69 protein-coding genes (2 of these 69 cut by a window edge) are annotated in these 56872 nt (G+C 34.9%); 14 read left to right on the top strand and 55 right to left on the bottom strand.

The window, feature by feature from the left end; genetic code table 11:
- The 3 genes in view from DPQ31_RS08580 to DPQ31_RS08570 are tightly spaced (each overlapping or abutting the next) and all read left to right on the top strand, a layout consistent with a single transcriptional unit that may run on beyond the window.
- A protein-coding gene (locus DPQ31_RS08580; protein ID WP_000651923.1) for a MarR family winged helix-turn-helix transcriptional regulator crosses the window boundary here: on the top strand, positions 1-130 show its end. The gene continues 281 nt to the left of window position 1, outside the view; only the last 130 of its 411 coding nucleotides appear in the window; the start codon falls outside the window, past its left edge; it ends in the stop codon at positions 128-130.
- Entirely contained in the window at positions 114-443 is a 330-nt protein-coding gene (locus tag DPQ31_RS08575) for a DUF3147 family protein (RefSeq protein ID WP_000545617.1), read from the top strand. The genes DPQ31_RS08580 and DPQ31_RS08575 overlap by 17 nt, the downstream gene beginning before the upstream one ends.
- Positions 404-1336 carry an alpha/beta fold hydrolase gene (locus tag DPQ31_RS08570; protein ID WP_199633620.1) on the top strand — a complete coding sequence of 311 codons (933 nt, stop codon included), beginning with the start codon at positions 404-406 and terminating at the stop codon, positions 1334-1336. The genes DPQ31_RS08575 and DPQ31_RS08570 overlap by 40 nt, the downstream gene beginning before the upstream one ends.
- Positions 1337-1354: 18 nt before the next feature.
- Here the strand turns inward: DPQ31_RS08570 and DPQ31_RS08565 are convergent, their stop codons facing one another.
- The 6 genes from DPQ31_RS08565 to DPQ31_RS08540 all read right to left on the bottom strand — a co-directional run bounded on the left by DPQ31_RS08565 (position 1355) and on the right by DPQ31_RS08540 (position 4996).
- On the bottom strand, positions 1355-1726 hold the full coding sequence (locus tag DPQ31_RS08565) for a hypothetical protein (protein ID WP_000461765.1): 372 nt from the start codon (positions 1724-1726) through the stop codon (positions 1355-1357).
- Positions 1727-1815: 89 nt separating this feature from the next.
- Complete coding sequence (locus DPQ31_RS08560; protein WP_199631594.1) at positions 1816-2391, bottom strand: histidine phosphatase family protein; 576 nt, start codon at positions 2389-2391, stop codon at positions 1816-1818.
- A 123-nt stretch (positions 2392-2514) separates the two neighbouring features.
- The gene (locus tag DPQ31_RS08555) at positions 2515-3606 is read right to left on the bottom strand and encodes a serine hydrolase (RefSeq protein ID WP_199631593.1); all 1092 of its coding nucleotides are present in this window, start codon (positions 3604-3606) and stop codon (positions 2515-2517) included.
- A gap of 248 nt (positions 3607-3854) precedes the next feature.
- On the bottom strand, positions 3855-4490 hold the full coding sequence (locus tag DPQ31_RS08550) for a cupin domain-containing protein (RefSeq protein WP_000107762.1): 636 nt from the start codon (positions 4488-4490) through the stop codon (positions 3855-3857).
- Between the two features lie 162 nt (positions 4491-4652).
- Positions 4653-4814, bottom strand: a complete 162-nt coding sequence (locus DPQ31_RS08545; RefSeq protein ID WP_000108701.1) for a hypothetical protein — start codon at positions 4812-4814, stop codon at positions 4653-4655.
- 65 nt (positions 4815-4879) lie between these two features.
- Complete coding sequence (locus DPQ31_RS08540) at positions 4880-4996, bottom strand: hypothetical protein (protein WP_001987133.1); 117 nt, start codon at positions 4994-4996, stop codon at positions 4880-4882.
- Positions 4997-5037: 41 nt separating this feature from the next.
- On the opposite strand from DPQ31_RS08540, the gene DPQ31_RS08535 reads away from it, so the two are divergent.
- A complete protein-coding gene (locus tag DPQ31_RS08535; protein ID WP_097957130.1) occupies positions 5038-5460 on the top strand; it encodes a YfmQ family protein in 423 nt (140 codons plus the stop codon).
- A 53-nt stretch (positions 5461-5513) separates the two neighbouring features.
- Here DPQ31_RS08535 and DPQ31_RS08530 read toward each other — a convergent pair whose 3' ends face one another.
- Genes DPQ31_RS08530 through DPQ31_RS08510 form a run of 5 tightly spaced genes read right to left on the bottom strand, consistent with a single transcriptional unit; the run spans position 5514 to position 11305 of the window.
- On the bottom strand, positions 5514-6347 hold the full coding sequence (locus DPQ31_RS08530; protein WP_000755332.1) for a hypothetical protein: 834 nt from the start codon (positions 6345-6347) through the stop codon (positions 5514-5516).
- 20 nt (positions 6348-6367) lie between these two features.
- Positions 6368-7630: an MBL fold metallo-hydrolase gene (locus DPQ31_RS08525; RefSeq protein WP_015000322.1), complete on the bottom strand. Its 1263-nt coding sequence runs from the start codon at positions 7628-7630 to the stop codon at positions 6368-6370.
- Positions 7627-9297 carry an ABC transporter permease gene (locus DPQ31_RS08520; protein ID WP_199631591.1) on the bottom strand — a complete coding sequence of 557 codons (1671 nt, stop codon included), beginning with the start codon at positions 9295-9297 and terminating at the stop codon, positions 7627-7629. Before DPQ31_RS08520 ends, DPQ31_RS08525 begins: the two co-directional genes overlap by 4 nt.
- A gap of 12 nt (positions 9298-9309) precedes the next feature.
- Positions 9310-10335, bottom strand: coding sequence for an ABC transporter substrate-binding protein (locus DPQ31_RS08515; RefSeq protein WP_000714709.1), 1026 nt, complete (start codon positions 10333-10335; stop codon positions 9310-9312).
- Positions 10313-11305 (bottom strand): ABC transporter ATP-binding protein, encoded by a 993-nt coding sequence (locus tag DPQ31_RS08510; protein ID WP_208731779.1) that lies wholly within the window; start codon positions 11303-11305, stop codon positions 10313-10315. The genes DPQ31_RS08515 and DPQ31_RS08510 overlap by 23 nt, the downstream gene beginning before the upstream one ends.
- Positions 11306-11468: 163 nt before the next feature.
- On the opposite strand from DPQ31_RS08510, the gene DPQ31_RS08505 reads away from it, so the two are divergent.
- The gene (locus tag DPQ31_RS08505) at positions 11469-12362 is read left to right on the top strand and encodes a LysR family transcriptional regulator (RefSeq protein ID WP_208731778.1); all 894 of its coding nucleotides are present in this window, start codon (positions 11469-11471) and stop codon (positions 12360-12362) included.
- 40 nt (positions 12363-12402) lie between these two features.
- Here DPQ31_RS08505 and DPQ31_RS08500 read toward each other — a convergent pair whose 3' ends face one another.
- Together DPQ31_RS08500 and DPQ31_RS08495 are read right to left on the bottom strand one after the other, a co-directional pair.
- A complete protein-coding gene (locus DPQ31_RS08500) occupies positions 12403-12927 on the bottom strand; it encodes a COG3014 family protein (protein ID WP_208731777.1) in 525 nt (174 codons plus the stop codon).
- Positions 12928-13039: 112 nt separating this feature from the next.
- Positions 13040-14308, bottom strand: a complete 1269-nt coding sequence (locus tag DPQ31_RS08495) for an MFS transporter (RefSeq protein WP_208731776.1) — start codon at positions 14306-14308, stop codon at positions 13040-13042.
- Positions 14309-14425: 117 nt separating this feature from the next.
- On the opposite strand from DPQ31_RS08495, the gene DPQ31_RS08490 reads away from it, so the two are divergent.
- The 5 genes from DPQ31_RS08490 to DPQ31_RS08470 all read left to right on the top strand — a co-directional run bounded on the left by DPQ31_RS08490 (position 14426) and on the right by DPQ31_RS08470 (position 17375).
- Positions 14426-15640, top strand: a complete 1215-nt coding sequence (locus DPQ31_RS08490; protein ID WP_000212331.1) for a helix-turn-helix domain-containing protein — start codon at positions 14426-14428, stop codon at positions 15638-15640.
- Between the two features lie 66 nt (positions 15641-15706).
- A complete protein-coding gene (locus DPQ31_RS08485) occupies positions 15707-15886 on the top strand; it encodes an H-type small acid-soluble spore protein (protein ID WP_001025738.1) in 180 nt (59 codons plus the stop codon).
- Positions 15887-16072: 186 nt separating this feature from the next.
- Positions 16073-16408: an antibiotic biosynthesis monooxygenase family protein gene (locus DPQ31_RS08480; RefSeq protein ID WP_097957121.1), complete on the top strand. Its 336-nt coding sequence runs from the start codon at positions 16073-16075 to the stop codon at positions 16406-16408.
- A 2-nt stretch (positions 16409-16410) separates the two neighbouring features.
- Positions 16411-17004 carry a dienelactone hydrolase family protein gene (locus DPQ31_RS08475; RefSeq protein ID WP_208732087.1) on the top strand — a complete coding sequence of 198 codons (594 nt, stop codon included), beginning with the start codon at positions 16411-16413 and terminating at the stop codon, positions 17002-17004.
- An 11-nt stretch (positions 17005-17015) separates the two neighbouring features.
- Positions 17016-17375 (top strand): hypothetical protein, encoded by a 360-nt coding sequence (locus DPQ31_RS08470; RefSeq protein WP_001131598.1) that lies wholly within the window; start codon positions 17016-17018, stop codon positions 17373-17375.
- Between the two features lie 24 nt (positions 17376-17399).
- Here DPQ31_RS08470 and DPQ31_RS08465 read toward each other — a convergent pair whose 3' ends face one another.
- The 17 genes from DPQ31_RS08465 to DPQ31_RS08385 all read right to left on the bottom strand — a co-directional run bounded on the left by DPQ31_RS08465 (position 17400) and on the right by DPQ31_RS08385 (position 31003).
- Positions 17400-17570 carry a DUF3951 domain-containing protein gene (locus DPQ31_RS08465; RefSeq protein ID WP_000602233.1) on the bottom strand — a complete coding sequence of 57 codons (171 nt, stop codon included), beginning with the start codon at positions 17568-17570 and terminating at the stop codon, positions 17400-17402.
- Between the two features lie 62 nt (positions 17571-17632).
- Positions 17633-17944 carry an AzlD domain-containing protein gene (locus DPQ31_RS08460; RefSeq protein WP_000425939.1) on the bottom strand — a complete coding sequence of 104 codons (312 nt, stop codon included), beginning with the start codon at positions 17942-17944 and terminating at the stop codon, positions 17633-17635.
- Positions 17935-18663: an AzlC family ABC transporter permease gene (locus DPQ31_RS08455; RefSeq protein WP_208731775.1), complete on the bottom strand. Its 729-nt coding sequence runs from the start codon at positions 18661-18663 to the stop codon at positions 17935-17937. Before DPQ31_RS08455 ends, DPQ31_RS08460 begins: the two co-directional genes overlap by 10 nt.
- On the bottom strand, positions 18653-19489 hold the full coding sequence (locus DPQ31_RS08450) for a TrmB family transcriptional regulator (RefSeq protein ID WP_000343347.1): 837 nt from the start codon (positions 19487-19489) through the stop codon (positions 18653-18655). The genes DPQ31_RS08455 and DPQ31_RS08450 overlap by 11 nt, the downstream gene beginning before the upstream one ends.
- A 183-nt stretch (positions 19490-19672) precedes the next feature.
- Positions 19673-20971: an NtaA/DmoA family FMN-dependent monooxygenase gene (locus tag DPQ31_RS08445; RefSeq protein ID WP_208731774.1), complete on the bottom strand. Its 1299-nt coding sequence runs from the start codon at positions 20969-20971 to the stop codon at positions 19673-19675.
- Positions 20972-21136: 165 nt separating this feature from the next.
- Complete coding sequence (locus DPQ31_RS08440) at positions 21137-21910, bottom strand: flagellar basal-body rod protein FlgG (protein ID WP_208731773.1); 774 nt, start codon at positions 21908-21910, stop codon at positions 21137-21139.
- A gap of 43 nt (positions 21911-21953) precedes the next feature.
- On the bottom strand, positions 21954-23264 hold the full coding sequence (flhF, locus tag DPQ31_RS08435; protein ID WP_000446160.1) for a flagellar biosynthesis GTPase FlhF: 1311 nt from the start codon (positions 23262-23264) through the stop codon (positions 21954-21956).
- A gap of 14 nt (positions 23265-23278) precedes the next feature.
- On the bottom strand, positions 23279-25345 hold the full coding sequence (gene flhA / locus DPQ31_RS08430; RefSeq protein WP_000475628.1) for a flagellar biosynthesis protein FlhA: 2067 nt from the start codon (positions 25343-25345) through the stop codon (positions 23279-23281).
- Between the two features lie 23 nt (positions 25346-25368).
- Positions 25369-26415 (bottom strand): flagellar type III secretion system protein FlhB, encoded by a 1047-nt coding sequence (gene flhB, locus DPQ31_RS08425; protein ID WP_208731772.1) that lies wholly within the window; start codon positions 26413-26415, stop codon positions 25369-25371.
- A 10-nt stretch (positions 26416-26425) separates the two neighbouring features.
- Positions 26426-27187, bottom strand: a complete 762-nt coding sequence (locus DPQ31_RS08420; RefSeq protein WP_098054877.1) for a flagellar biosynthetic protein FliR — start codon at positions 27185-27187, stop codon at positions 26426-26428.
- Between the two features lie 14 nt (positions 27188-27201).
- On the bottom strand, positions 27202-27477 hold the full coding sequence (locus DPQ31_RS08415) for a flagellar biosynthetic protein FliQ (RefSeq protein ID WP_001098085.1): 276 nt from the start codon (positions 27475-27477) through the stop codon (positions 27202-27204).
- Between the two features lie 33 nt (positions 27478-27510).
- The gene (locus DPQ31_RS08410; RefSeq protein ID WP_001220583.1) at positions 27511-28269 is read right to left on the bottom strand and encodes a flagellar type III secretion system pore protein FliP; all 759 of its coding nucleotides are present in this window, start codon (positions 28267-28269) and stop codon (positions 27511-27513) included.
- Positions 28266-28586: a hypothetical protein gene (locus tag DPQ31_RS08405; protein ID WP_000121176.1), complete on the bottom strand. Its 321-nt coding sequence runs from the start codon at positions 28584-28586 to the stop codon at positions 28266-28268. The genes DPQ31_RS08410 and DPQ31_RS08405 overlap by 4 nt, the downstream gene beginning before the upstream one ends.
- 12 nt (positions 28587-28598) lie before the next feature.
- Complete coding sequence (gene fliN / locus DPQ31_RS08400; RefSeq protein ID WP_000680016.1) at positions 28599-28958, bottom strand: flagellar motor switch protein FliN; 360 nt, start codon at positions 28956-28958, stop codon at positions 28599-28601.
- A 10-nt stretch (positions 28959-28968) separates the two neighbouring features.
- Entirely contained in the window at positions 28969-29955 is a 987-nt protein-coding gene (gene fliM, locus DPQ31_RS08395) for a flagellar motor switch protein FliM (protein ID WP_208731771.1), read from the bottom strand.
- A 14-nt stretch (positions 29956-29969) separates the two neighbouring features.
- Complete coding sequence (locus tag DPQ31_RS08390) at positions 29970-30194, bottom strand: flagellar motor switch protein FliN (RefSeq protein ID WP_000775712.1); 225 nt, start codon at positions 30192-30194, stop codon at positions 29970-29972.
- A 62-nt stretch (positions 30195-30256) separates the two neighbouring features.
- Positions 30257-31003 (bottom strand): lytic transglycosylase domain-containing protein, encoded by a 747-nt coding sequence (locus DPQ31_RS08385; RefSeq protein WP_208731770.1) that lies wholly within the window; start codon positions 31001-31003, stop codon positions 30257-30259.
- A gap of 256 nt (positions 31004-31259) precedes the next feature.
- Here DPQ31_RS08385 and DPQ31_RS08380 point away from each other — a divergent pair, with 256 nt between their 5' ends.
- Together DPQ31_RS08380 and DPQ31_RS08375 are read left to right on the top strand one after the other, a co-directional pair.
- Entirely contained in the window at positions 31260-32072 is an 813-nt protein-coding gene (locus tag DPQ31_RS08380; protein ID WP_098688501.1) for a flagellin N-terminal helical domain-containing protein, read from the top strand.
- A gap of 259 nt (positions 32073-32331) precedes the next feature.
- Positions 32332-33123 carry a flagellin N-terminal helical domain-containing protein gene (locus DPQ31_RS08375; RefSeq protein WP_208731769.1) on the top strand — a complete coding sequence of 264 codons (792 nt, stop codon included), beginning with the start codon at positions 32332-32334 and terminating at the stop codon, positions 33121-33123.
- Positions 33124-33218: 95 nt separating this feature from the next.
- On the opposite strand, the gene DPQ31_RS08370 is transcribed toward DPQ31_RS08375, so the two are convergent.
- From DPQ31_RS08370 to DPQ31_RS08260, 23 genes are all read right to left on the bottom strand, one after another.
- Positions 33219-34166, bottom strand: a complete 948-nt coding sequence (locus DPQ31_RS08370) for a DNA-binding domain-containing protein (protein ID WP_208732086.1) — start codon at positions 34164-34166, stop codon at positions 33219-33221.
- A gap of 346 nt (positions 34167-34512) precedes the next feature.
- Entirely contained in the window at positions 34513-36057 is a 1545-nt protein-coding gene (locus tag DPQ31_RS29265) for a hypothetical protein (RefSeq protein ID WP_261797510.1), read from the bottom strand.
- Positions 36058-36311: 254 nt separating this feature from the next.
- Complete coding sequence (locus tag DPQ31_RS08360) at positions 36312-37220, bottom strand: chemotaxis protein (protein WP_000075949.1); 909 nt, start codon at positions 37218-37220, stop codon at positions 36312-36314.
- A 114-nt stretch (positions 37221-37334) separates the two neighbouring features.
- Positions 37335-37820, bottom strand: coding sequence for a hypothetical protein (locus tag DPQ31_RS08355; RefSeq protein WP_000068323.1), 486 nt, complete (start codon positions 37818-37820; stop codon positions 37335-37337).
- 305 nt (positions 37821-38125) lie between these two features.
- A complete protein-coding gene (locus tag DPQ31_RS08350) occupies positions 38126-38461 on the bottom strand; it encodes a DUF3964 family protein (RefSeq protein WP_199632288.1) in 336 nt (111 codons plus the stop codon).
- Positions 38462-38510: 49 nt separating this feature from the next.
- Complete coding sequence (locus tag DPQ31_RS08345) at positions 38511-39734, bottom strand: flagellar hook protein FlgE (protein ID WP_199632289.1); 1224 nt, start codon at positions 39732-39734, stop codon at positions 38511-38513.
- A gap of 16 nt (positions 39735-39750) precedes the next feature.
- Positions 39751-40329 carry a flagellar hook assembly protein FlgD gene (locus DPQ31_RS08340; protein ID WP_199632290.1) on the bottom strand — a complete coding sequence of 193 codons (579 nt, stop codon included), beginning with the start codon at positions 40327-40329 and terminating at the stop codon, positions 39751-39753.
- Between the two features lie 3 nt (positions 40330-40332).
- Positions 40333-41442 carry a flagellar hook-length control protein FliK gene (locus tag DPQ31_RS08335; RefSeq protein ID WP_199632291.1) on the bottom strand — a complete coding sequence of 370 codons (1110 nt, stop codon included), beginning with the start codon at positions 41440-41442 and terminating at the stop codon, positions 40333-40335.
- A 10-nt stretch (positions 41443-41452) separates the two neighbouring features.
- Positions 41453-41863, bottom strand: coding sequence for a hypothetical protein (locus tag DPQ31_RS08330; RefSeq protein ID WP_000360857.1), 411 nt, complete (start codon positions 41861-41863; stop codon positions 41453-41455).
- A 116-nt stretch (positions 41864-41979) separates the two neighbouring features.
- Positions 41980-43284 carry a flagellar protein export ATPase FliI gene (fliI, locus tag DPQ31_RS08325; RefSeq protein ID WP_208731768.1) on the bottom strand — a complete coding sequence of 435 codons (1305 nt, stop codon included), beginning with the start codon at positions 43282-43284 and terminating at the stop codon, positions 41980-41982.
- Positions 43281-43970 carry a FliH/SctL family protein gene (locus tag DPQ31_RS08320; RefSeq protein WP_199632293.1) on the bottom strand — a complete coding sequence of 230 codons (690 nt, stop codon included), beginning with the start codon at positions 43968-43970 and terminating at the stop codon, positions 43281-43283. The genes fliI and DPQ31_RS08320 overlap by 4 nt, the downstream gene beginning before the upstream one ends.
- A complete protein-coding gene (fliG, locus tag DPQ31_RS08315) occupies positions 43957-44961 on the bottom strand; it encodes a flagellar motor switch protein FliG (RefSeq protein WP_000883357.1) in 1005 nt (334 codons plus the stop codon). Before fliG ends, DPQ31_RS08320 begins: the two co-directional genes overlap by 14 nt.
- Before the next feature lie 13 nt (positions 44962-44974).
- On the bottom strand, positions 44975-46549 hold the full coding sequence (fliF, locus tag DPQ31_RS08310; protein ID WP_199632294.1) for a flagellar basal-body MS-ring/collar protein FliF: 1575 nt from the start codon (positions 46547-46549) through the stop codon (positions 44975-44977).
- A 22-nt stretch (positions 46550-46571) separates the two neighbouring features.
- Positions 46572-46871 (bottom strand): flagellar hook-basal body complex protein FliE, encoded by a 300-nt coding sequence (gene fliE, locus DPQ31_RS08305; protein WP_079519207.1) that lies wholly within the window; start codon positions 46869-46871, stop codon positions 46572-46574.
- Positions 46872-46887: 16 nt separating this feature from the next.
- Positions 46888-47301: a flagellar basal body rod protein FlgC gene (flgC, locus tag DPQ31_RS08300; protein ID WP_199632295.1), complete on the bottom strand. Its 414-nt coding sequence runs from the start codon at positions 47299-47301 to the stop codon at positions 46888-46890.
- Positions 47302-47321: 20 nt separating this feature from the next.
- Complete coding sequence (gene flgB, locus DPQ31_RS08295; protein ID WP_208731767.1) at positions 47322-47729, bottom strand: flagellar basal body rod protein FlgB; 408 nt, start codon at positions 47727-47729, stop codon at positions 47322-47324.
- A 362-nt stretch (positions 47730-48091) separates the two neighbouring features.
- Entirely contained in the window at positions 48092-48364 is a 273-nt protein-coding gene (locus DPQ31_RS08290; protein ID WP_097881648.1) for a flagellar biosynthesis protein FlgG, read from the bottom strand.
- A complete protein-coding gene (gene fliS, locus DPQ31_RS08285; protein WP_199632297.1) occupies positions 48354-48722 on the bottom strand; it encodes a flagellar export chaperone FliS in 369 nt (122 codons plus the stop codon). The genes DPQ31_RS08290 and fliS overlap by 11 nt, the downstream gene beginning before the upstream one ends.
- 22 nt (positions 48723-48744) lie before the next feature.
- Positions 48745-50121: a flagellar hook-associated protein 2 gene (locus DPQ31_RS08280; protein WP_208731766.1), complete on the bottom strand. Its 1377-nt coding sequence runs from the start codon at positions 50119-50121 to the stop codon at positions 48745-48747.
- Positions 50122-50140: 19 nt separating this feature from the next.
- A complete protein-coding gene (locus DPQ31_RS08275; protein WP_098688842.1) occupies positions 50141-51004 on the bottom strand; it encodes a flagellar hook-associated protein 3 in 864 nt (287 codons plus the stop codon).
- 207 nt (positions 51005-51211) lie between these two features.
- Positions 51212-52510, bottom strand: a complete 1299-nt coding sequence (gene flgK / locus DPQ31_RS08270) for a flagellar hook-associated protein FlgK (RefSeq protein ID WP_208731765.1) — start codon at positions 52508-52510, stop codon at positions 51212-51214.
- A 17-nt stretch (positions 52511-52527) separates the two neighbouring features.
- Positions 52528-52980: a hypothetical protein gene (locus tag DPQ31_RS08265; protein ID WP_208731764.1), complete on the bottom strand. Its 453-nt coding sequence runs from the start codon at positions 52978-52980 to the stop codon at positions 52528-52530.
- Positions 52981-52995: 15 nt separating this feature from the next.
- Positions 52996-53460, bottom strand: coding sequence for a YaaR family protein (locus DPQ31_RS08260; RefSeq protein ID WP_000946323.1), 465 nt, complete (start codon positions 53458-53460; stop codon positions 52996-52998).
- A 143-nt stretch (positions 53461-53603) separates the two neighbouring features.
- Here DPQ31_RS08260 and DPQ31_RS08255 point away from each other — a divergent pair, with 143 nt between their 5' ends.
- Together DPQ31_RS08255 and DPQ31_RS08250 are read left to right on the top strand one after the other, a co-directional pair.
- A complete protein-coding gene (locus DPQ31_RS08255; protein WP_208731763.1) occupies positions 53604-54101 on the top strand; it encodes a flagellar motor switch protein FliG in 498 nt (165 codons plus the stop codon).
- Between the two features lie 39 nt (positions 54102-54140).
- Positions 54141-54923, top strand: a complete 783-nt coding sequence (locus tag DPQ31_RS08250) for a CheR family methyltransferase (RefSeq protein ID WP_141490642.1) — start codon at positions 54141-54143, stop codon at positions 54921-54923.
- A 77-nt stretch (positions 54924-55000) separates the two neighbouring features.
- Here DPQ31_RS08250 and DPQ31_RS08245 read toward each other — a convergent pair whose 3' ends face one another.
- Together DPQ31_RS08245 and DPQ31_RS08240 are read right to left on the bottom strand one after the other, a co-directional pair.
- Positions 55001-55717, bottom strand: a complete 717-nt coding sequence (locus DPQ31_RS08245) for a hypothetical protein (RefSeq protein WP_208731762.1) — start codon at positions 55715-55717, stop codon at positions 55001-55003.
- A 27-nt stretch (positions 55718-55744) separates the two neighbouring features.
- Positions 55745-56872, bottom strand: the 3' portion of a protein-coding gene (locus tag DPQ31_RS08240; RefSeq protein WP_208731761.1) for an Ig-like domain-containing protein. The gene runs 210 nt beyond the window's last position; only the last 1128 of its 1338 coding nucleotides appear in the window; the start codon falls outside the window, past its right edge — the gene reads right to left on this strand; the stop codon is at positions 55745-55747.

The following is a 56872-nucleotide window of genomic DNA, read 5'->3' as shown; positions in this document are numbered from 1 at the left end:
AAAGCATACTTTACTAGATAAAGAAAAGATAAAAATATTAGAATCACAGTTATCAAAAGAAGAACAACAATTAATTGAAAAAGCCTTTTCTTTATTAGCGAAGGAGGCAAAATATGCATTTCCTCGTTAAAGTTATCGTTTCGGCACTTATTATCGGTATCATTACTGAAGTCGCTAAACATTATAGTACGATAGGCGGCTTTATCGCTGCCCTTCCTCTTGTCAGTTTACTTAGTCTATTTTGGATTTCTTTCGAAGGTGGCAACAAACAAGAATTGAGTCAATTTGCTTTAGGTGTATTATATGGATTTCCTGCATCAGCACTACTACTATTTATCGTCTATATTAGTTTAAAAAATTCATTTGCACTTAGTACATCTGTCCTACTCGGTATAGGTGCTTGGTGTATCGTTTTTGCTTGCCAAAAATTATTTCAAACTTAGGAGGAATTATTATTCATAAATTTGTAGAGATATTGGGACAAAATATAGAAGTATATATAAAAGGAAGTAGTAAACAAACTATAGTCATTCAAACTGGAATGACTTGCTCCTTTTATGATTGGCTTCCCATTATGAAAAAGCTTTCCGAGCACTTTACAGTCGTTTCATACCATCGCCCAGGTTACGGAAAAAGTGAGTTGGGAATGTATCCGCGTACTACGATACAAGTAGCAAAAGAACTACATATGTTACTAGACAAACTATATATTCATGAGCCAATCATTCTAATCGGTCATTCCTATGGAGGATTATGTGCACAACATTTTGCGATGTTACATGAAGATAGGCTACAAGCACTTCTTTTAGTTGATTCTACTTCCATGAACTTACACCGATTAGACGAACTTCATTTACCGATTTCTGATCAAACTGATTCTGATGATATGTGGCTTCAAAAATATAATACGTACTCCAAAATGGATGTCGACACACTTTATAATGAACAAAAACCTATGCTCGTCAACAAACCAAAACATTATATAGAATTCTCTACATCACCCTCATTATATAAAGCGACGGTTTCTGAACTATCCGAGTGGAAAAACTGTGCTCGTTCAATAAAAGAGCTGGATATAATATTAGAAATACCATTAATCGTTATCGGTAGAGATCCTCATTATTCTATTACTCAAATGATTGAGGGCGGCATGCCAAAAGAGGAAGCAACACAACTTGAATCGACGTGGCAAAAACTAATTCGTGAACAATTTCACCTCTCTATAAACAGTCAATATATTCTAGCTGAACATGCTAGTCACGGAATAGAAAATGATCGACCAGATATTATCATTGAAGCTATTCACTCATTACACACAAAAAAAGGAAGCAACTAAAGCTGCTTCCTTACTTATCTATTCATAATCTTCTTCATCATCAATTTCTTCATAATACGAATACCCATTGCTTACATATATAGGACCATTCGCAACATCAATACGTAGTACCCATGCCCATGGCACAGCTAAACGTTTATGTAATGCTCGCCAAAAGTTCATCGATTTTCTTTCATACTCCTGGAACTCCTGAAGTAACTCTTTATAGGAGGAACCGTCTAACTGAATATTTGCTTCTAACAAACGAGAATGGGCACAGTACTGTAACTCTAGCTCAGCAGCAATTTCCATTTCTTCTTCCGTTGCCATACCAATAATTGTTCCATCTGCTGGTGCAATTTCATATACGTTGTGAACTTCAATAAGCCCTTCTTTCTCTTTCTCAAACATGTAAACAGCCTCCTTTAACATATATTTTTTATGTTACAAAGTCATACTTCTACAATAACTTCTCTCTTTCCTCTTTTTTTGATAAACTTTTACAAAATATTTATCCGATGACCTGCTTCCTCTATTCTTTCAGCAGAAATGAAACGATTATTATCAAAAGTTAATTTGTACACGTCAGGCATTTGAATTGTTTTCCAAAACTGAAAATCATATTTCGAATCAAAATAATTCATAAGTAACACCATAATATTCCCATGAGTACCTATTACAATATTCTTCCCTTTATATTTTTCCAATATATTTTGCATGCATAATATAGCACGCTTTTGTGCTACATTATTTGATTCTCCGCCTTCGTATGCAAAAGTCCAATCTTCCCACACATTCTCAATAGCATCATTAAAATCTTCTAGTGGCTCTGAACTTAATAACCTTTCCCGTAAATCTTCTTCTATTTGTATCGATACATTATATGTATTCGCAATTCCTTGTACAGTTTGAATTGCTCTTTTGTACGGGCTAGAGATCACAACATCAATATGCCCATCTTTTAATAAGCGTGTTACATTTTCTGCATCACAGTGTCCCTTTTCAGATAAAGGCCGTTCACGTTCTTCTTTTGTATATGTTGAGTGGGCATGGCGAACGAAATATATTGTCGTCATTCTTCAACTTCCTTTCTTATTTTCAATCTATATTCAATGGCATAATTAGAAAATCCTGTATCATTTATAGAAAAGAGTGCTTTTTAAAAAGCACTCTTTTGTTTACATAATAAAATTATTTCATTATAATTTATTTCTAAATTCCTTACTTGTTATAAAATCTTGAATAAAATAATCTATGTTACTTCTAAGTTTTTGATATGCAACTTGATTATCTATATCGTTAAACATAATTACAACTTCCACCTTATTGCCGTTTTTATCCGTAGTATACAAACTTTTTGTCAATACGAATGCGGTAGAACCACCCTTTTGTCCAGCGTATTCAAACTTACTATTTTTAACTGTTCCGTTAAAAATATTCTCAATTTCATCTTGCATTGATTTTGGAAAATAATTTCTACTATTTATTTTCCCCATTATACTCATATAATCTTTAGCGTTTGCACCCACTAATCGATCTGACCAAATTCGCTGAAATTCCATATCTACCTTTAATGGGATATCCCGTTTTTTCCATTCTTCTTCATCTTTCATCCATTCATGTATTTGTAACACATGTTTATTATACTCATCCTTTGACATGTTACGTATCGTTTCTAAAGATTGATTTTCTGGCTCATGAAGCTCTTTTTCTACATACCCTCTCATATATAGTGAAGCAGTATACGAAGAGAACTTGTCATGACTAGTAAGCTCTAACTCTTTTATACTTTCATTTACTCTTTCTATTCCAAGCTTTTCTAACAAATATGTTGTATTTGCATTCGAACTATAATGAATCATCCCTTTAGCGACTTCTTCCAAAGCAATTTGTCCATTTTTCACTAACTCTCTCGCTTTAGCATCTTCTAACCAGTTAGGATGCGCTCCACCATCAGTGTTTTTAACGTAATATTTTTCTAGCTCCTGCAATGAAATTTGTTCATCTCGACTTATTTTCCCTTCTGATACTTGCTTAGCAAATTCAACTGCTATTACGATTTTCGCCGTACTCGCCAATGGTAATTTTTTATTGGCATTTATAGAAGTTAATACTTCTCCATTTCTTTTAATAAATAATGAACATGTTTCATCGTCTTTATGTTCTTTTATGTACTTTAATACGTAATCAGGATCTTCTTTTGACAAATAGTACTTCATAATGACAAAGAAAGCTATAACAGCTACTAGAATCACTCCTGCAACAATTCCTATAATCTTAAATATATTCACAATATACCCCCTCTAATAAAGTGAAACTATAATCAGTGGGGGTGTTCATCCCCCACTGATTATTAGTTGAACCAATCGGCGTTTACGGGCAGCCCGACTCTCACCTAACATCTTCGCTCCAGCCGAATTTTAAGGTGGGAGTTTTACTGCCCGTTAATGCCAGATACATTCCCTTCTATATAATTATTATAACGAATTTAATTACAAAATTATACAAAACAGAATAACTCTTCCTAAAAAAGAAAGAGTTACTCTATTTCACATGAAGTTATTTGTCCATTTAACGTAACGACTATATTTGAGTCGTCACTTTCTTTAACATCTTTTAGCCGTTTGGAGTTAGGTGGACCAATTACAACTGACTCCTTAATTGGCGAAAGGTCCTTCTCTAATTTCTCTGCACTTACACCGTATGCAGCTTGAAATACTTCTGGTGGTGTTAATCTAAGTATGTCTGATCCTTCTGCTGTTTCAAACTGATCGTTATTGAAGAACAAATGTAATTGTACTTCTTCTGTTATGGCTGTGATCCAATGCCACCATCCCATTGGAATAAAGACTGTTTGCCCCGCTTTTACATGATAATTTTGCAATTGATTCGTTTCAGGATTTAAAATGGATGTAACTGCTTCTCCTGATACAACAACATCTAATTCCCATGCATTCGGATGCCAATGCGGTTCTCGCATATGTCCCTTCGTCATAAATAAATCAACAAATGCTCCTCCAATCATTGCTGGTAACTGCGTTGAAGTAACTTCATATGCAACGTTTTTCTCATCCCTTTTAAAAAAGACATTTTTTCTTGAATCAAAGAAAAGGTTTGGAGTTCCTGAGCTTTTCTTTAAATTTTTATTATCTGGAACATAACCTGACGTACTCATATCATCCCTCTTTTCCGCTCCTAACATTTTGTACTTAACGATGTATCGTATGGAAAAAATAGATGATATGTGCCTATTCAGCACATAATAAAAAAACATGCTTTCATTAGGAAAGCATGTTTTGTGATATCCTTCACATTGTTTAGTTAAATAATAACTCTTTTACTTACCATGATGTAACATTAAATCACTAAGTTCTTCTTCAATGTGATTTAATTTCGCAACGCCTTCTTTCCATTTATGAATATAACGTGAAACTCCAACGAAAAATAAAACAATAATTGTAGAAAGAATAATACCATACACGATTGCTACAGTACTCATAGTTACACTTCCTTATAATTAGTAATGTGGTTATTAGTTATATTTTTATTATAAACCTTTTTCTTTTAAAATACTTCGATTTCAACTTTTTGTAACAAAATTGATTTTTCTAACATTTCGTTCGTAAAAATGGCATATTTTTCACAAATTATACAAAACTTCACCATATGTACTATTACCATATGAGTTATATTATTAAATAGAATAAAGGGGATGATATACTATGACGACTTGGTTTATTGTAATGTTAGTTGTATTTGGGGCATTTAAAATTATCGTTTCTAGCCTTCCTAACACTGTTATTGAATCCATTATTAGCAAGTACGAAACACATCCACAACTTGAAGAAGAGAATGTGACTATTACTATTAATGGGAAGAGCGTAGAAGACGAAAAAAAGTCTCAAATCATTCATGATTTTAATGAAGGTTTATTTTTAGATCGCTATTATGCACCGCCTCACAATGAAGGCACTCCTTTAATTATTAATGCAAAACGTGGCAAAAAGGATTTTACATTTTATATTTATAGTCACGAGGAGCATGTTGATGTTGTAAAACAACATAAAAAGAAGGTAGTTGCTTATAGTTTACGCTCTAAAAATCTTCAAAATAGTGATATGTTCGTGTCAGCTGACTTAGCTTAATACTCATATATTAGAAAAAGGAATCCACGAAATATGGATTCCTTTTTTCTCATTTACTGAAAAATAAGCTCTGTCTTCAAACTATCTTTCGGTAACAACCATCCTTTTTTCTCTATACTCGCCATTAATAATTCTCTTTGTTTTGTCGCAATACTTTCCTCATTTGTTTTAAACGACACTTCTATTACGAAGTCATCTTCTATCTTCCCAGTATTACTTAATGGCCAAATTTCAATATTCGTTTTTATATTTTCAAATTCACCTGTATATCGTTTCATTAATACAGGACCGTAAATATGAGAATCCCTTAACATTTCTTCTCCCCAATTCGTATACAACCATTTGTTCATTTTCCCTGGTAACTTTTCTATTAACATATTTTGAGAAGCTTGTTCATTTGGTAAATCAAGTACCCCATATCCTTTCGCACTGTAACTTTTCTTATTTGAAATACTTAACGTTTTCTTCCCAAATCCCCAATCTATTTCCGCCTCATAACTATCCGTTTTACTATCAAATCCTTCTTTTTTAGCTACTTCTAGTGCATCTTGAATTACACCATTTTGAATAGGATATCTTTTTTTATATGTTAGCTCAAAATCTTTACTAAATTCTTTCTTTCGAATTCTCGCAAACCAACCTTCGTTACTTAAACTTTTATTCGCCGTATCTAAAAATTGCACTTGTATTCTTTCATCATTTGTACCAGCTTGGAAATGTTCTAGTACCTCTTGCTTCATCTCTTTGTTATAACCTAATACTTGTTCTGGCTTTAATAATAACTTCACTTCAAAACTAGGTTTCATTGGACTAGCAGCAAACCCTTCCATCACGTTATAAAGGAAACAACAAAAGAAAATGCTTACGAATACAAATACTTTTTTCATATACCTATCCCCTTTACATTTTAAATGACTTCTATACGTTCCATTGCAAGTGAATATATATTTTCATATCCTGCTGTACTTAGCTTTTGTTGTAATCGATCCGTATCCTCTTTAAGAGCGTGCACTAACAAAGTATGTTCCGGTAATAATATATTTAACATTGCCTTAACATCACCCATACTTTGATGAACTTTATACGGAACTCGATTCACCCTACATGTATTCCTTACATGCTCTTTCATAACTTTTTCTGCAAAACTCTCTTTCGCAATATGTCCTGTAAAAATAATGGAATTCCGTTCTTCATGCCGAATTTGTTCATAGTATAACTGTGCGCGTTTCGTTTGCATATTCGCATCACTCATTACAACTATTCCGTAACTATTTTGCAGACTAATGTCATGATCCATAACGATTATGTTTCTTTTTAAACTCTCCATAACCCATTGAAGTTCTTCATTATTTTTTATCCAATCTTTATATAGGAACATCTCTTCAAATCCAGCCAAAATTTCTTTATCTACTATAAGCGGAAATTCTTTATATCGTTCATATAAATACAATACTATATCTTGCGCCCTACCAAGTTGCGGTAGCGGTAGTAATGCTATTCCTTTATTTTTCATAACTCGTTCAATTTCTGCACATAGATTATCTAATCTTTCATTTTGCGAAACATCATCAGTATGGTAAGCGGCATCTACAATTGCAATTTTTATATTGCTTCGCAACTTCTCAGGTAAATTTGCTCGTAGTATATTAGATTCTGCGGAATAATCACCAGAATAAAATACGTATGTATTACACATATCCACTAAAAACCAAACCGCTCCTAATACATGCCCACTATACCCCCATTGAAACCGCAATGTAGGAGTAATTTGTATCCATTCATTTGGATTACTAATCTCATCAATACATACATAATTTAAATCTTTTATATTTTGATCGTTATAAGGTACATTCCACCCTTGCGAAAGATTGTAGTTTCTCCATTTTTCAAAATAAGCTGGAAGTTGTTCCTTTGTATAACGAGTTGTCCATATTTTTTTCTTATATCCATACTTCGCTAATAAAGGTAAACCCATCGTATGATCTTCATGAATATGCGATAAAAATACCGCCTCTAAAAATGGAACGACTTCTCTTTCTAGTTTTGGATAACTATCTTCATACGATCGATTAATACCACAATCAAATACGATTTTTGTCTCTTTATTTTTTACAAAATAGCAGGAACGACCGTACTCTCCTGCTCCTCCCCATACTTCTACCCTCATCATGCGACCCCTTTTCTTTTTTGCTCCATATGTTGCAGAAGTAATAAGCATAGTGTTGTAAGTCCAACAGAAACAACTGCCATCGCCATTCCTATAGATACTTCCCCCTGTTCAAATTGAGCAAAAATAAACGTTGCTGACGTTTCTACTGATGGAGGTAATACGAGAAGCGATGCTACTAACTCTCGTATTGAAATCGTAAATGTCATCGCCCATCCAGCGAGAATGCCAGGAATAATAAGAGGCAATATTATTTTCCTAAAAATATAAATATAATTCCCGGAAAAAATACTTCCTGCCTGCACAAGAGAGTCATCAATTTGTCCGAGCGATGATTTTACATACTGCACTGTATAAGGTAAAAAAAGAACAACATACGTTACGATAACCATAACAGGTGTATTGTAAATGGACATAGGCATATATGGTGAATTCCAAAATAAAATAAGACCTACAACCATCACTATTCCTGGTACCATATTCGGTAACATACCGCACATATCAAGCCATTTTTCAGAAGACTTCTTCCCCTTTCGAATCATAAGTGCTAAAAAGACTCCAATCATTACAGCAACAACCGCTGTTACGAGCGAAAAAAGAAAACTGTTCCATAAAGCTTCTAATCCTGGAGAACCCATTGTAAACAATGCTTCATAATGACTTATTGTAAAGTTATTTACATGTAAGCCACCGCCTCTTAATTTCGACAATGAAGCAATCAGTATAGAAAAGTATGGGATACCAATTGATACGATTAGCAAACTAATCACATAAACCCATGCTACAACGCGCGCAAATATAGACAAAGTATACCTTTTAGATTTCACACCTTTTCCACTAACCATTGCATATGAATACTTTCGATTCAATACATTTTGCATATACCAAATGAGCATACATGCACTAAGTAATAAAGAAGATAATGCTGTTGCACTACTAAAATCAATCGGCCAACTCGAAATAAATTTATGGATTTCTGATGTTAACACGTGGAATCCTATTCTACGCCCAAATGTAGCTGGTGTTCCAAATTCAGCAATCGTCTTTACGAAAATGAGTAAAGCACCCATGACATAGCTTGATACTAATAACGGCAATATTATTTTTCGTAAACGATAGAAAAAGCTCCCACCATGAACTGCTGCCGCTTCTTCTTTACTACTCCCAATCTGAAGTAACGTGTTTTTCAACATGAAATAAAGGAATGGGAATAAATGCAGACTCATAATTAAGACCATACCTCCTAAACTAAAAAACGATGATGAAATCGTCTTTAGCATCGGAAAAAATTGTTCAAAATAGCCGTTAGGTTGCATGAACAAAATCCATCCCATCGATCCGATATAAGGCGGGGTCATAAATGGAATCATAAAAACAATATCTAACTTACTATACTTCCCTACATCGGTTTTACTCATAATGAACGCCAATGGAAATGCAAATATTGTAGCTCCTATTACAACGAGTACACCTAGTAGCATCGAATTCAGAAAAATCCCAGCTAATCCGCCACTCTGCATGACTTCAAAAGGCTTTAAAAAATTCCAACTGCTATTTTCATATACACTAGAAAATAGAATGAGAAAAAGCGGAATGACGATTAACATCGCCACAAATAACAAGGCTACTATCATTCCAACTTGTCTTACTGACACGAATCGATTTACCATGTAATCACCATCTTATTGAAATACTTTCTTAAATTGTTTTCCTATTGCATCTTGTTCTTTCTCAACTGTTTTCCAATCAATATGTAATACTGGAATCTCTTCTACATTCGGTCTATTTTCAGCTTTTATATCTTTTCTACCTGGCAATAAATACGCTTTAGAAACTTGTTTTTGTACATCATCTGATAATAAATAATCAATAAACTCTTTTGCACCTTCTACATTTTTACTACCCTTCATAATGCCTGCCGCACGTGGACTAATAACTGTTCCGCTTTTTGGATATACGATATCAACCGGTTCACCCTTAGCTTTTGCACTGTACGTCATATAATCAACACCCGCAATTACCATATCTTTCGCACCTGTTACAACTGGGTCTAACGCTTCTTGGTTTGCCCCCGCTACTGTACCTTCATTTTTCTTAAGTTGTTCAAATAATTTCCATCCATCTTGTCCATTCTTTTTCACATATCCTGTTACAAAGTCTAAAGCTGAGCCTGAAAGTGCTGGATCTGGAAGATTCACTTTTCCTTTCCATTCTCCTTTCGTTATATCGCTCCAATCTTCAGGTGCTGTTTTCACATTTTTTGTGTTGTACACAATTCCTAATGCTGAAGCACTATATCCAAAATAATGTCCTTTATCATCTGACCATTCAGAACGCAGCTTATCAGCTTGTTTCGCTTCTTTATAAGGTAACGTTTGACCATCTTTCTTTAGTCCTTCCATCGCTGGTAAAGAAGCGAGTACGACAACGTCAACGACTGGATTTTTCTTTTCAGCTTCCATTCTCGCTAAAATCTTACCTGTTGTTCCTTGAAACATTTCCACTTTTATACCGGTTTTCTTTTCAAAGTCCTTTTGAATTTTTTCTGCTAATCCTTTCGGTCCTGCACTATATACAACAATTTTCTTTTCATTAGAATTTTTATTTTTTGCATCTGCACTACCTGTCTTTGAACTACAACCTGTTACTACAGCTGAAAATAGTAAAGTACATACAAATAAAGACTTAAGCGAACTGAATTTCTTCATACGACTCTCCCCCTATATGATGAATACATTTTTTTGGTACATATAACGATATCGGTTTGCCGACGCTTAGCTTACTATTGTGATAAGCTGTCCATACACCGAGTGTCCCCATGTTTACTTTCACTTCATAACGTTCTCCGACATATGTAACGTGCTGAATTTCACCTGTATACGTATCGCACACTTCATTTTTTGCCCAGTTCACGTGCTCTGGACGAACCATTTGTTTATTCTCTACAAGCCAATTTGCCTTACCAACAAACTTTGCAACAAATTCATGAGACGGCTTCACATAAATATCTTCTGGCGTTCCTTTTTGTAATACTTCTCCTTGTTTCATGACAATAATTTGATCTGACATTGACATAGCTTCCGTTTGATCATGCGTTACATACAATGCCGTTAAGCCAATAGAATGAACGATATCCATAAGCTCTAAGCGCATTTCTTCACGCAAAATTGCATCGAGTGCACTAAGCGGTTCATCAAACAAAATAAAATGAGGTTTTGTTACAATTGCTCTAGCAAATGCAACACGTTGCTGCTGTCCACCAGAAAGTTCGTGTGGATATCTTTTCTCCATACCTTGCAGGCGAACTCGCTTTATCGCATCTTCTACCTTTTCTCGTAAATGATTCGTTTGCTTTGTAGCCCTTAATCCAAATGCAACATTTTCAAACACAGTCATATGCGGCCATAAAGCAAAATCTTGAAATACCATACCGATATTCCGTTCATGAGGAGATGTTTTTATTTTTTTCGCACCAGAATACATACACTTATCTCCAAAATATATTTCACCTTTATCCGGCTCTTCAAGCCCTGCAATCATTCTAAGTAAAGTCGTTTTTCCGCATCCAGAAGGTCCTAAAAGTGTGGTAAATTCCCCTTGTTTCATGACAATTTGCAGTGGTTTTAACGCCTGTGTTTGTCCAAATGTCTTTTCTAATCCGTAAATTTTAATATCCATCGTTTCACCTCTCTCCCCTCATTCTTAACCTGCTTTCATTCTATATGGAAGATTTATACTGAATGTTAATGTACTGTAAAGATTAAATTAAAAAACTTCTAATAAACTATTTATTTCTATAGATTTTTTCTATAGTTAAAATAAAAAAGGCGGGCAATTCATAATGAATCTCTTAAAATTAGAAATTGTAGTGCTTATTAAGAAATACAAAAAGCTTACGATTGTTGCAGAAAAACTTGGCGTGAAACAACCTACTATTACATTTCATATAAAAAGCTTAGAAGAGGAACTCGGTGTGTCTTTATTTGAATTACGTTCCGGAAGGTATTTCTTAACAGAGGCTGGCGAGGCATTGCATCATTATGCTTGTAAAATAGATGTACTTATGAAAGAAGCTAGGCGGGTCACACAAGAGTTTAAAGATTTTCATAAAGGTGCTATAACAATCGGTGCTAGTTATGTACCAGCGACTTATCTTTTACCAGAAGTTGTTCACCAATTTCAATGCGAATTTCCTAATATAAAAATAACGCTCATGGTAAAACCAGCTCCTGAAATTCGAATCATGCTACAAAATCATGAAATTGATCTCGGAGTAATTTCTGCTGCACCATTTGATGAACCACTTTTAAAACAAACGAATGTAATGCCTGATACACTTGTTCTCGCTTTTTCCAAAGAACATCATTTTGCTAAAAAGACAAATGTATCATTACAAGATATCGAAAAAGAACGTATATTATTGCATCGTAATCCATCTACAACGAGAGATTTACTTACACAATGGACACTAGCACATAACATCACATTCCAATCTGAAATTGAACTAGATTCATTAGAAACGATGAAACAAATTTTAAAATACGGGAATGGCGTCGCTTTTATTTCTAAACTTGCTATTGAACAAGAAATACAGCGAAATGAGCTATGCTATATACCAATTCCAAGATTTGAATTTCAGCGTAACATTTATACGATTCATCATGAGGACAGATGGAATTCTAAAATCATTTCTTTTTTACTACATAGCATCATTTCTTTCGCAGCCAAAAATTAAAAGGCTGTCGTTATACACGACAGCCTTTTAAACTAAAACTCTATTTATTTTTCTTCGCCTCAATTTTTGCTTGCGCCTCTTCAGCCTTATCTAAGGCTTCTGAAACTTTTTTCTCTTTTTCTTTCACTTCATCTATACTATCGACAGCTTTAATAAGTTTATCGATTCCTTCTCCTTCTACTTTTCTCCGCTTTGCCACTCTTTCATTTACTTTCTCTTCCACATCTTTTGCTTTTTGAAGCATATTCTCTGCATTTGATTTTACAGCTTTTTCAAGTTCATCATCTTTTTTCTTTTGTAACACTTCATTTGCAATATCTTTCGCTTCTAAATACTTACCGTCTTTTAATGCTGTTGCTCCGTGATCCATTATCTCGGCAATTTCTTTATATGATTTCGCTTCATTTCCTGATTTCTCTTTTTCTGCTTTTTCGAACCACATTGTTGCATCACTATATTTTTCATCTTTCAATGATTGCATACCTGTTTCAATATACGTGTCATAATTACTACATCCAGCCATTACAACTAACAGAAAAAGCATAACAAAACTTATTTTTTTCATGATGTTTTCTCCTTTTCTTTGCCTGCTCACTTTACTGTAACATACATGAAAAAGAGTTTCAAAAACTAAAATACTAATTTGGTCATTTTTTATCATTAAGTCAAATTTTCTTTTAGGCTGACACATCCACTTGCTTTTTCGCTACATGCTTCTTCACTCCAACTAAAACAACTAACAATAATCCTCCGCCTATTGTCATCATAACAATGCTAGTCGGTAACATATCTAATAATAATCCATATACAATCATACCAAGCGGTGCGATGGCAGTAGCAATTGTTTCAAGCAAACCGAAAACGCGGCCTAAATAACTTGGATCTGTCGTCTTTTGCAAATGTACTTGCATCGGGATATTTACAGCCATCATTGATATACCCGTTAAAATCATAAAAGCAATATAGTACATAAAACTTACTACTTTCGGAATGGTAACTAACAATGGGACGACTGTACATAAACTTAAACCCGCAAATAAAAACAGCCCAATATAAACAGAGCGAAACGGATTATTCACTTCTTTACGTACTGATAATGCAATCGCACCAATTAGCATCCCGACTGCTAACATGCCCTCTACAACACCGAGTTGCTTCGAGGATAAATGCAGGTTTTGAATAATAATAAATGGTAGTGAAACGAACAGTGCACTTGCAAAAAAGTTTACCCATAGCCCTATTTTCATTAAACCATATATTTCATGCTGTCTTTTTATATATGAAAAACCTTCTTTTATACTCATCAAGAAATGCTCTTTACTTTCAACCATTTCTTTTTTATATAAATCAAATACGATAAATAATTGTACAATTACCGCTAAAAAGAATGTAATACTATTTAACAGAAAGAACGACTTAATTGAAAAGAAACCAAATACAACTCCGCCAATAATTGGTGCTAAAATATTCGATAATGATGCTGCAGTCTGGTTCAAAGCACTCGCTTTTTGAATACGCTCCTCATCTACTAAATTAGGAATAGACGAAGTTAATGCTACAGAATAAAAACTTGCACAAATTGATAATAATGCCGCTGATACATAAATAAACAGTAGTGATGGCCCAAAAGTAGTTGCAAGAATAAACATAATAAGCATCGTTACACTACTTAATAAATCTGTGCCAATGACAAGCCATTTTCGATTGACGCGGTCAGCTACAGCACCTGCAATTGGGCCACAGATCATTCTTGGTATTGATCCGCAAATAAGGGTAGTTGCAAACCCCATTCCTGAACCAGTTATCTTTAATACGTATAACCCCATTGCAAATGTATAAATACCCGCCCCTAACAAGGACGTCATTTTTCCAATCATCATTAAAATAATATTTCTCGTTGCAATCTTCATTTTCCAATCATGTTGACCTATACTTACATCCCCCATTATGCCACTCTCCCCTTAAAAGTTAAATTGTGTTAAACTTATTATATAATCAACTTTCCAATTTTTACAATAAAAAGTTTAATTGTATTTAACTTTTAAATTATAAAGGAGCATATAATGGCTACTCTCGGTGCAAAAATTAAAACGTTACGAAAAGAAAAAAAGCTTACTCAAACTGATTTAGCAGGTTCAGAACTGACAAAAAGTATGCTAAGCCAAATTGAAAACGGAAAAGCTACACCTTCCATGAAAACATTACAATATATTGCTGAAAAACTTGGATGCGAAACGAGTTTTTTACTAGAAGATGATGATGTGGAAATGATAGAACTCATTCAACAAATGGAACAACTAATAAAAGCAAATAAGTACGATGAAGTATATGAGATCTTACTACCTATCGTTCAAAAAGAGCTACCTCCCACTTTGAATACCGCTCGTTTATATAAACAATTTGTAACAGCTGCGGCTAAAATGAAAGATTACAATATTGAACATTACGTGGAAAAGGCTACTTCTATTTTTGAAAAATATACGTTATACCGGGAAAGTACGGAAACAAAATTAAAATTATCCTTTACGATATTCACACGTAAAAAGTATGCTGAATGTTTACAACTCATTGCTAGCATCCGAAATGACTATGAAGAGAAACATTTAGAAATGGATCTCATTATACATATCGAGTTATATTTATATGAGGCAATTATTTTTCTTGCATATGGTAATTACGAACAATGTGAAAGTGTCATTTTAGATGCACTTGCATTTTCAAAAAAACATCAAGTGTATTATAAAACAGATGAATTTTACCGTATTTTATCTTACCAAAAAGTCCTCACGGCTGATAAAGAACAATATTTACATTACATAAAAAAATCAGAGCAATTTGCCATTTTTACAGAAGATACTTTATCTGCAGCGGTTATTAATCTTTTAAAAGCTTACTACTACAACACAATTACTCATGAATATACTATTGCATTAGAACATGTAGAACAATTTCGAGAAAAACTAAAAGATGAGCGAATTTTTCAAGATGATGGATCGTATTATCTTGAAAAAGGAAAAGCTTTGTATGGTTTAAAACAATACGAAGAAGCTTTAAAAACATTACAACGTGCTATCATACCAGATTATATAAACCATCCACTTGATCACGCACGGCTTACAACAGCTGGGGCATATCGTGCTCTTTGTTATGTCAAACTTAATGATAAAAAAAGAGCTCTTGAAGAAGTAACAGAAGCATACGAAATCGTACAGTCCTATCCTGATTCCATCTTCACTTCATTTATTAAAGAAACATTACAAATAATACAAAAACTTTAAGAATGTCTCGAAATGGTATATTATTCCTCTTTTTTAGCAAAGATAATAATGATGGGAGGAATATAAATGAATATTCAACGTGCAAAAGAGCTTTCTGTGTCAGCGGAACATGCCAACGTCAGTTTTCAAGGCATGCCTGTTATGATTCAACACGTCGACGAAAGCAACGAAACCGCCCGCATATATGAAGTAAAAAATCCAGGTCGCGAATTAACTGTTCCAGTTAATAGCTTAGAGGAAATATAAGAAACGCCACTTCAATTTTTTGAAGTGGCGTTTTTCTTTCTTTAGATTATTTATTATAAATTTCTTCTATCTTCTATTTTACATGGGATGAAAAAATTTGAATTTTCCACTTCTTTTCTTTTTGTGACCTGCTAAAATACAAACTATGGATGAATTATTCGTACTATACATTAAGGGGGAAAGACAATGAAATCTGATTTAGAAAAAAACAAACCTTATTATGCAGTTATATTCACTTCTAATTTATCAAATGATACAACAGATTATAGTACCGTTGCCGAAACAATGGAGGAACTTGCAAAACAGCAACCTGGATTTTTAGGTGTAGAAAGTGCACGCGGTAATTCGGGCCTCGGCATTACAATTTCTTATTGGGAATCACTTGAAACAATTGAAAATTGGAAAAAGAACACCTTACATAAAGAAGCGAAAAAAAGAGGTCGTGAGCAATGGTATGAAAACTTCCACTTGCGTATTTGCCTTGTAGAGAAAGAATACAAGTTTCAAAGAGAAATTTTGTAATGATGGAGAAAAAATTAGCTCTCGTTGTTTCACATGAAATATATGGTGTAAATGATCATATGCATCATGTAATTGACCACTTCACTTCATCTCAAATAGATGTATTCTGCCCGAATCTTCTACAATTACAACAGGCATTTCATTATAATAATGAAGAAAAAGCATACCAATATTTTATGAACCACATTGGATTTGATGGTGGAAAAAAGCAAATTGAGGAACTCATTCATAGCCTTTCCAATCGTTACACACATATTGGACTTATCGGCTTTAGCGTTGGAGCTACCATCTCATGGCTATGTAGTAACAATCCAAAACTAGATTTTATTATTGGATGTTACGGCTCTCGTATACGCGATTATGTTCACATGAAGCCTGCATGTGCTACATTACTGATTTTTCCTGAAAAAGAAATTAGTTTTTCAGTATCCTCCTTAACGAAAACATTACAGCAACAAGATAATCCTTTATTAGAAATAAAACAACTACAGGGTGAGCATGGATTTTTAAATCCATACACTGAAAAATATAACGAACACTCTACAAAACAAGTATACAATTTAATAGATTCATTTCTTATGAAAGCACTCTTATAAAGGAGGTTCTAATGCCCCTTACATTACTCTTACTTATTTTCATAATCATTGCCTTTATATCAGCGCTAACTCTCATTTTTATAACAGTTAAAAATGAGAAATTTTTAAAACGTCCCTATTCACAATCCATTATCGTTTGTATTTTATTTTTAACAAATTGGGTACTATATGTAACAACTTTTTATTCGTTACTCCCCAAGAAAATGAGTGAGTTCATATTTTTACCCATTTGGTTTTTCCTTTGCATTTTAGGATTTATCGTCTTCTGGCGCGAATGGAGAAATAATCGTGTGTTCTCGATATGTATCGGTTTTCTTTCTTTTATTAGTTTTCTATTCGGAGTGTTGCTGTTAGTTCTTTCAGGAATGTAAAAGAAAAGGAAGAAAAGCACGACATCAACTTTTCTTCCTTCTATCTTTACCTTTAGACTTCACTGTCACTGATTCACAAGGTGTATAATAAATTTGAGGTGTCGCCTTATCAACAAACATCATAAACGTAATAAAGCCGATAATAAAGAAAATAAACAACGTTAACAATATTGCTCCTATCGTTAAAAGTATCATAACACCACCCCTATAAATTTCTTGTTATTACACCTTTCGCTATTATATGAGCCGAATCCTTTCTAGAAAAAGAAACGTAACAAAATAATCACAATCACTCCAGTTAATACGGTTCCTAATAGACTACGAGTATAGATTGCGACAAGAAATGTTGGAATTGCGGCGATAAGATAATCCCACTGCATCGTCTCATGCATAAATAATACTTGTGCTAAAAGTGCTGCCAATATCGCAATTGGTATGTAATTTAACCATTTTAAACCCCAGTCTGGAATTTGTATTTTACTAAATACGAGAAGAGGCAAAATACGCGGCACGAGTGTGACAGCTCCTGCCGCTAGTAATAGTAATAATACATCTAATCTCATTTCCATTTTTCAATCAGCACTCCAATCGTCGCAGCTAGTAATGTTGCAATAATAACTGCTATACTATCTGGCATAAATAAGTGTGAAACGTATGCGATAATAATCGCTACAATTGCTACACTGAGATGAATTGCTGGTTTCGGTTTACTACTTATTAGCTGAAGTACAAATAATCCGATAAACATCGCTGGTAATGCATAATCCATCCCGTACGTATGAGGGTCTGGTATCCACTCACCAAAAAGCCCCCCGATAACTGTAGCAAGAATCCAATTTAAATACGCTGTTACATTAAGGCCCATCATCCATTTCTCGCCTAAATATCCTTTTTGCGCTGCTTGTTGCACTGCAACGCCGAAAGTTTCATCTGTAATTTGCGAACCAATTATTACATTTTTAAAAAGAGGTATCTTCGTGAAGTAAGGCGCAAGTGCCGCACTCATTAATAAGTGACGTAAATTAACAAAGAACACGGTAAAAATAATTGCTGAGGCTGGGGCACCTGCTGCATACATCCCCGCTAATATAAACTGAGCAGAACCTGCGTAAATTAACGTGGACATAAAGGCGATTTCTATGACCGAAAAACCTGCTGTTTTCGCAATAACACCAGCTGCTATACCAATGCTCAAATATCCAAATACAGTTGGTAAACAATCCTTTACACCTTGCTGAAATGAATCATCGCTCTGCAGTGTCATATGTGCTTGAGCTTTATTCACCATTATCTCCCTCCATTTCTTCCATCGTGCGTTTGCCTGTTACGACATGAACTAAATCTATGTTTTCACGCCATAATGTATCTAATTTATCAGCTCCAAACTCCTTCGTAATCTCTTCCACCATAATATCGTGCCGAACATACTCTGTAGCGACGAGTACTAAAGCTGGATCATACGTTGTCACCGCCCATGAAGTGCTATCATTTGAAAAGTTAGCAATTAATACTTCTTCCCCATCACGCGCGATAACAGTTAAATGACCTCCCATTCTCTTTTCAACGACGTGAGGTGTCATATAATTATGATGAAATGTCGCTCCTATTTTTGTTTCTGGAGCACCAAATAAAATGGAAAAAATATGTACACCTTCCTCTTCCTTTTGATGAATGAACGGCTCAATCTCGTGCACTTGATCTTCCCATACTGAAATCCATAGCTCTTCTTTTGCTCTATTAATTATATTGCATATTTCTTTCAAAACACGATCATTTGAGCGAATATGCGAAATTACATCAATTTGCCGCTCTTGTTCTAAACAATTTAATTTCTGGTCTAAAAATGCAAAGGACTTTTCAAAGTCTTTTCGCATTCGATCCATTAATTCCGTAGCTGGCACTGGTACATATTTCACTGGTTCAGAAGGAACGATATGCACCGCTCCTTTATCCATCAACTTGCCAAGTACTTCATAAATCATCGAACGAGGTACCCCTGTTTGTTTACTCACTTCGTATCCTGTTACTGGGGAATGTTTTAATAATCCAATGTACGCTTTGCATTCATATTGGGAAAAACCTAGCTTTTGTAACTCTTTTATTATTTCATCCATCGGTAACCCCTCACAATCTACATAGCTCTCATTTGAAAACGATGCATTCATTTTATATTAGTAGTTATTACTATACCTACTAATATAAAAAAAGAAGACCTATAAAGTCAATTGATAATTCTGAAATTTTAACATAAAAGAAAAAGCCTTCTTATGAAAGGCATTTTCTACATAGTATTCCACTTATTTTAACAGCAAAGTATTTAATGAAGTCCCCTCTAAATGTTCACGCAAAGTTGAACCTGTATATTCTTCCCTAAATACACCCGCCTTCACAAATAACGGAATAACTTCACTAAAGAATAGATCCAATGATTTCTGAGGCCCACCTGGAATTGCAATAAATCCATCTAGTGCTCCTGCTTCAAATCTTTCCATAATTTTCCTGAATACATCTTGTGGTGTACCAATCGCAACCCAATGAGCAGAACCAACAACTTCTGGTCGTTCTAGTATTTGTTCAACAGTTGGTTCATTTTTAATGATGAAATTCCGTAATAATTCGGCATGTGTTTTACTGCGTACAGTTTGCTCTCTACTTGGCAACATATCTTCCTTTATCTTACTTTCTAGTGGAATTCCTCTAGCATCTAATCCGAGTACCATTTCAAGTAAAGCCAATCTCTTCTCCATTGTGAGATGTTGATGAGCTTGCCTATGCATCTCTAGCGCTTCTTCATATGTATCACCGATAAAGAAATACAATCCAGGTAATACCCGTATATCATCTTGCTTTCGGCCATGCTTTTCTGCTCTTCTTCTTAAATTTTGACGAAGTTCGATTCCTGATTCTATATCTGGCATCGCGGCGAAAATCGCATCCGCAACAGAAGCAGCGAAATTCCGGCCAGCCTCTGAAGCACCCGCTTGAAATAATGGCATTTCTCCTGAAATATGCTGCGGAATATTAAGTGGTCCTTTCACCTCAAAGTATTCACCACTGTGCTCAATAGGCTTTACCATCTCTCTAATGACTTCAGTGTTATCTACTTTCAAAACTTCATAAGGATGGCTTCTCCAAAGTTTCCTTACTAACTCTGTACATTCGGCAGCTTTCGCATATCGTTCCTCAGATGGCGGCATCCCTGTCTCACCAAAGTTTTCTGCACCATCAATGGATGTGACAATATTCCAACCTACTCGGCCATTACTAATCCAATTTAAAGATTGTAATTGCCTCGCAAGTATGTATGGTGGATAAAACGATGTGGAGGCAGTCGTAACCACTCCAATTTTTTCTGTTGCATACGCAATAGCAGTAAATAATAATGTCGGATCTAACATTACATTCCCCTTATTACGAGCGATTAAATCCGGGTGCGCCACTAAATAATCTGCTTTAAAAACAAAATCTAACTTAGCCTCTTCTGCCTGTAGTGCCAACTCTACTTGTTCATCTATCCCTGAATTAAACATACTCTCTTGTTCTTTCTTTCTAGAAATTAAACATAATCCAATGCAAAGTTTCTTTTTAGTAGACATAAATACACCTTCCCCTTCGTTTTTAATTCACCTAGTTAAACAATTGATACGACCATCACAACTTCCATTCTTATTAAACAACATAAAATGATAATGATTATCATTTTATGTTGTAACTGTAATAAAAGCAACAAAAAAAAGACTCCCCTTAACGGGAAGTCTCCTTTATCTCAATATTTCATTCGCTTCTTTTTCATAAATTTTATCAAATGAAGTCATAATACGCTGAGATGCTTGAATCATTTTTTGACTCGACATAAGATCTGCCATCTCTTTCGTCATATCTACATTTGAATTTTCTAGCATATGATTTTTTACTATTCCTGTTCCGTTCGGTAAATTAGCAATATTTCCTTCTGCTAGTGTAAAGCTTTTGTTTTCACGCTGCACGAGACGAGCATTTGTTTCTGCATCTACTGTTTTTGTTTGCAAACGGGCAATATTATTCTGTGTTACTTCATCATATAATGTACCATCTGCTTGTACAGCAACCTTTGCTCCTTCTGGAATACGAATACGCTCATTATTCTCTCCCATTACGAAAGCACCTGAAGATGTTTGCAAATAACGATCACTATTTAATGTGAAGCTTCCGTCTCTCGTTAAAAACGTTTCATCATTTTTAGATGTAACGAAAAATGATGATGTGACTGCCGCACCGTCATCTAAAAAGAAATCTGTAGCACTATTTGTAATTTGTACATTTCCTTGTACTAAGTTCACATGTGTCGCAGCTGGTACTACAGCGTAATCGACCGAACCGATATTTGTCACAGCCCCATCTCCGCGGCGATATGTGTCTTGTACATCAAATACTTTAGAAGTCATATTTTCTGCTTTAAATCCTGTCGTTTGGGCATTTGCAACGTTATTCGAATGAACATTAATACGCTGCATGTAATTCATCATTCCCATAGAACCTATATAAAGACCGTTCATATTCCTTTGAATAAGGCAACCACCTTATTCTTCACCTCTTTTCTTACGATGTTTGTAACATTTGCTTCGCTAAATGTTCAGCTGTAGCGATATGTATATGTTGCTTTACGTCTTGTCCGTCTGTCATTAATACAATTGGAGCTGATGAAACTGCTGGAATTTTCAACAATTCGCCACTACTTGCTGTTTCATCAAATTTCGTAAACACGATACCATCTATATGAATATCTTTAAAGTTCGTAATAATTTCAATCATATCTTTACTTTTCATAGAAGCTGATAACGTTAAACAAATATAATCTGGTTCTACTTGTCCCATCGTTTCAATCATTTCTTCTACTGTATCTGACGTACGATAATTTTTTCCGGCTGTATCTATTAAAATATAATCGACGCGTGCTTCTTCTTTAAAATACGTAAGTGCTCTTGTCATTGCCGCTTCATCACGCACAGCGATTACTTCTGATCCAATTGTCTTTACGTAATCTTGCAGTTGCTGTACTGTCCCAATGCGAGAGTGATCCGTCGTAATAAAGCCAACCGTTTTTTTCTTACCGTGAAATTGCCATGCCATTTTCGCAAGCGTCGTCGTTTTCCCAACGCCAGTTGGACCGATTAATGCAATTGTTTGTACTTCTTTTTCAAATACATTTTCAGTGTTGAAGTGAGATCTCATATCTTCCAATATATACCCGATTACTTCCTCTTCTGTAATCATCGTTGCATTTTCAAACTTCACTTTTAACTTTTCAGCATATGCATGAATGAAATATTGTTCTACATCGTTTTGTTCTAGCATCCGAATTACTTTTTGAATAATAAACGGTACAGATTCTTGATTTTCTTTCTTTGCAACTACTTCTTTTTTCTTCGCCGGAACGACTTGTTTTACAACTTTTTGCTTTTTCGTTACTTTCGTTTCTTCCGTCTGTTTCACCACGACGATTCCTTTTTCAAACAGCTTTAATAGTTTCTCTTTTTTTCTTGCCCATTCTTCACTATTTCCTGTTTGCATTGCCGCGTATGACATAGAAGTCGTTACGTTTTCTAAATTGTGCAGTACTGATTGAATTCCATTCGCCTTCACAATTTGTTCTGAAGGATCATTCACAACATCCATTAATTGTTCATGAAATTGTGCTGTTCCTTCATTCACTTCTTCCTGTTTATCCTCTGGAAAAGCAACCAACATTTCATAATCCTTTTTCCAAAAAAACGGGATATTTCGTTTTACACTTTCATCGACAACGTAATAATAATCTGTACCATATTGGTCAAATAACTTTCGATACAATTCATTTTTCGAAGCTGCTTTTATTCGCATTAACGCTTCTTTCTTTTCTGTACTTTCCATTACTTCACCCCCTACTATTCAATATAGGCAATTTGATCTACAACAATTTCTGGTGCTAATTCGCTAATACACAGTACTTGTGCTTCCACTTGATAACGTTCTAGCAGTCTTACAATCGCAAATCTGAAATCTTTTCTACGCGTTAATAACACTGGCTCTCTTCCCATTAAACGGGCTTGTTTAAAGACGCGCTGTACTTGCTCAATGACACGTGTTTCTAAATCTAAATCCCAGTTTAATAAGTAACCTTGATAGGAATTGTTCACAACATCCGCATCTAGCTCTATTGAATCAGAGAAAAGCGCCGCATAAATTTTCCCGTCCGGATTTTTCGCATTTTCACAAATAACTTTTGAAATACATTCACGGACGAATGCCGTTACACCATCAACATGATTTTGATACACTTCTTTCCCGTCAATAATACCTTCAATAATCGTTGGTAAATCACGGATTGAAATACCTTCTTTTAGAAGTTGTTTAATAACATTTTGAACGAGTGATAAATCGATTTCTTTCTTCTTAATCTCTTCTAATAAAACGCCATTATCATTTTCAAGCGAGTTAATTAAGTCTTTCACATGTTGACGCTGAATTAACTCATGAAGATTACGTCTAACGACAACATCTAAATGTGTAATTAATATACTAAGTGGCTCTAACACTTGATAGCCTTTCATTTGCGCATCTTGCACCATATGCTCTAAGATCCAATATCCATCTTCACCGAAGATTGGATCTTTCGCTGGTTCTGCATCTAGATCAGCCATTACGTTCGGTGTTTTTAGTGCTAATAAATAACCTGATTTTAAAACACCTTCAGCCGCCTTCGCACCTTTAATACGAATAATGTAACGACCACGTGGTCTAAAACTCGTATTATCTTTAAAGTTAATGCCAGGAACGTTAATACCAAGGTCAGTAATAATCGATTTCCTCATAAGAACAACTTTATCACGAGCTGTTTCCCCATTAATTTTCTGCTTTACAAGTGCCGCTAAATCTAAACCGAGTTCTACAATAATTGGATATTTATCTGTAAAGACTCCAAATGAATCTTCCACTTGTTGTAATTGCTCATCCTCGCCTTGAATCATTTCTAATTCTTTTTGGAGCTCGTCTTCTTTCTCTTTCTTTATTCGCTTTTTATTGCGAATTCCTAAGAAGATAATTGTTCCACCAACGAGAGCAAACGGTAGGAATGGTAGCGGAGTAAAAATACCCATTGCGATAAACAAACCACCGAGCGCATATACAACAACTTCATGCGCTAATAACTCTTTAAAGATTCCTTCTGTTACCGTATCCGGTGAACCATCAAATACACGCGTTACGATAATACCTGTTGAAATCGCAAGCATTAACGAACCGATTTGGTTTACAATTCCGTCACCGACAGTTAACTGTGTATAATGAAGAGCCGCATCTGCAAAGCTCATTCCTTGCTGCATCATTCCGACAATTAAACCGAAGATGATATTTACGAATAAAATGACAATCCCGAAAATAACGTCCCCTTTAATGAACTTCCCGGCACCATCCATCGCCCCGTAAAACTCTGTTTCCATATTTAATTTTTTTCGTTTTGCTTGTGCATCTTTTTCTGAAATAATTCGCTGGTTTAAATCCGCATCGATAGACATTTGTTTCCCTGGTAAAGAATCAAGTGTAAAACGAGCTGCTACTTCAGCGGTACGAGATGCACCGTTTGCAACGATAAACTGGAAAATGATTAATACGATAAAAATAACGATACCAATTAATAAGTTTCCGCCAATTACGAACTGACCGAACTCCTCAATAACATGACCCGCATTTCCGTCTGTTAAAATCGCTCGCGTCGTCGAAACGTTAATCGATACGCGGAAAATCCCGATTAATAACAACATCGTCGGAAATGACTTTAATTCATCCCACTCGTTAATACTTGTCGCTCGCATATAAATAAGTACTGACATACTTAGTAGAAAAACGATAACGATATCAAGTACAAATGGTGGAAGTGGAATTAGGAGCGCCACAACGAATGACGCTGCTAAAAAGATAGAAAAATAGGTTCTTGCAGAATCCATCTTAAACAAAGAGATCCCCTCCAAACGCGCTATTATACTTCAAGTTCATTCGTTTGAATTAAATAGCGCATAACTTCAATTACAGCTACGTATAAATCTTCTGGAATCGTCTCATCTTCCTCGACTTGATAATATAAAGAACGAGCGAGCGGACGGTTTTCCACCATCGGTATTTCTTGTTCACGGGCAAGCGTTCGTATGTATAATGCGAGCTCATCTTCCCCTTTTGCAACGACAATTGGCGCCGCATCAACTTGTTTATTGTAACGAAGTACGACTGAAATATGCGTCGGATTATTTACAATAAACGTTGCACCATCCATCTTTTTCGCAATGGTCCCTTGCAAGATGGCATGCATAAAGTTTTTTCGTTTTCCCTTTACTTGTGGGTCCCCTTCATTATCTTTATGCTCTTGTTTTACTTCTTCTTTTTTCATCTTAATATCTTGCTCGTACTCCCACTTTTGATAAATGAAATCAATAATGGAAAGAACGATTAAAATAATTAAAATAGCTAAAAAGATAAATTTAATTTGCCTAATAATTTCAGTAAGTGACGCAGTCCAGTTAAATCCAATCATACTCACGATCTTCTCTAAGTTCTTTTTAAAAAGAACGTACGCAACGTAACCGATTAATCCCATATAAAACAGTGATTTCAAAATATCTACTAAACTTTTACGACTAAACAGTCTCGTAAAATAGTTTTTCGGATTAATACGTGATGCTTTCGGCTTAATGACTTTAGAAGAAAATAAGAAACCGACTTGAATCATATAATTGAATAAATGAAAAGCATATACGAGTATTAATATAGGAACCGATACTTTTAATAGCAAAATCCCCATTAAATAAAAATACTCGGTCGAATCTGTATTTTTTCCGATTTGATCAAACAGCACCGCTACGGAATTGGCAATCTCATAACCGAGCCAATCCCCAAAGAAATAAACGACAACTGCTAATACGAGAATGGAAAATAAATTATTTAAATCTTTACTCCGGGCAATATTCCCTTCTTCACGCGATTTTTTACGCTTCTGCGGGGTGGCCTTTTCTGTTTTATTATCCTTTGCCATACGCGTCCCCCTACTTCGTTAAGAAAAAGTTAAATAGTGTCGTATACTCTTCCAGTAATACATCTGTCATATTTTTAAACACATAACCGAGCATCGGTACGCTCATCGCAATAAATAAAATACCACATGTAATTTTAATCACGTACGCATTCATAAAAACGTTTAATTGCGGTGCATTTTTTGCGATTAAAATAAGAACAAAATTAATAATGAATAAGCTGCCCATAAGCGGCAAAGCAATTTCGACCGCTGATGTAATCGCAAATAATAACGTTGCGAGTAGACTATCTAAAAAACTAGTCGTCAACAATTTTGAAATCGCCTCTGTATATTGAAACGACTTTAAAATCGTGGCAACGAAATAGTTAATGCCACCAAGTGAAATAAAAATAATGAGAAAAAATATATCAAAAATTGTTGATAGTAAAGTAGACTGTGATCCTGCATTTACATCAAACAAACTAGCCTGTGATAAACCGATATCAAAGTCTAAAATATGTCCGGCCATTTTCGGAATATTCCACAGCATTTCTACAATTTTTGCAAGGGATACTCCAATTACAATTTGCGTTGCTGCATAAGCTGCGACTTCCCAAACTGTCTTTATGTGAGAGACATCAACTTGATCGGCCACTGTAATCGAAAGACCAAGCCCAAATGTAACCTTTGCCATTGCAGGAATCGATCGCCCTGAAAAGAACGGTAAAAAATATAAAAATGAAGTAATACGGCAAAACGCAAAAAACGTCGCCGCCCATAATTCCATATTCATTCAGTTCACCTATCTTAGTACGAACGCAATAGCGACGGAATTTTATCAAATAAATCTAAAATAAGCGTCGTTAACTCTTGAAACATCCACGGACCTAAAATGATAATAACGAGCACAATACTCGCCATTTTCGGTAAAAACGTCAGCGTTTGCTCTTGAATTTGCATCATCGCCATAATGACAGCGATGATAATAACGACAATCATACTTACACCGGCAACCGGCATTAAAATCATAACCCCTTTATAAAAAAAGGTTTGAAAAATATCTATAATTGGTGACGTATTCATTTATATGACTCCTATCACATAGCATCAAACGCTTCAGGCGACCGTTTTAAACATGATATCGACGATTTTTGTATATCCACCTAAATATACGAAAACGAGTATTTTAAACGGTAAACTTAAAATCATCGGCGGTACCATCATCATCCCGAGGTACATTAAAAGTGTACTAATAATTAAATCAATAAAAACAAACGCTAAATAAATGAACATCCCCGTCAATAATCCTTTTTGAATTTGCGTTAACGTAAAGGATGGTACGAGCGTAAATAACGAAAGATCTTTCAAATCTTTCGGCAACTCTTCACCACGTACTTTCAGCATCATTTTTAAATCATGCTTATATGTATGTTTCGCCATATAATCTTTCATAATCGGAGCTGTCGTCTCCGCAGCTTGACTTACTGTTATTTGTTCTTTCGTCATCGGATCCCACACATCACTCTTTAACTGACCTAACACCGGTTGCATCGTAAATAGTGATAAAAACAAAGCAAGTCCAACAAGCACTTGGTTTGGTGGTAAGTTCATTACCCCAAGTCCTTGACGAGTTATTCCAAGAACGATCATAAAATAAGTAAAATGCGTAAATAAAAGAACGATAGAAGAAGATAATGATAGAAGGGTAACGAGTGCAAATAACTGTACACTTGAATTACTCGTAAACTCTTTTCCATTTTCGAAATTAATAAAACCGTTCGGGGCTGCATACGCTGGATTTACAAAAATAATTGAAAAAACGATAGAAAATACGAAAATAACGGCTAATAATGATAACTGTTTCTTTATTCTCATGATGGATCCTCTACTTTTTTCGTTTCACTCTTCACCGCGTCTTCTAGCGCTTGTTGAAACTGATTTCCTGTTCCTGTTAATTGCACAGACTGCACACCGTTATTACTAATAACAGTGAATACTTGCTTGCCATCCACTTCAAATAAAAAAGCACTCGTTTGATGGTTTAAATATACACCGTCTTTTACTTGAATATGGCCATTTTCACCTTGCTTAAAAAACTGCTGTTTGCGCGTCTTTTTCGTCATATAATATGCACCGTAACCGAGCGCACCAAACAGTAAAACGACTTGAAATAAGGTCGTCATATACGACATATGACTCCTCCTCTACTCTTTATCTTGCATTTGACTTTGCGCCTTCATAAGCGCAGCTTGCTTCTTATCAGCTTCAATTTCAGAAATAATAATGCCGAACTTCTCGTCCATTACGATTGCTTCACCGATGCCGACCTTCATATTACTTAAATACACATCTACTTTATGTCCTAAGTTTTTCTCTACTTCAAGAACATCGCCAACTTTTAACTGCTTCACATCACCGAGCGTAATAGATGACTTCCCAAGCTTTACACCAAGTTCAATCGAAATATCTGAAACAGTATCTATATGTGCTTTACTCACTTCATTTCGTTTTCCTGCAAAATCTTCTAATCCCATTAAGGACACAGGAGATACTTCATGCTTCATATGGATCCTCCTACTCTACAAAACTTTTAAATAGGAGCGCCTTACGCGTTCCATCTTTCCCAATAAAACAATTAAATTTATGCTTTCCATCTACATAACCAAGTAATTCATCCGAAACTTTCGTATGAAGCGGAATAATATCGCCTTCTTCAATTTGTTCAATCTCACTCATTGTCATTTTCTGCTCACCAATCGCAACGTGAACAGGTTTGTACACTTGATTTACTTTCACTTCCACTTCAGACGTATACTTTTTACGTTTATCTGAAGAATGTTCGACAATATTTTCAGACGTTAACTTATCCATAATTTCTTCAACAGATAAGAACGGAATCCCGATACGCACCGTCGTATTCCAAAAATCTGTTTTCATATTTACGTTTAGTAACGAAATTATATCGCTCGCTGTCGTAATCTTTAATGCATTCGGATCTGTTTCCGTCGTTACAAACTTCGGTTCAATCGCAACAACACTTTCAAATGATTGCTCTAAATTTTTACAAAGAAGCAAGAATATATTATCGAGCGTTAAAAACTCAAACGCCGTTAGCGGTCTGCGCATCGTAAAGTTACGCTTACTATCCCCGCCAAGCCAACATTCATGAATATAAATAACAAATGCTAAATCAATCTCAATAACAATTTCTCCAAGCTCTGGTAAACCGAGATCAATTACGCAATATAAATAATAATCTTTCGGCATTTTCTCCACATACTCACTCGTAAATGGAACTTGCTCAACTGTTGAAGGCTCTAGCTCAATCGGAATACGCATACGCGCTGACAACGTCTGTGACGTCTGTTTTCCGAACGTAGAAGCAATCGTTTGCAAACTACGTAAATGCTCAACACCGAACTTCTCTGGTCTATTAAAATCATACTCTTGAAATTTCTCTTGCTTCCCTGCTTCTTGTGCAAAAGCTGGCATTTCCTCGCCTTCATTTACCGCCTTCAGCAGGGCATCAATTTGCTCTTGGCTTAATTTTTCGCCACTCATGACAATCCCCTTCCCTACCTTTTCAATTCAACGATTTCAACGTACATCTTCCCATTCTTCGTCAAAATCTTTCCGGTTCCAATCTCTTCATTCTCAAGCATAAGACGCACCGTATTTTTCGTTGAATTTTCAAGACGATACAATGTACCTTTCGTAATATGAAGCAGATCTTCAATTTTCTTTTTCGTATTTCCGATTTCAAAATAAATTGTTAACGGAATATCATCTTGTAATTTCAAATCTAGCCAACTCCCATATCATGTTCACGAAAATTTCATGTTCTCTCTATATATGAAATTTCTTATCTTGAAACGTCGATATTTAATATTTTTTTAATATATCCTTGCGTTTCTTTAAACGGTGGTACGCCTCCGTACTTTCTCACATTACCAGGACCAGCATTATATGAAGCAAGCGCCAATACTAAGTCGCCGTTATTTTTCTTTAAATAACCGCTTAACTCTTTCACGCCGCCTTCAATACTTTCAGCTGGTGAAAATGGATTCTTCACACCCATCTCCTTCACATTCGCTGGCATAAGTTGCATAAGTCCCATCGCCCCTGCATGTGACACCGTTTTCGGATTAAAATTAGACTCCACTTCAATCATTTTTTGAATTAACGTTTTCGGAATTCCATATGTACGGCTAACGCGATCAATAATATCCTCATACTTCCCTTCATTGGAAGAACGTATTTTTTGAATATTATACTTCTTCGTTAATTCCCACGTATCAACAGCCTCATTTTTCGTTTCTGGGAAACGTCGTTCAAACTCTTTTTGCGCGACTTGCACTTCATCTGCTTTCTTCGTTTCAGCCTTTTCTTCAGGCTTACTCACTTCCTCTACCTTATGAATAGATTGTTCCGGCTGACTCATATCTTCTATATTTGCCGGCTGCGTAGTACCCTTTGTCTCCTTCGCAGGTTCACTCTGCAACTTCTCTTGAAAACGACTACTAACGAATGCTTGTGGACTACTTAGCTTTTGCTGAATTTGTCCTTTCTTATATGCAAGCACTTCTTTTACTATATTTCCAACTACCATAATATCACCTTTTCAGTAAACAAAGATAATCTAATATTAGAGTTTTTTTTTAAAGTTTGCAATAATCCTTTTAATAATTATGTAATAAAAAAATGAATATATTGTTAAACTGTTATTTTTTTATATTTATTAATTCGAATTTTTAGTTGACACCCGCTATGACAGGGATTACAATAAATCTCGAAATTGATTTTTTCGCATATTACCGTTTTTCAATTTGCAGAAAAGTCAATATAAAAAAATGGGGGTTCTTAACATGAGAATTAATACAAACATTAACAGCATGCGTACACAAGAGTACATGCGCCAAAACCAAGACAAAATGAATACAGCTATGAATCGTTTATCAAGCGGTAAATCAATCAACAGTGCGGCTGACGATGCTGCAGGTCTAGCAATCGCTACTCGTATGCGTGCAAAAGAAGGCGGCTTAAACGTTGGTGCTCGTAACACACAAGACGCTATGTCTGCTTTACGTACTGGCGACGCTGCATTAGGTTCAGTTTCAAACATCTTACTTCGTATGCGTGACCTTGCAACACAAGCATCAAGCGGTACTAATAACGATAACGATATCGCATCTATGAACAAAGAGTATAAAGCATTAAAAGAGGAAATTGATCATATTGCTGAAAAAACAAATTTCAACGGTAACGCATTTTTAGATGGTGCTAGTGGTAAGAATATCACGATTCAACTTTCTGATGTTTCAGGAGATACAATGGAAATCGCAGCTATCGATACAAAAGCTTTAACAACTGGTACATTAGCTACAGATTTAGATGCTACATCTGCACCAACTGAAATCACAGCTCTTGATACTGCTATTCAAGAAATTGCTGACGCAAAAGCAACTTTTGGTTCTCAATTAAACCGTTTAGATCATAACTTAAACAACGTAACTAGCCAAGCAACAAATATGGCAGCTGCTGCTTCTCAAATCGAAGACGCTGACATGGCGAAAGAAATGTCTGCAATGACTAAGTTCAAAATCTTAAACGAAGCTGGTATCAGCATGCTTTCTCAAGCAAACCAAACTCCACAAATGGTGTCTAAATTATTACAATAAGCCATTTGAGTTAACTTCAAAAATAAACCTCTCTGCTTGCGGAGGGGTTTATTTTTTCTATATAAATGAATTATTTGTAAAACCTTTCTTTTTTCAGGATAAAAGAGCATTCGCGATGTGTAGAAGCGGTCAGTGCCTATTTTGATTTCCTCTTATGCTAAAACACTAACAGCAACTGAGCATAGACCCTTTTTGCCTTTCTATAGCCGTTTATTAGCTTTAGAACACTGACTATATAAACCTATAAGGAGTGTCTATTATGCATATTGGTACGAATGTTTTGAGTATAAATGCTAGGCAGTCGTTGTATGAGAATGAGAAACGTATGAATGTTACGATGGAGCATTTGGCGACTGGTAAGAAGTTGAATAACGCTCCCGCTAATGTTGCAATTGTGACTCGTATGCATGCGAGGACGACTGGTATGCGCGCTGCAATTCGTAATAAAGAGGATGCGATATCGATGCTTCGCATGGCAGAAGCTGCCCTTCAAACTGTTACGAATATTTTACAGCGTATGCGTGATTTAGCTGTTCAATCCGTGAACAGTACAAATTCAAATAAAAACCGTGATGCGCTGAATAAAGAGTTTCAATCTTTAACAGAGCAAATTGGCTATATTGGTGAGACAAATGAGTTTAATGATTTATCTGCATTTGACGGACAAAGTCGTACTGTTACGTTAGATGATATTGGTCATACAGTACATATGTCGAAACATATTCCCCCTTCCCCTACACAACATGACATCAACATTTCAACAGAACAAGAAGCAAGAGCGGCAATTCGTAAAATTGAAGAGGCTTTACAAAATGTATCACATCATCGTGCCGATCTCGGTGCCATGATGAATCGTTTACAGTTTAATAATGAAAATTTAAATAGCCAAAGTATGGCTCTAACAGAGGCATCTTCTCGAATTGAAGATGCGGATATGGTGCAGGAAATGAGCGATTTTTTAAAGTTTAAATTGTTCACTGAAGTTACGCTCAGTAAGGTTTCACAGGCTAATCAAATACCGCAAATGGTTTCTAAATTACTACAATCGTAAACATTCATCTTCTTTTTTTGGAACGATTCCATACAAAATAAAAGGGAAATACATATAAACTATGTATCTCCCTTTTATTTTGTACCCAAATTTTATTACTGCGTTACAGTCATAACCTGTCCACTACGATCAACCATAATTTTCATTTTCCCGTCTTGTGCGTTATATAATCCTAATTTATGCAAATCTTGTTTACATTCTTTTACGAAGACAGGCAATGTGCGAATTTGATCAATATCAGAACTCGTAATGAAATGAATTAAATGATGCGTCATTTCTTTTATATCATGAACAAGCTCTTCCTTTTCACGCTTTAGTCGTTCATTTTCAGCTCGTAATACATGTAATTCGCCTTCGAGACCACGTACGTTCTTTTCATTTTCCGAACGCCCAGCAGCCATGCTTGAAAGCTTATAAATACCTTCCATAAACTGATGGAGTTCATCTTCTTTTCTTTCACTCCATTGACTAATTGTTTCAAAATTATCAACGATACCAGATATAACTGTCACAAGGCTTTTTTCATTCTCTGTATTTTGAACTTCTTTTCTTACTTCTTGCTTGTTTTCTTTTTTTATTTCAACGATTTGTTCTTTTACGGGTGTATATTTTCGCTTTCGTCCTGGTTTTTGTTTTTCAATATTTTCAAACGGTATTTCACGTTTTTTCAATTTATAATACGTATTTTGCAATTGACTTTCTGTTTTCGGAAAAAAATTTAGTTCATTTTTACTTACGTATTTTGAAATATTTAAAATGTTTAAACCGTGACGTTGACAAAATTGATACACTTCATACAGTAACTCTAGCTCAGACTTCAGCCATGTAATAGTTGATTTTTCATATGCTCGCATACCGCCATGTTTTTCTATATCTATTTGGAATAAAACCATTCTATTATATAAATCGACTAACTCTTCATACTCCACTCGAAATTGTTTCTCTATTTTTTTTAATTCCGCTTCTAATTTCATATCATTCATTTTATTATTTGACATGTTTTGTAAAAGTTTTAATACATTGATTGCTGTGTGGTGATACATAATCTGTGCCACTCCCCCTCATTCTTTCACAATTCTCATCTGACTCCCATGTCTTTTAAGAAAATAGCAATTTTTGCATATCCATATTATAACATTTCGAAATTATCTGTCAAATAATTAACATACAAAAAGATATAAAAAATATAAAAAGTATAAAAAGTATAAAATAAGATTCAGCTATTTCATTTATAGAAAAAGCATTCTGCCCTCAAATTTAAATATTTCCGTTTTTTAAAATAACATTTTTATTACTATCTATATTGCTTAACCAAAAACAAGAACGCCAAGAGATCTACATCCTCCTGGCGCTCTCTATTGAACTACTAATTTTTAATATTCTACCCTTTTATTCGCCTATAAAATCTTTTTCTACACGTACACTTTCTTCCTTATTCACGTTTGTTACTGTAATGTATACCTTTCCTGCTTCCTCACCTAATTGAGGAATTTTAACATTTACTGCCGTTTTTGAGTCAGCAACGGTTGCTGATTTCAGCTCGTTACCTTCTTTTACCGCATCATATACTTTGACTACATCTCCTGCTTTTAAGCCTGTCACTCGAACAATATCATCACCAGCATCATTATTTAATACAACAATATTATTTACATTTGGAGCGGCTGTAATTTCTGTATCATATGCTTTCACTGTACGCGTACTTTCTAACTCACCTTTACCTTGTACACTTACGTATACATTTCCTTTTGTTTTTGCATCTTTTGCGATTTGACCAATTTCTACTTTTGCTTCTACCGCATTTTCTCCCACTGTTGCTTTTCCTAGTTCCGTTCCTTTTGTTGCTGCGTCGTATACTTTGACTACGTCGCCTGTTTTAACTCCTGTCACTGTCACTACATCTTTCACACCAGTTTTATTATTCACTACTGTGATTGCCCCCGCCACTGGCGCTTTTGTTACTGTTTCAGTTGCATATTTCACTGCCACACGAGCACTTTCTTCTTTATTTGTTTTTGTCACTGTTACGTACACTGTGCCACCTGTTGCTACGAATAAATCTTTTTTCGTAATTACAGCTTCTGCTTCATCCGCTTTTACTGTTGCTGTTCCGATTTCTTTTCCTTCTGTTGCTGCGTCATATACTTTGACTACATCACCGGCTTCTAACTTACTCACTGTGATTGTATCTTCTTCTCCTGTTGCGTTGTTCGCTGTTTTAATTACTGACGCCGCTGGCGTTACTGTGATTTCTGCATCATATGCTTTCACTGTACGCGTACTTTCTAACTCACCTTTACCTTGTACACTTACGTATACATTTCCTTTTGTTTTTGCATCTTTTGCGATTTGACCAATTTCTACTTTTGCTTCTACCGCATTTTCTCCCACTGTTGCTTTTCCTAGTTCCGTTCCTTTTGTTGCTGCGTCGTATACTTTGACTACGTCGCCTGTTTTAACTCCTGTCACTGTCACTACATCTTTCACACCAGTTTTATTATTCACTACTGTGATTGCTCCTGCCACTGGCGCTTTTGTTACTGGCTCAGCTGCATACTTTACAGCCACACGTGTACTTTCTTCTTTTCCTGCCTTAGTAACTGTTACGTATACTGTACCACCTGTTGCTGTTAATAAATCTGTTTTGGTAATTGTTCCTTCTTTACTATTCTCCCCAACTGTTGCTGTAGCCAATGTCTTCTCTTCTTTAATCGCATTGTATATTTTTACAATATCTCCAGGCTCTAAATTACCAACTGAAATCGTATCTGTATCTCCTGTTTTTTTATTTTCAACCTTAATAGCTGAAGTCGCTGGAGCTATGGATGGATTACCTGCTGCTAAAGCTGTAATAGATGGGGCTGTAGCAGAAATCATCAAAGCTGAACTCACACAAATACTCGTTAAAAATTTAGAATTTTTATTTTTTTTCATTATAATTCCTCCTGTTTTAATAAAACGATAATTAGATAATTAGATAATTGGATATTAACAGGTTATATTATCTTACTTTTTTAAAAAATATGCTAGTAGATTTTTTTATTTTTAAGTACTTTCTCATCATAAAAATATATATTAAAACTGTAACACTTAATTTTAAATATATAAGCCAATCAAATAAGGTAATCAATCATATATATGAATTGACTACCTTACATTTTAAAAAATCCAAATGATTACATATTTTCTTATAAAACTAACTTATCAACAAGACCAATTAATTCTTGAATATCCGGCTTACTTACTTGAGCATTTGCTCCTACAGCTTCACCTTTATGGAATAATTCATTTGTAATTAATGAAGAGAAAATAATGACCGGTAAACGATTCATTATTTCACCATCCTTAACCACTTTCGTTAAATGATGTCCATCCATTTTTGGCATTTCAATATCAGTAATTAGCAAGTGAATGTGTTCAAACATTTTTTCCCCTTGCTCTTTCGCTAATTTTTCAATTTGTGCTAATGCTTCCGCACCATTGCTGAAGAAGTTCATTTTCGTATATCCAGCTGATGATAAAGTTTCTTCTAGTATTTGGCGAAGCATTGCTGAATCTTCTGCAATATAAATAACTTTTTCAGCACGATCTGTTTTTTGTTCTAAGCCTGAAAGTGATTTATTGTCATAACCAGTACCACTAATTTCACATACAATTTTTTCATAATCTAATAGTAAAATGATTTTGCCATCCAGCTTTACAATACCAGATGTCGTTTCTTCTAATCCCATAGATAATGAAGCTGGTTCATCAATTTGTTCCCACGAAATACGTTGAATACGATGCACTTCATCGACGCGGAAAATAACTTTCATTTGGTTTAATTCTGAGATGATAAATTTCGTTTGATCAAGTGGCTTTGTTGATTTTAAATTAAGAGCCGTTGCTAAGTTAATAACAGGTAAAATTTCACCACGTACTTGAACAACACCTTCAACTGCATGATGAGATTCTGGCACAGTTGTAACAGGAAATGGATTAATGATTTCACGTACTTTCATTACATTAATACTAAATAGGTTTTCACCAACAGTATATGTGACAATCTCTAATTCATTTGTTCCACTTTCTAATAAAATACTTTGAGCTTGTGACATAAAGGTGTCGCTCCCCTTCCATTAATTCCGTATATCTAATTATTAAGCTTTATAAAACCGAAAAAGTCAACTACCTATATGAAAAATATAGATAGTCGAACGATTTATTGACGCTTAATCTTGTATAAATGAAGCAAGTGCCTCTAATAACACTTCTTGTGCTCCTACAATTTCTGTCGGCATTGCTTCCCATTTTTTTGAAAGTTCCGTTTCTACTCTCATTCTTAACTCTTGATTCATTTCTTCGAGTACATATTGTTTCGTCGCTATATCAACATCAAGTAACGCGAGTGCATATAGTTCTGGGTCGTTTATTTTTTTAAATAATTGTTTTAATATAGCCGGCGCTATATGTTTTAATTTTTCAATATGAATTTCCTTATCCGAAAATAGTAGCTCATATTGAATAAACGTAACATTTTCTTTAATCACTTTAAAATAGCAATTATTTTTTTTATCATTCACAAAATAACCGTTCGAATCTGCGATAATACTCTCCACTTTACGAATTAGATCTGGCAAACTACTGGCCGCCATTACAGTCCGCTGCTCAACCTCACTCGGCGAAATGAATGTAACGCGATACTTATTCTGCGCCATCCTCCTCACCTCTCCTTTTATAAAAATGTATCAGCACAAACTATTCAAAAGGCACTGGTTCGCTATGAAATGATTATCTTATCTCCAACCATCCCAGTACCTCTTCATAGCACTATTCTTACAACTACAAGCCCCTCAGAACCATAGCTGTTATCTATACTACACTTTGCTTATCTCTTATTAAACTACCTTGCTAACACTTCATACCGCTGTTTCCACAACGTTCGAGCACCCTTATAAGCAACTTATAACCCTACCACATCTCTCAAACCATTAAAAGGGCTTTTAAGGGCTTTTAAGGGCTTTTAAGAGCTTTTAAGTAACTCGATATTATTGAACCAAAACGCAATTTGCTGATCCGTTATTCCTGATAACGTAACAAAAAACTCACGGCACTTCATCTCATCCTTAAACAGTTGATACTTCAAAACTCCATCACTACCAACACTTACGAAATAAAACTCATGAATACGGCCAATGATTGCTTCCTTTTCACCAAATGAATACGGAGGCACTTGCTTAACTTCAAATTGATCCGGTAAATATACATGCTCTTCTCGTTCCATTTTTAACACTTGCTCGGCAAGTTCACGTTTATTTTCGAAAAAAGGCAATTGTAAAATTCGCTCTTGTCTTGTCATACGAATAAAAAACCCTTTCTACTACATTACAAGTTTTCTTTATATTATATTATCGAATTAAGTTTACAACTTCATTTAATACTTCATCTGATACTTTAATTACTTTCGCATTTCCTTGGAATCCACGTTGGTAAAGCATTAAGTCAACGAACTCTACAGATAAATCTACGTTCGCACCTTCTTGTGCGCCACCACGTATTTTACCTGCACCGTTTTGACCAGATGCTCCAAGTGCTAAAATACCTGTTGTATTCGTCGCTGTATAGTTACCATTACCTGTTTTCATTAGACCGCCTTCGTTCGGGAACATCGCAACAGCTAATTGACCAGCAGATTTCATACTTCCATCAGAATATTTTACCATCACATATCCACCGTCAGCAATGAAGCAATCTTTAACCGTCGCCGCTGCTCTACCATCTACGTCTGTTACTGATAATGTTTTATCTGTTGGATGGTTTGTTAAATGACTTAAGTCTAAATTTATAGAGCCGCCATCAAATGGAATATTGGCTCTTTGCTCTTTCGGATTAGGATTTCCAACAGCATCAAATGTCATATTACCACCTGCACCTTGAACATCCTTAAACTCTGTTTCTTTTTTCGAGTCATTACGCATCTGTACTTTATATGTATAATTATGTTCGCTCGTTTGTTTAAACTCTACACGCATTGTCCATGTATTCCCCGCATTATCATATACAGGTAAATCTTGTGTAATTTGTTTTTCACCAGTTGGAATGTTCCCTTTAATTGTCCCTTTCGATGTTCGAATACCACCAATTGCTGTTCCCATTGGAATTTGCAACGGTCCTGGGATTCCAGATAAATCAACTTCACCAGTTGCCTCATTTGCAGGGTATGCAAATACGTATTGACCTTCAGTATTCGTAATATAGTAATCAGAAGATATCCCAAACGTACCTTTACGAGTAAATTCCATATTTCCGCCTTTTGAATCACCTACAACGAAGAAACCATTACCTTCCATTGCTGCTTGTGTTTTGCCACCAGTTAACGTAATTGTACCATCACTATAATCCGTAACCGTACCACTCATTTTCACACCGTTACCAATACTTTTCGGATTCGTTCCTGCGTAATTACCGTCACCTTTTGAACCAATTGAGTTGTTATATAGTAAATCATCGAACATTGCTTTTTGTTTTTTATAACCTACTGTTTGCGCATTGGCAATATTATTTGAAGTTACACTTAATGCATTTTGTGTTGCATTCATTCCTGTAATACTTGTATATAACGCTTTAATCATAACGTATGGACACTCCTTATGAATTTGTAGTTTTTACTTCTTCAGTTGTTTTTTGATCTTCTTTCTTGACATCCTCTGGATTCGTTTCTCCAATCGGTTTATCAGACACTCTCTCAACGAAACGAAGAGATACGACTTTATTATTAATAACGAGCTGTACATCGTTATTCTCTGCAAGGCGAACCGTCTCTACTTGACCAGTTACTTTGTTTCCGTCGCCGTCAACACCTCTTACGTACTTCCCTAAAAACTTCATACCGCCATCAAGCGCTGTCGAATACATCGTCGTTCTTAAAGAGTCAACTGCTTTTGTCATATTTTGCACTTGTTCCATAAGAGATAACTGCGCTGTCTGGTTCATCATTTGATTCATATCCATTGCATTAAATGGATCTTGATGTTGGAAACTTGATAAAAACAATTTTAGGAAATCATCTTTCCCCATTACCCCAGGACTCTTTTGCGCTCCTGCTGAAACTCCGTTTGTTTGTTGAACTGGCGATTGTACACCATTAACAGATGCGTTTTTTGCTTGCGCTCCTGCTTGTAACGGAATATGATTTGTACTCGTTGTATTTAACCCAACTGTTGGCACGCTTTATTCCTCCAATAATCCCGCAAATTCTTTTGATTGTTGTTTCTCATGTTGCGTACTTGCTAATTTCTGCTTTTGCCTTTGTTCTTGTTCTCGCTGTTCTTTACGGTTTTCATCTTTATCCGAATAGCTAATTTGAATATTTATTTCTTTTTCTTTTAACTTTAGCCTCAATTCATCAAAAATGATTTCAACACGTTTTTTTGCATCGTGTTTTTCCATTTCTACATGCACATCAATTTGATCTCCATGCTTTTTCATAAACACAGTTAACGTACCAAATTTTTCTGGATTTAGCTGGAATAAAACACGTTCTTGTTTCACTACAAATTTTTGCAATGCTTCTACTTGCGCTTCCATTTTCTTTCCTAAGTCAGGTAATGTAACCTTCTCAGCGCCACTATTTGATTTTCCGATTTGATCAGTACTCGTCGCCTTATTTAATACCTCCGCACCCGTTGAAATTGAATCGCTTAACGAATCGCCTTCTGGCAACTCTATCTTCACATCATCGCTCTCTGATTTCATAAGGTCTACATCTTTAGACTCTTCTTGTTTCTTTGCAATATTACAAGTTTCTGTCTCTACAACTTTCAAAGCCTGCATCGTTTGTTCTGGCATCTTCACTTTGTCTAACACCATTTGCATTGTATCTTCTAAACATATAGCATTTTTAATATTCATATTTGAAAGGAGCTCTTGTAATTGTTGTAATTCACCTGCGGGTAATTCGTTAAGTTTTATATTTCCATATTCTTTATACAGCTCTTGTATTTTTTGTATGTATTGATATAACAATTCTGGCTGCACACGTAATTGCTCAATTGCAACCATTTGCTCAGATACAGCTAATAACAACTGTTCTGTCTCTTTTTTTTCTTCTTTCTTTACAATTGGTTCTTCTTTCGTTACCGATGGTTTAGAAAGATTATATTCTTTTTCCTCTTCTTTTGGTGCTTCTTCTCGTTTCGTTTTCTCCGTTTTCGGCTGCTGTTTATTTTCCATTCTCAACGTACGATCGAATGAAGAATTTTCATTTTTCGATTGTATTTCTAGCCCTTTTTCTTTTTGCGGAGGTAAACTTTGTTGCACCGGTAATACAGACTGTATCACTACATTCACCTCATCCATTCATACACATTTTTAAATCAAGAAGCATTTTTTCTTCTAGCTTTTCTTGCACTTTTGCAAGCTTCTTACAATCTTCTTGATACATTTCATCAATGACACGTTCTTTTTCTTTTACTTGTTCTAAAAGGCTTTCATTTTTTTGAATAAAACCTTCTGTTTTTTTAATTTTTCGATTCCATTCTTCTATTCTTTCAGGTGAAAACGTATGTGACGAAAGCATGCCAGCCATAATACGTTGACCAGTTTGTACGACTTTGCTACGTGACTTCACAACATATAAATCATATTCTTTTTTTTGTTCTATTTTTCTTTTTTCAGCTGTTAATTCATACACTTCTTTTAAAATATGTTCTTTTTCTTGATTTATTTGCAATTTTATCGTGTCGTACTGCTGTTTATCCACCTGTTTTCATAGCCCCTTCCTATTATAACGCTCTCTTTTTCTATTATATAGTTTTTTTCCAAAAAAATCTGTGAAATATTAAAAAACAAAAAAATAAGGCCTCCGCGTACGAGGCCTTATACTATATGGTGTATCGCTTGAACGATATCATCAAATTGGTAACTATCCGATCGACCTTGCTTTAAAAACGTATTTATATCTTCTACTTTATTTTTACATTCAAAAATATAAGCATTTTCTTCATTTTCTTGAATCGTCCCTAATTTAAAGTACAATTCATTTTCTTTATAAATAGATAAGATTTTTCTCATTTCATTTGCAAGTTGCCAATGGTTAGGCGACACAATTTCTTCCATAATCCTACTTACTGAATCTAACACTGAAATGGCAGGATAATGACTAAGCGTAGCAAGCTCACGCTTTAATACAATATGTCCATCTAAAATACCACGTGCTAAATCTGGTACAGGACCGTTTAAATCGTCACCATCAACGAGTACGGTATAAATTCCTGTTATAGATCCTTTTTGTGTTTTCCCAGATCGCTCTAACAGCTTCTTCATATAACTTTCCATTAACAGTGTTTTGCCACCAATCGGTAACTCTTTCACTGCAATATCAACACTTCTGCGCGCATCAGCAAAACGAGTAACTGAATCCATCATGAGTAGTACGTTGTTGCCTTGATCACGGAAGTATTCAGCAACAGATGTTGCAAGCTTTGCCGCGCGAAGTTGCATAAGGTGACTTTCATCTGACGTCGCCACAACAACAACGCTTTTCCTCATTCCTTCCTCGCCTAATTCTTTTCGAATAAAGTCTTTTACTTCTCGGCCACGTTCTCCTACTAAACTAATAACGTTAATATCAGCCTTGGCGTTTTTCGCAATCATTCCAAGTAAAGTAGATTTCCCAACACCTGATCCAGCAAAAATACCAATCTTTTGACCGATACCAATTGTTAACATAGAATCAATGGACTTTATTCCCGTTTCAAATACATCAGTAATCTCTTCACGCTCAAATGCATGGATAGGGGGGGCATCTAATTTTATTTTCTGTAGTGGAATATTTTCAGCGTTCTCATTTAACACTTCACCATTCGCACTTAACACCTTTCCAAGTAGATGATCACCACGAGGTACAATAACATCTTCCGCAATTAATGTAACTGAATCCCCATAACATACTTTTTCTGTCTGTCCAAATGGGAGTAACATATTATTCTCTTTTTCAATCGCAATTACTTCACATAAAACATTATGTTCTCCAACGAAACAAACATCGCCAATTTTTGCTTTCGGTCCTTTCGCTACGAAAAACTGTTCTTGTACACTATGAACTTTACCAATTTTCGTATAAAACGGTGTTTCGATAAACGTATTCCACTTATTCTGTTCATTTATGAGCTTGTTGTTCATACATTTTGCTCCTCAAACAACTTCTCTTCTTCCCATTTCTGACGAAGTTTCGCAAATATAGGTGCAAATTTAAATTCAAAAAACTCTTTCTCTTCCTCCAAAACAAATTCACCGAACTGCAGGGAGAAATCATATTTCCATTCTACTAATTGTAGTAACCAATACTCTTTCGTATTTTCCTTCTCTTCTTGAATACGTTCAAACGTTTCTGGATGTACTGTTATTATTAATTTTTCAAATGAAGTAGGCAACGTTTGAACGATGCCAGTTAAAATTGGTAACACATCAAGTAATCGCGAATCTACCGCTTGGTTTACAATTTTTTCTGCTAGATGAAAAGATTGATCCCACAATAACTCTGTCCATTCGTATGCTGTTTCTTGTTGTTCTTTTTGAAACTGCATACGTGCTGCTTTCATCTGTTCCATTTGTTCATGAATATGCATTTGAAATTGTTCTTTATCTTGTACTAGCTGCTGACGCTCTCGTTCTAGCATTTGCTGCCCTTGTCTTAACTGATTCATTTCCATATGTAATGATTCTTGCTGAGCGCGAAGCTCTGCATGATCAGCTTGTAATTCTTCCTCTTCTATTTGGACTGAAACTGGTTTTGGAAATTGTAATTCATACGTTTCTTCAGAAAAAGAAACAGAATTCTTCGGAATTCTGTTTTTAAATAAGGACATCCCCTTCACCTCTTTGAACGATAATTCTTCCTTCTTTTTCTAGCTTTTTAACTGTACCTGTAATCGTTTGCTGCGCTTTTTCAGCATCCGTCATCTTAAGCGGTCCTAAGCCATCTAATTCTTCTAGAATCATCTCTTTACGGTTTGAAGACATACATGTAAATAATTTCTCTTTAATTTCTTCTTTTGCAATTTTAAGTGCTTTCGCAAGAACACCGTTATCTGTAATTTCTTCCAATACACGGCGAAGCGCAAGATCTTCAAGACCAAGTAAATCTTCAAAGACAAACATATTTTCTTTAATTTTCTCAGATAACTCATAATCGACTTCATCCAGCTTTTGAAAGACTGTTTTTTCAACACCTCGTGAAACATTATTTAAAATGTTCACGATCGTTTTCAAGCCATCAGTTTTATTAATTGCACTAAATGCCATATTATTTAATTTCGTTTTTAACAACTCACCAATTTGATTAATTAATTCACCATCAACTTGTTCTAGTTTTGCAATACCCATTACCGTCTCTACTCGTTTATGATCTGGTAATCTCTCAATTAATTGAGAAGCAAGTTGCGGTTTAATGTAAGAAGCGATTATTGCAATCGTCTGTGGTGATTCATCATTGAGCACTGTAAGAAGTGGTTCTAAATCTGTAAGTGAATTTAAGAACTCAAACGGATTATCTTTGTTATACCAAAGATCTTCCAATAATTTTTCCAGCTCGTCTTCTGGCATGTTTTTAAATATGCGACGAATGTACTCTTTATCTGGAGTGACTAAGTTCAATTCTTTTACATTTAATTCATACAAGAACTCCCCTAGCACATTTTCTAACGTTTCTGGTTTATATACACGAAACTTCGCAATTTCACGAAGTAATACTTCTTTTTCCTCAGCTGTCATATATTCAATGACTTTTGCTGCCACCCCTTCGTCTAATGTACGAATGAGGATGGCAGCTTTTTCTTTGGAGGAGATTTCATCTAACATCGTTGTTCCTCCCTTACTGTCCATTTAACCATTTTTTAATTACTTTTGCAGTACCTTCTACATGTTCTTTCGTAGCTTCCTGCACTTGATCATCTAACGTTGGTTCTTTCGGTTCTTCTGGTTCCGGTGTTGGCTCTGGCACTATTTTTTCTTCAGGAAATTCCAGAATACTTTCATTACTTGCAGCAATTTCCTCTTCTGCTAAGTATTCTTCATATTCCTCTTCTTCTCTCTTTTTCTTACGTCTTGCTAAGAAGAACCATACTAGGCCAATTAGTGCTAACAAGCCAGCTGTAATTCCACCGAATAACCACCAATTCATACCACTTTTTTCTGGCTCTTTCTCTTTTTCAACTTTCGGCTGGTCGAACTGAACAGTTACAACGTTAACTTGACCGTTTGTAAAGTTTCCATTCGGATCAGCTTGAAGCCCAGCTGCTGTGCCAATCGCTTCTTTGAAAGTAGTCATATCAATTCTACGTTTTACTAACGTATCATTATCTACCCATACAACAACATTTGTTTTCGTTAATTCTGGATGTTTTTTAATTGTTTCAACTGTTTTATCTATTTCATAGTTTTCAATTTTGTTACCATTTTTATTATCGTAGACAACTTTACCGTTTTGATTATTGTTCGTACCGTAGTTTGGCACTTCACCGTTCGCTGTAATACCAGCACCTTGCTTCGTATCTGCTCCTTCTTGCGCAGTAGAGCTTTCCTCTTGCTCTTGTTTACTACGAAGTACACCTTTATCGCCATATTTTTCGGACTGACGTGTAACTTCATCGTAGTTTACAGACACTTTCGTATTCACTTTATATTCATTTGACTTAAACATCGTCATTAACGTTGCGTCAATATCTTGTTTTAATTTACCTTCAATTTGATGCTGCATCTCTACTTCTTTTTCATAAGAAGAGGAACTGTTAGAATGCGCTTCATCTGCTCCTTTTGAGATGATACCTTTTTTACTATCAATAACACTTACTTCTTCTGCTTTCACACCAGGAACTGCCGCACTAATCATTTGCTGTATACCAGCAACTTGATCAGCTGTTAATAATTGTCCACGCTTCACACCAACAGTAATCGCCGCTGTTCCTTTTGCTTTTTCTTCATCAAAAATTGTTTCTTTTTCAGGTAATGTAATTTGAACATTTGCCGTTTCAACCGTCGCAAAATTTCGTACAATATCTTGCTCCAATTGTTTTTTCGTACCGACAATTTGCTTCATTTTTTTATCTTGCTCACTTGACCCGAGCGAGCTTTCTAATAAAATTTCCTCGCCACTCTTAGAGTTAAACGGTAAGCCCATTCCATTCATTTCTTTTCGAACCCATGGAGCATCATTCTTTTGCACACGAATTGAACCATCGGCCGCTAATTGGTAATCGACACCTAACTTCGATAATTCTGCTGTAATCTCTTGCTTATCTGCATCATTTAAATTTTGATATACAACAACATATTTATCTGGCAAGGTGAAGTATAAAAGTGCTCCTGTTACAACCGCTAAAAGCGCAGCACCGATTACTAACTTATGCCACGTTTTTAACGATTGGATAACATTTTTTATCTTTTCCATTTAAACACACCCGTCCACTTTCCTAAATTTGCATATTAATTAGTGACTTATAATTTTCAATAAGATTATCACGTACGAGAGCAGCCGTTTTCATTTGAGATTCAGCTTTTTTTTGCTGTATTAAAACGTCATGTGTTTCTCCTACCCCTTTTGTTAATAAATCATATACTGCTGTTTGCGCATTATTTTGCGTTTGATTCATATCTTCCAATAAATCAATAAACTTTTTTCCCTCAGGTACAGATGTTTCCGAAGTTTTCGGTGCACCAATTGACTGAATTGCTCCAAATGGCTGTGTATGTAACATTGGTTGAATTTTCATATCCCTATCTTCCCCCTTATCCTCGTCCAATTTCTAAATCTTTATCGAGCATTTTTTTGTTCGCATTTAATACACTTGTATTTGCTTCATACATTTTTTGAGCAACCATAACATTCGTCATTTCAGCAGTTACATCAATATTTGGATAACGTACATATCCTTCTTCATTTGCGTGCGGATGCGTCGGATCATACACTAAGTTTTCCGTTTTGTCCGCTTCAATACTTTTTATTTTCACTCCGTTAGTAGGAGCCCCGTCTAACATACTTGCAAAACTATTATTTGATTCTAGCACCACACTACGACGATCATATAAATCTGCCCCCGGAGCCGCTGTCGTATTCGCATTTACAATATTGTTTGAAGTAACTTCCATCCACTTTCTCGCTGTCGTTAGTCCTGAGCCACTTGCATTCATTGCCTGAAACATCGTTGTCTCTCCTTCTACCTTTAACGTCCACGTGCCGCTTGGTTAATTGCATATTGTGTATTAATTGCATTAATTGAAATACCGTATAACTGATTTACTTTCATTAAATCTAGCATTTCTGTCGTTACATCCACACTATTTCCATCTTGATTCATTTGCATTGATTTCGTTTGAATCTTTGCATATGTATTTTTCATATTTACTGTCGGTAAGTGCATTTCATCCGTTTGATATAAATCTGGATTGCTCTTTAAATCAGCCGCATTGTTCTTATATAACGCACTACTCTTACTCATCTGCTCAGCAAATGTTACATCTTGTGCTTTATAGCCAGGCGTATTCGCATTTGCAATATTACTAGAAACAGTATTTCGTTTCGTCACTAAATAATTCATATAGTGGCTTACATCACTCACTAAATCTGGCATATTCCACACCCTTCCTTTTCTACCTTAATGATCCACTGATGGAAGTTTCACTTCATTATTTATTTTCTTATATGTGTTTATTAAAATATTAACTATTATGTACCCTTACATATTTTATTCCATTTTTCTATTGTTGTCTTTAGAAAAATACAAAAATATAAAAAAGAATACAAAAAAATGTATACACGTAGTAATCCATGAAATATTTCGATATATGAAATACAAATCAAAGTCAATTTTTATATTATTTAGATTACTTTCTCATTACAGGCATAAAGTGAAACCTCAATCAGCGGAACTCTTTATTTAAACAAGGAATGGATTCCCTTTTAAAAAGGGGAATCCGTTTCCATACTTTATCATTAATATTTACCATAAAATGAATTAGCTTTCATTCGCCCATCATTTTCCATAATCATTTCTTCCAAAATCTTTTGCTTATCTCGAATATGCTGCGCTGCCTTAATAATCCACGGGGTAACTTCCATTGCAACTTGCGTGCGCGTTTCTTCATCCAATGTCATCATCCAACGATTTAACATCTCACTTTTCTCAGCAAATTCTTCATCTGAAACCTGCAATTCACCGATTCCATTAAAACAACTGACAAACGTTCGATAAATATCATTGTTCATTTTCGAGCGCTCCACGGTAACCGTCTATTAAATCTTGTAACACATGTACAATCGCATCAATGTCTTTTGCTTCGCGCGTTACTTTCATCGTTTGAATTTGAATGCTAATCCAATCGTATAAACCGAATAGACTGTCATATAAATCTTTCGAAATATCAGGATTTAATTGAAGCTTCAGCTCTTCAAATATACGTTCTAACTTTTCAAGAAGGTCGTCTCCTTCTTGAAGTTTAAATGTACTTAAAAGTTCTTCTAATTTACGAAACTCTACGATACATCTTTCATAAATAAATATTGTATTTTTAATCGGATTACTCGTCATAATATCGTTTTGCATATAACGTTGCCATGCTTGCATATAATCACTTCCTCAGCTTTCATTAATCATCACTTTTTGTTTTTGTCATTGCTTTGATTGTCTGCAGCTGACTATCAAGCAATGCTAGCTGGCTTTCCAACTTTGCATATTTATCAATAATTGATTCTTGTTTTTTCTTATTAATTGTATCAATATCTTGAATTTTTCTCTCTAAATCAGTTACTTGCTTTTCAATACTTTTAGAGCGTTTTCCAATAATCCCTTCATCTCCAAAGATTCCCTCGAGCTTTTTATCTATATCATGACCAATGCCATTAAAACCAAAGAAAAATTGTTTTGTTGATTCTGGATTCTCTTTAAAAGCTATTTTCAATTTCTCTTCATCAAGAGTCATATTTCCTGTTTTATCAATTTGAATTCCAAAAGAAAATAAATACTTATCATCTTGGGAAAATCTAAAAATGCTTGTCATTGCATTACTTATAGCAAATGAAACATTATTCCCTTGCATTACTCCATTTTCACCAGAAAACAAATCTAAGCTTTTAACAGCGTTATTATACTCATCTTTCATTTTTTTGATTAAATCTATCGAATTTTTTATATCTGAATCTTCGATAGTTAATTTAATTGGCTCTGTAGTTACCTTTTCTAAGTTAATAGTTAATCCTGGAATTGTATCAATCTTATTCGTTTTACTAGTTCCTTTAATTCCATTTATTGTATATTCTGCATTTACTGCCCCTGTCACTTGATGTGCAATAGCATTCGTTCCATCCGTATTTTTCGCAGAAGTAACCAGTCCTATATTTTGTAAAAAGCCATTGGCACCATCCGTTAATTTCAGCTCTCCCTCTTTTCCTGCAATAGTAGATGTGAAAAATAGTTGATCCCCTAATGTGTATACGGATACACCATAATTTCCATTATTAATTTTATTGACAAGATCTTTATACGTCATATCTTCTGAAATTTTAACTTCTTTTCCATTTATATGAAATACATCATCTACTCCAAGCTTTAAATCTAAACTGAATTTTTGCTCCGTACCTTCAGGAGTTTTTGGGGGAGTAAGTGGAGCTGTAGTTATTTGATGCCTTTCTGCTACTCGCTCTACTGTAATTGTGTATGTTCCAGGAATTGCAGCAGCATCCGCCTGTGCTGTCATAAAACCATCTTTGGATAGAGTTGTTTTCTTTTCATCACCTTTAAATGTGTTTAAATCTTTGAATACTTGCACAAAATTTGCAAACTCTTTTTTCATGCTCGCATACACTTTGTTTTCATTTGTTAACGTTTGTTTTTGTGTAGTATATGGTGATTTTTTCATTTCCAATGCTTGTAACTCTAAATCTACTAACTTCTTTGTATCTATCATGTTATTTCCTAAATTCCATATTTGCTGTCTGTCACCATAATTAGATATTGTTCCTGCCATATTTTTCACTCCTTATCATTTACATGTAATCTAAAATACTCGTTTTACTCATCGTACTAACAGCTTTTAATGTTGCTTCGTACGTTGCGTTTATATAAGCTAAATCAGAAATTGCGACCGCTAAATCAACATCCTCAATTTCTTTACGGTTTTCTTGAAGTGCTACATTTTGCTCGCTTAAAATTGTTTTAAACGTCTCCATTGTGTTCATTGTCGAACCAACTTCAGTTGTACGATTAATGATGCCATCTAAGTTTTGCTTATTTCCTTCTAATAACGGTTTTAACGCTTTTGGGTCACCGTTTTGCATCGCTTCACTCATCTGTTTTAACGTTTTTATAACTGGGGATAATAATGCTTCTCCGTTACGGAACGCTTTGAATTCATAACCGTCATTTAGTTGCCAGTTCACATCATTTTTTCCACCTTGGTATGTACCATCTTCTGTAAACGGCGGCTTCTCTGCACTATCACCACCGAAAATATAACGGCCTTGCTCTTTCGTATTCGCTAAATATACAACTTGTTTTAAAATTTGATCAATTTCTACACCAATAGCCTTCAATTCTTTTTCACTATTTGTTCCATTTAATGCTTGTACTGTTAATTGATCTGCTCTTGTTAAAGATTTCAAAACACCTTGTAAAGTATTTTCAGTTTGTGTTAACACATTTTTCGAATCCGCTATATCTTTTTGCATTTGTTCCATATTTGCCAATGAATGTTGAATCGCAAACGATTTACTTGCTGCAAGTGGGTCTTCACTCATAAGAAGGTTTTTCTTCCCCGAAGTTACTTGATTTCGGTGATATTGCTGTTGCACGTTCAAATCCATTAACTGATTCTTTGCCCAGCTTGCATTTTGAAATGTAGATACTCTCATCTCTCTCTTCTCCTTTATCTATATTTGAATTGGCGTTAAGAAGAATCCACAGCTTCCTATCGCTATCCTCTTAACTCACTTAACCTACAACTATTTTATATTTCTAGTCTCACATCGATTGGGCCAATGATAGGCATTGAACGCCTCTACCATCCGTAGGTCCTCTTTCTAACCATAAAAAAGAGGGGATTTCTTTTCTAATTCACATTATCTAATAATCGAAAATAGACTATCAAACACTTCATTCATCGTAGTAATCGCTTTAGAGTTCGCCACGAAATATTTTTGGAAGGCCATTAAATTTACCATTTCCTCTTCCATATTTACCCCTTCGACGCTCATCTTCTCTTGCTGAATACCTTCTAATAAGTCTCCATGAATTTTTTGATAAGCATTCACTGCACTTTTATCAGAAGCTACACCTACTATGAATTGGTCTAATGCTTGTTTATTAGAAAGGCCTTCTTTATAATCGCCATCTGTAATTGCTGCTAGTTTATTTGCTGTTTCAGCAGATATTTTCATTTTCGAAATGTCTTTTGCAAATTCTGGATTTAATTTCATATCTTTCGCATAATCGCCAACGAAGAAATCTTTTCCCATCACTGTATTCACTTGATTTTTCACTGAACTCATTAAACCTTCAAGGTTTTTTTTATATTCAACAATCTTCACTTTCGTATCAATCGCTGATTTTATTGCCCCGCTAGTTACAGAGATTTCTGAACCGTAAATCTCAACTGACATTGGGTCTTTTTCTTTATTTAATTGAAGTGGATATGTATCTTGTCCATTTACTGTTAAAACACCATTCATTCTAACACTCGCGATATTAGGATTCATAGATTCATAAGATACTTCTATATTGGCATACTTAGACATCTCTGTAACGATGCGATCACGTTCGTCTAACAGTTGATTCGGTACTTGTGTGCCTGCTTGTCCAATTTTTTTATTCGCTTCTGCTAAACTTGCGGCAAGACGATTGAATTCATTAACATGTGCTTCAATATCTTCTGTCGTCTGTGCTTCCACTGTATCTAAGTTTTTCGCAAGACGATTTACTTGGCTTGTGAACTTCCCAGTTTCAGAAATTAATGTATCGTAGTAATTTGGTTGTTCTGGATTTTTTGCCACTTCACGAAAAGCATTAAAGAAGCCGTCCATTAAACTAGATAACGAATTCTTTCCCGTCGTCCCAACCATAGACTCTACTCGTGATAACGTTGAATTCATGTAATTATAGTAAGAGAGTTGTGATAATTGATCATTAAACTGTTTCGTCTTCACTTCATCAGTAATACGATCGACACCTAACGTTTGTACACCGTAACCAATTCTCTGTTCTGGCGTATGACCATTGCTTGCTCCAACAGATCCGTAATTCACCATTTGACGCACATAACCCGGTGTATGAATGTTAGACAAGTTTTGTTTCGTTGTTTGTAACCCCATTTGAGCCGCTAACATACCTGATAGCGGTGTATTATAATCAGATAATCTCATAAAGCTTCACTTCTCCTTTACAATAGTTCATTCATAAAGATTTGCGAATTATTGTTTCGCTCCAAATTATATTCAGAAACGGAATCCACAATACTTTCTGTAGTTTTTAATAGTACGTTTAAGTAATATTGATTTTTTAAAAGAATCATTTTTACATTCTCTTCTAATTCAACTACGTTTTTTTGTATTTTTTCCATTTTTTCAATTTCTTCATGGGAAAAATACGAAAATAATGCACTCACGCGAAATGGTTCAACACCCTTTTCTTTACAAAACTGAACAACCATTTCTTCAAATGCGCTCGATAATCCTTTTAAACCATCAATGTACTGCAATTGCTCTACTTGTAACTTTTGAACTGCATTTACATTTTTATGTTTTAAATTCTCATATATTTGTTCTCCAAGCGTTTGAATGTTTTCATATGCTTTTTGAATAATAACGAGCTTCTCATATAATTGTATGTACATATAGCTTCCTTCCTTTTACAAGACTAAATTTACAATTAAACCATGGATTTCTCCAATTTGATTTAACATTTCTAAATGTCCAGTTTTTGTATTAATTAAGTTCATCACATCTTCTAATTCATTTAATCCCATTTCTGCCTGTTTCACAATCGTCATTTTCTGTGAATAACCGTAACGCGGATGACGAGACATAACGTCTTTATATTGCAATACATTATCTACGTAAAAATTCAAAAATGATTTCACTGTATTTTTGTATTCCATGACATTATCAAGCGTTAATTCCATTTCAATTTTCTCTTTTATTTCTCCAATATTATCGACAAACGCTTCCATTTGTTCTAGCAATTTATCTTTTTTCGGATCTGCATGCAAATTATCCGAAAATGCAAGTCCTGTCCTGACATTTGCTTCTTTCGGCATTTGAGTAGCAGGCGGTATATGCGATAAAATTGGATTATGCGAGATAGAACGTAGCATATATATCACCTATTTATTTTTTTATTTCTTCCTAAACTTAATCGTAAAATCCAGTTATTTATAATTATACTCTGAACAGTAATATTTTGCAGTTATTTTTTATAAAAGATATGTTACAATTTAGCATGAGGTGGCACAATTCTATGAATATTTTTCTTTGTGGTTCAAATCAATTAACAGTATTAGATCAAGATGAAATTAAAAAATTTCTAACTGACTATGCTCACAAACATAAAATTTACATATTATGTTATAAATCTATCGAAAATGAAGTTCTTCGTTTTTTCATTGAAAACGAAAGACTCGCTCAAAATTTATGCCTTTACACGCTACAACCGTTACAAGCATTAACAGATGAATTTCAAGAAGTCGTTCATTACTTAAAAAAACACGGAGCCGAGTATGTTGCTTTTGATCATCCTTCCGACTCCATTTATCGATCAGATTTTATGTTTTTTGTAAAACAAATTATTGAAGATACCGATTTAGTTCTCTGTTTTTATAACGGGGACAAACATACATCTGTCATTCCCATTGACGTTGCAAAAGAAGCGGGTATTGATGCTGTTATTTATGATTTACCAGGTTTACATGAAAAACAGATGAAAAAAAGCTTTGAACAAAAAATTCGTATGATGTAAAGGGGGAGGCACAATATCGTTATTGTGCCCATTGTAAATATGATACTTGAACAAGATTATGATCATTTTATCGCGAGTTTTAAACAACAATACAATATGGATATCGCTTCGTATAAACAAGATAGAATGCGCCGTAGAATCGATGCTTTCATTTCAAGAAAAGGATTTGACAACTACGTAAATTTCTTAAATCATTTACGTACCGATCAAAATTTATTTTTAAGTTTTATAGACTATATTACAATTAACGTTTCAGAATTTTTCAGAAATAAAGAACGCTGGCAAACGTTAGAGACGAAAGCACTGCCAAAATTACTTGAACAAAATAATGGGAAATTAAAAATATGGAGTGCTGCTTGCGCTGCCGGTGAAGAACCATATACACTCTCTTTAATTTTATCAAAACATCTATCTCCATTTCGCTATGAAATTCAAGCAACGGATCTTGATTTTCATATTTTAGAAACTGCGAAACGCGGTCAATATACAGAACGTTCTTTAAAAGAATTACCTATCGATTTGAAAGAGCGTCATTTCACAAAAGAGAATGATACATATTCATTGCATCAAAACATTAAGCAAAACGTTTCGTTCAAACAACATGACCTCTTAATGCAGTCATTCGATACAAATTACGATTTAATTATATGTCGTAATGTAATGATTTACTTTACAGAAGAAGCAAGAGTAAAGCTTTATGAAAAGTTTAGTCGTTCTTTACGAAAAGGCGGTGTACTATTTGTTGGTAGTACAGAACAAATTTTAACACCCGAACGTTACAACCTTCAGCGTTTCGATACATTCTTCTATGAAAAAATATAAAGTGAAACTTTAATCAGCCCATACCAATCGGGCTTTTACGGGATTAAAAAGGTCGTCACAATGAAGTGACGACCTTTTTATATAACTCGAATTAAAATGATACCAACAATCCATATAAAGAGAAAAAGAAACGTCATAGACCATTTATGTTCTTGCATTGTATGTTTCAACGCCTGTGATAATTGTGTCATATTCATTTCTGCGAGCGCTCTCCATACACTGACATCCCGATCTTTTGCCGCGCGGTCTGTAACGCTAATTAAAATGGTTTCGTTAGACAACTTCGTTATATAAGCAGTAATAACCGTTACCATTAAATTTATATTTCCTTCTGAAGAATCACTCTCCACTCTAGAGATAAGTGCACTTACATCTAATAACGGAATATGTACCTTTCTACCAAATGATAGTTGTACTTCAGCGAAATCATATGTTCCATCTAATAAAGGAAGATCTTTTATATGCGCCTGCTTAACAAGTCCTTGTAAACTTCTAATTACTTGTTCAAATATTTTTTCTGTTTGCTTACCTTCTCCAGATAACGTATGTAACTTTTTAAAGAGTTGTAACACTGTATCCATCTCTTTAGAAAGTATTTCCTTCATAATCTTTCCATCGCCTAAACTTGCAAGTAAAATGCCTATTTCATTATTTTTCGAAATGATTTTAGACTGCCCACTAAACACTAAATTACTATACTTTCGTTCTTTCTGAATTTCATGTTCCGAAATAGCTGCAGGCTGTTTTAATGGTTGTAGCGTCTTATTTTCAACTGTCGTACGGTTAATTTCCATTTAAATGCCTCCACTACTACGAAATAATTAGTCCCATTCTTTATTACTCTTTAACACTAAAAATAGTACAAATAAACCTGACATAATAGTAAACACATTAGAAGCTTGTACTCCTTGTTCACTTCTTTCTTCTTTCTTATCTTCTGGCTCTGCTTTCTTTTTCGAAACGTCTTGCTTGTCATTATTACCTGTTTTCTCTTTTTGAGCCTTTACATTACTTACTTCCTTATTATCTGCCAATGGGTCTTTTATAACGTGAGGGAATTCCTCTTTCTCTTTCAATGTTTCTTGTATAAACTCATTTACTTTCTCGTCTTGCTTCGGAATTTGAACAACTGGAAGTTTTTCTTCTGGAAGCACGATCTCTACTTTCGAATCTTCTTGCTTACTAATTTCTTTCTTATCTTCTACTTTATTTTCATTCTCTTGCTCTTCTGTTTTTTTATCATCTTCCATTTTTTGTCCCAAAACAGAAACGATATATTCACTTTCCGCAACAAGTTTATTGCCTGCAGCATCCACTATTTCTACAAATAGTTTATATTGTCCATTTGGCAAGGCATCAGTTAGTTCAAATACTTTTTGCCAATCCATGTCACGCTTGTTGTAGTCTAATAAAAAGGGAATTTCTTTATCATCTTTCCCTTTTAATGTAACGCGCACTTCTTTCACAGCAGATTCTACATCGGTAGCTTTCACTCGTATATGTATAGAATCTCCCTGTTTCCGTTCAATTAAGTTCTCTTTTGCTTCATCAATAGTAACTTTATGTAACTTCGGCAATTCTTTATCTATAGTTGGTGTTTCATTTCCAATACGAACGAGCGGGATTTTCACTTCATTTTCTATGAGCTCTTCCTTCTCATTTTCTTTGTAACTTTGAACGAGATGAAGGTTCCAATTACCTTGTAAATCAAAACTCTCGACTTTATAGTTAGCAATCCATCGCTTCGTTTCTTCATCATACTCAAAAGATAGCATTCTTTCTTGTGCATACTGCTCGCCATTTCTTTGTAACTGCAATATACCTTTCATACTTTGAATGTCTTTCTCGTTTGGTTCTACAGTAATCCGCATTTCTTCGCCAACTTTTAGCTCTGGCTTATTTACTGTAATAACACCTTGATCCGTTTCTATCTTTCTTTCGCTCTTTTG

The sequence above is a fragment of the Bacillus sp. COPE52 genome (assembly GCF_003355115.1).
Lineage (GTDB): Bacteria > Bacillota > Bacilli > Bacillales > Bacillaceae_G > Bacillus_A > Bacillus_A toyonensis.
The sequence above is the reverse complement of the archived record's forward strand: the minus strand, read 5'-3'. Positions and strand labels throughout refer to the sequence as shown.

What these genes read in the sequence shown, in the direction of transcription:
- DPQ31_RS08280 (WP_208731766.1), bottom strand. Translation starts at nt 50,121, where the DNA reads ATGGCAGGAACAATATCTAATTATGGTGACAGACAGCAAATATGGAAT.
- DPQ31_RS08265 (WP_208731764.1), bottom strand. Translation starts at nt 52,980, where the DNA reads ATGTACATACAATTATATGAGAAGCTCGTTATTATTCAAAAAGCATAT.
- DPQ31_RS08505 (WP_208731778.1), top strand. Translation starts at nt 11,469, where the DNA reads ATGAATCTCTTAAAATTAGAAATTGTAGTGCTTATTAAGAAATACAAA.
- DPQ31_RS08440 (WP_208731773.1), bottom strand. Translation starts at nt 21,910, where the DNA reads ATGAACGGTCTTTATATAGGTTCTATGGGAATGATGAATTACATGCAG.
- DPQ31_RS08550 (WP_000107762.1), bottom strand. Translation starts at nt 4,490, where the DNA reads ATGAGTACGTCAGGTTATGTTCCAGATAATAAAAATTTAAAGAAAAGC.
- DPQ31_RS08535 (WP_097957130.1), top strand. Translation starts at nt 5,038, where the DNA reads ATGACGACTTGGTTTATTGTAATGTTAGTTGTATTTGGGGCATTTAAA.
- DPQ31_RS08530 (WP_000755332.1), bottom strand. Translation starts at nt 6,347, where the DNA reads ATGAAAAAAGTATTTGTATTCGTAAGCATTTTCTTTTGTTGTTTCCTT.
- DPQ31_RS08465 (WP_000602233.1), bottom strand. Translation starts at nt 17,570, where the DNA reads ATGATACTTTTAACGATAGGAGCAATATTGTTAACGTTGTTTATTTTC.
- flgK (WP_208731765.1), bottom strand. Translation starts at nt 52,510, where the DNA reads ATGAGATTATCTGATTATAATACACCGCTATCAGGTATGTTAGCGGCT.
- DPQ31_RS08350 (WP_199632288.1), bottom strand. Translation starts at nt 38,461, where the DNA reads ATGACAAGACAAGAGCGAATTTTACAATTGCCTTTTTTCGAAAATAAA.
- DPQ31_RS08455 (WP_208731775.1), bottom strand. Translation starts at nt 18,663, where the DNA reads ATGGTGAATAAAGCTCAAGCACATATGACACTGCAGAGCGATGATTCA.
- DPQ31_RS08370 (WP_208732086.1), bottom strand. Translation starts at nt 34,166, where the DNA reads ATGTATCACCACACAGCAATCAATGTATTAAAACTTTTACAAAACATG.
- DPQ31_RS08470 (WP_001131598.1), top strand. Translation starts at nt 17,016, where the DNA reads ATGCCCCTTACATTACTCTTACTTATTTTCATAATCATTGCCTTTATA.
- DPQ31_RS08560 (WP_199631594.1), bottom strand. Translation starts at nt 2,391, where the DNA reads ATGACGACAATATATTTCGTTCGCCATGCCCACTCAACATATACAAAA.
- DPQ31_RS08260 (WP_000946323.1), bottom strand. Translation starts at nt 53,460, where the DNA reads ATGCTACGTTCTATCTCGCATAATCCAATTTTATCGCATATACCGCCT.
- DPQ31_RS08565 (WP_000461765.1), bottom strand. Translation starts at nt 1,726, where the DNA reads ATGTTTGAGAAAGAGAAAGAAGGGCTTATTGAAGTTCACAACGTATAT.
- DPQ31_RS08475 (WP_208732087.1), top strand. Translation starts at nt 16,411, where the DNA reads ATGGAGAAAAAATTAGCTCTCGTTGTTTCACATGAAATATATGGTGTA.
- DPQ31_RS08515 (WP_000714709.1), bottom strand. Translation starts at nt 10,335, where the DNA reads ATGAAGAAATTCAGTTCGCTTAAGTCTTTATTTGTATGTACTTTACTA.
- DPQ31_RS08380 (WP_098688501.1), top strand. Translation starts at nt 31,260, where the DNA reads ATGAGAATTAATACAAACATTAACAGCATGCGTACACAAGAGTACATG.
- DPQ31_RS08495 (WP_208731776.1), bottom strand. Translation starts at nt 14,308, where the DNA reads ATGGGGGATGTAAGTATAGGTCAACATGATTGGAAAATGAAGATTGCA.
- flgB (WP_208731767.1), bottom strand. Translation starts at nt 47,729, where the DNA reads ATGCCAGATTTAGTGAGTGATGTAAGCCACTATATGAATTATTTAGTG.
- DPQ31_RS08255 (WP_208731763.1), top strand. Translation starts at nt 53,604, where the DNA reads ATGAATATTTTTCTTTGTGGTTCAAATCAATTAACAGTATTAGATCAA.
- DPQ31_RS08575 (WP_000545617.1), top strand. Translation starts at nt 114, where the DNA reads ATGCATTTCCTCGTTAAAGTTATCGTTTCGGCACTTATTATCGGTATC.
- DPQ31_RS08545 (WP_000108701.1), bottom strand. Translation starts at nt 4,814, where the DNA reads ATGAGTACTGTAGCAATCGTGTATGGTATTATTCTTTCTACAATTATT.
- DPQ31_RS08460 (WP_000425939.1), bottom strand. Translation starts at nt 17,944, where the DNA reads ATGGAAATGAGATTAGATGTATTATTACTATTACTAGCGGCAGGAGCT.
- DPQ31_RS08250 (WP_141490642.1), top strand. Translation starts at nt 54,141, where the DNA reads ATGATACTTGAACAAGATTATGATCATTTTATCGCGAGTTTTAAACAA.
- DPQ31_RS08245 (WP_208731762.1), bottom strand. Translation starts at nt 55,717, where the DNA reads ATGGAAATTAACCGTACGACAGTTGAAAATAAGACGCTACAACCATTA.
- DPQ31_RS08385 (WP_208731770.1), bottom strand. Translation starts at nt 31,003, where the DNA reads ATGGTAGTTGGAAATATAGTAAAAGAAGTGCTTGCATATAAGAAAGGA.
- DPQ31_RS08490 (WP_000212331.1), top strand. Translation starts at nt 14,426, where the DNA reads ATGGCTACTCTCGGTGCAAAAATTAAAACGTTACGAAAAGAAAAAAAG.
- DPQ31_RS08525 (WP_015000322.1), bottom strand. Translation starts at nt 7,630, where the DNA reads ATGATGAGGGTAGAAGTATGGGGAGGAGCAGGAGAGTACGGTCGTTCC.
- DPQ31_RS08420 (WP_098054877.1), bottom strand. Translation starts at nt 27,187, where the DNA reads ATGAATATGGAATTATGGGCGGCGACGTTTTTTGCGTTTTGCCGTATT.
- fliE (WP_079519207.1), bottom strand. Translation starts at nt 46,871, where the DNA reads ATGAAAATTCAACCAATGTTACATACACAGCCATTTGGAGCAATTCAG.
- DPQ31_RS08520 (WP_199631591.1), bottom strand. Translation starts at nt 9,297, where the DNA reads ATGGTAAATCGATTCGTGTCAGTAAGACAAGTTGGAATGATAGTAGCC.
- DPQ31_RS08360 (WP_000075949.1), bottom strand. Translation starts at nt 37,220, where the DNA reads ATGTCACAAGCTCAAAGTATTTTATTAGAAAGTGGAACAAATGAATTA.
- DPQ31_RS08345 (WP_199632289.1), bottom strand. Translation starts at nt 39,734, where the DNA reads ATGATTAAAGCGTTATATACAAGTATTACAGGAATGAATGCAACACAA.
- DPQ31_RS29265 (WP_261797510.1), bottom strand. Translation starts at nt 36,057, where the DNA reads ATGAAAAAAAATAAAAATTCTAAATTTTTAACGAGTATTTGTGTGAGT.
- DPQ31_RS08320 (WP_199632293.1), bottom strand. Translation starts at nt 43,970, where the DNA reads ATGTCCTTATTTAAAAACAGAATTCCGAAGAATTCTGTTTCTTTTTCT.
- fliM (WP_208731771.1), bottom strand. Translation starts at nt 29,955, where the DNA reads ATGAGTGGCGAAAAATTAAGCCAAGAGCAAATTGATGCCCTGCTGAAG.
- fliF (WP_199632294.1), bottom strand. Translation starts at nt 46,549, where the DNA reads ATGGAAAAGATAAAAAATGTTATCCAATCGTTAAAAACGTGGCATAAG.
- DPQ31_RS08275 (WP_098688842.1), bottom strand. Translation starts at nt 51,004, where the DNA reads ATGAGAGTATCTACATTTCAAAATGCAAGCTGGGCAAAGAATCAGTTA.
- fliN (WP_000680016.1), bottom strand. Translation starts at nt 28,958, where the DNA reads ATGAAGCATGAAGTATCTCCTGTGTCCTTAATGGGATTAGAAGATTTT.
- DPQ31_RS08485 (WP_001025738.1), top strand. Translation starts at nt 15,707, where the DNA reads ATGAATATTCAACGTGCAAAAGAGCTTTCTGTGTCAGCGGAACATGCC.
- DPQ31_RS08405 (WP_000121176.1), bottom strand. Translation starts at nt 28,586, where the DNA reads ATGTCGTATATGACGACCTTATTTCAAGTCGTTTTACTGTTTGGTGCG.
- fliI (WP_208731768.1), bottom strand. Translation starts at nt 43,284, where the DNA reads ATGAACAACAAGCTCATAAATGAACAGAATAAGTGGAATACGTTTATC.
- DPQ31_RS08290 (WP_097881648.1), bottom strand. Translation starts at nt 48,364, where the DNA reads ATGAACAATGATATTTATCGAACGTTTGTCAGTTGTTTTAATGGAATC.
- fliG (WP_000883357.1), bottom strand. Translation starts at nt 44,961, where the DNA reads ATGTTAGATGAAATCTCCTCCAAAGAAAAAGCTGCCATCCTCATTCGT.
- DPQ31_RS08480 (WP_097957121.1), top strand. Translation starts at nt 16,073, where the DNA reads ATGAAATCTGATTTAGAAAAAAACAAACCTTATTATGCAGTTATATTC.
- DPQ31_RS08355 (WP_000068323.1), bottom strand. Translation starts at nt 37,820, where the DNA reads ATGGCGCAGAATAAGTATCGCGTTACATTCATTTCGCCGAGTGAGGTT.
- DPQ31_RS08540 (WP_001987133.1), bottom strand. Translation starts at nt 4,996, where the DNA reads ATGGTAATAGTACATATGGTGAAGTTTTGTATAATTTGTGAAAAATAT.
- fliS (WP_199632297.1), bottom strand. Translation starts at nt 48,722, where the DNA reads ATGCAAGCATGGCAACGTTATATGCAAAACGATATTATGACGAGTAAT.
- DPQ31_RS08500 (WP_208731777.1), bottom strand. Translation starts at nt 12,927, where the DNA reads ATGAAAAAAATAAGTTTTGTTATGCTTTTTCTGTTAGTTGTAATGGCT.
- DPQ31_RS08510 (WP_208731779.1), bottom strand. Translation starts at nt 11,305, where the DNA reads ATGGATATTAAAATTTACGGATTAGAAAAGACATTTGGACAAACACAG.
- DPQ31_RS08410 (WP_001220583.1), bottom strand. Translation starts at nt 28,269, where the DNA reads ATGAGAATAAAGAAACAGTTATCATTATTAGCCGTTATTTTCGTATTT.
- DPQ31_RS08450 (WP_000343347.1), bottom strand. Translation starts at nt 19,489, where the DNA reads ATGGATGAAATAATAAAAGAGTTACAAAAGCTAGGTTTTTCCCAATAT.
- flhF (WP_000446160.1), bottom strand. Translation starts at nt 23,264, where the DNA reads ATGGAAAGTACAGAAAAGAAAGAAGCGTTAATGCGAATAAAAGCAGCT.
- flhB (WP_208731772.1), bottom strand. Translation starts at nt 26,415, where the DNA reads ATGGCAAAGGATAATAAAACAGAAAAGGCCACCCCGCAGAAGCGTAAA.
- flgC (WP_199632295.1), bottom strand. Translation starts at nt 47,301, where the DNA reads ATGTTTCAGGCAATGAATGCAAGTGGCTCAGGACTAACGACAGCGAGA.
- DPQ31_RS08415 (WP_001098085.1), bottom strand. Translation starts at nt 27,477, where the DNA reads ATGAATACGTCACCAATTATAGATATTTTTCAAACCTTTTTTTATAAA.
- DPQ31_RS08375 (WP_208731769.1), top strand. Translation starts at nt 32,332, where the DNA reads ATGCATATTGGTACGAATGTTTTGAGTATAAATGCTAGGCAGTCGTTG.
- DPQ31_RS08445 (WP_208731774.1), bottom strand. Translation starts at nt 20,971, where the DNA reads ATGTCTACTAAAAAGAAACTTTGCATTGGATTATGTTTAATTTCTAGA.